General features: G+C 72.3%; 49 protein-coding genes, 1 pseudogene and 1 riboswitch (1 of these 51 only partly in view). Of the genes and pseudogenes, 22 read left to right on the top strand and 28 right to left on the bottom strand.

What is annotated here, in order from left to right; translation table 11 throughout:
* A protein-coding gene (locus tag ACFWZ2_RS06365; RefSeq protein WP_384542641.1) for an HNH endonuclease family protein crosses the window boundary here: on the bottom strand, window positions 1-211 show its 5' end (the start). 437 nt of this gene lie to the left of the window's left edge; 211 of the gene's 648 nt are visible here — the first part of the coding sequence; its start codon is at window positions 209-211; the stop codon falls past the left edge of the window.
* Between the two features lie 1,216 nt (window positions 212-1,427).
* Here ACFWZ2_RS06365 and ACFWZ2_RS06360 point away from each other — a divergent pair.
* Window positions 1,428-2,096: an HAD family hydrolase gene (locus ACFWZ2_RS06360; RefSeq protein WP_384542638.1), complete on the top strand. Its 669-nt coding sequence runs from the start codon at window positions 1,428-1,430 to the stop codon at window positions 2,094-2,096.
* 72 nt (window positions 2,097-2,168) lie between these two features.
* Here the strand turns inward: ACFWZ2_RS06360 and ACFWZ2_RS06355 are convergent, their stop codons facing one another.
* A complete protein-coding gene (locus ACFWZ2_RS06355) occupies window positions 2,169-3,104 on the bottom strand; it encodes a peptidoglycan-binding protein (protein ID WP_384542635.1) in 936 nt (311 codons plus the stop codon).
* Window positions 3,105-3,244: 140 nt separating this feature from the next.
* On the opposite strand from ACFWZ2_RS06355, the gene ACFWZ2_RS06350 reads away from it, so the two are divergent.
* Window positions 3,245-5,302: a DHA2 family efflux MFS transporter permease subunit gene (locus tag ACFWZ2_RS06350; RefSeq protein WP_384542632.1), complete on the top strand. Its 2,058-nt coding sequence runs from the start codon at window positions 3,245-3,247 to the stop codon at window positions 5,300-5,302.
* On the opposite strand, the gene ACFWZ2_RS06345 is transcribed toward ACFWZ2_RS06350, so the two are convergent.
* From ACFWZ2_RS06345 to ACFWZ2_RS06325, 5 genes are all read right to left on the bottom strand, one after another.
* Window positions 5,285-5,818, bottom strand: a complete 534-nt coding sequence (locus ACFWZ2_RS06345; protein WP_384542629.1) for a GNAT family N-acetyltransferase — start codon at window positions 5,816-5,818, stop codon at window positions 5,285-5,287. The genes ACFWZ2_RS06350 and ACFWZ2_RS06345 overlap by 18 nt on opposite strands.
* Window positions 5,819-5,931: 113 nt before the next feature.
* Window positions 5,932-6,270, bottom strand: a complete 339-nt coding sequence (locus tag ACFWZ2_RS06340) for an antibiotic biosynthesis monooxygenase family protein (RefSeq protein WP_384542627.1) — start codon at window positions 6,268-6,270, stop codon at window positions 5,932-5,934.
* 43 nt (window positions 6,271-6,313) lie between these two features.
* Window positions 6,314-6,634 carry a hypothetical protein gene (locus tag ACFWZ2_RS06335; RefSeq protein ID WP_384542624.1) on the bottom strand — a complete coding sequence of 107 codons (321 nt, stop codon included), beginning with the start codon at window positions 6,632-6,634 and terminating at the stop codon, window positions 6,314-6,316.
* Window positions 6,627-7,322, bottom strand: coding sequence for a hypothetical protein (locus ACFWZ2_RS06330; protein WP_384542622.1), 696 nt, complete (start codon window positions 7,320-7,322; stop codon window positions 6,627-6,629). Before ACFWZ2_RS06330 ends, ACFWZ2_RS06335 begins: the two co-directional genes overlap by 8 nt.
* Window positions 7,323-7,479: 157 nt before the next feature.
* Window positions 7,480-7,884 (bottom strand): DUF1992 domain-containing protein, encoded by a 405-nt coding sequence (locus tag ACFWZ2_RS06325; RefSeq protein WP_384542619.1) that lies wholly within the window; start codon window positions 7,882-7,884, stop codon window positions 7,480-7,482.
* A gap of 108 nt (window positions 7,885-7,992) precedes the next feature.
* Between ACFWZ2_RS06325 and ACFWZ2_RS06320 the strand changes: the two genes are divergently transcribed.
* Window positions 7,993-8,385, top strand: a complete 393-nt coding sequence (locus ACFWZ2_RS06320; protein ID WP_384542616.1) for a hypothetical protein — start codon at window positions 7,993-7,995, stop codon at window positions 8,383-8,385.
* Between the two features lie 49 nt (window positions 8,386-8,434).
* Here ACFWZ2_RS06320 and ACFWZ2_RS06315 read toward each other — a convergent pair whose 3' ends face one another.
* On the bottom strand, window positions 8,435-9,103 hold the full coding sequence (locus tag ACFWZ2_RS06315; RefSeq protein ID WP_384542614.1) for an O-methyltransferase: 669 nt from the start codon (window positions 9,101-9,103) through the stop codon (window positions 8,435-8,437).
* A gap of 150 nt (window positions 9,104-9,253) precedes the next feature.
* On the opposite strand from ACFWZ2_RS06315, the gene ACFWZ2_RS06310 reads away from it, so the two are divergent.
* Window positions 9,254-10,387 carry a serpin family protein gene (locus tag ACFWZ2_RS06310; RefSeq protein WP_384542612.1) on the top strand — a complete coding sequence of 378 codons (1,134 nt, stop codon included), beginning with the start codon at window positions 9,254-9,256 and terminating at the stop codon, window positions 10,385-10,387.
* A 421-nt stretch (window positions 10,388-10,808) separates the two neighbouring features.
* Here the strand turns inward: ACFWZ2_RS06310 and proP are convergent, their stop codons facing one another.
* A complete protein-coding gene (proP, locus tag ACFWZ2_RS06305) occupies window positions 10,809-12,239 on the bottom strand; it encodes a glycine betaine/L-proline transporter ProP (RefSeq protein ID WP_384542609.1) in 1,431 nt (476 codons plus the stop codon).
* Between the two features lie 424 nt (window positions 12,240-12,663).
* On the opposite strand from proP, the gene ACFWZ2_RS06300 reads away from it, so the two are divergent.
* Window positions 12,664-14,715, top strand: a complete 2,052-nt coding sequence (locus ACFWZ2_RS06300) for a bifunctional glycosyltransferase 87/phosphatase PAP2 family protein (RefSeq protein WP_384542606.1) — start codon at window positions 12,664-12,666, stop codon at window positions 14,713-14,715.
* On the opposite strand, the gene ACFWZ2_RS06295 is transcribed toward ACFWZ2_RS06300, so the two are convergent.
* Both ACFWZ2_RS06295 and ACFWZ2_RS06290 read right to left on the bottom strand, forming a co-directional pair.
* Complete coding sequence (locus ACFWZ2_RS06295; RefSeq protein ID WP_384542603.1) at window positions 14,666-16,297, bottom strand: glycosyltransferase family 87 protein; 1,632 nt, start codon at window positions 16,295-16,297, stop codon at window positions 14,666-14,668. The genes ACFWZ2_RS06300 and ACFWZ2_RS06295 overlap by 50 nt on opposite strands.
* Before the next feature lie 136 nt (window positions 16,298-16,433).
* On the bottom strand, window positions 16,434-17,678 hold the full coding sequence (locus ACFWZ2_RS06290) for a cytochrome P450 (protein WP_384542601.1): 1,245 nt from the start codon (window positions 17,676-17,678) through the stop codon (window positions 16,434-16,436).
* A gap of 250 nt (window positions 17,679-17,928) precedes the next feature.
* Here ACFWZ2_RS06290 and ACFWZ2_RS06285 point away from each other — a divergent pair, with 250 nt between their 5' ends.
* On the top strand, window positions 17,929-19,098 hold the full coding sequence (locus ACFWZ2_RS06285; RefSeq protein ID WP_384542599.1) for a steroid 3-ketoacyl-CoA thiolase: 1,170 nt from the start codon (window positions 17,929-17,931) through the stop codon (window positions 19,096-19,098).
* Between the two features lie 104 nt (window positions 19,099-19,202).
* On the opposite strand, the gene ACFWZ2_RS06280 is transcribed toward ACFWZ2_RS06285, so the two are convergent.
* The 7 genes from ACFWZ2_RS06280 to ACFWZ2_RS06250 form a co-directional block, all read right to left on the bottom strand.
* Complete coding sequence (locus tag ACFWZ2_RS06280; RefSeq protein WP_384542597.1) at window positions 19,203-19,658, bottom strand: transglycosylase SLT domain-containing protein; 456 nt, start codon at window positions 19,656-19,658, stop codon at window positions 19,203-19,205.
* Window positions 19,659-20,007: 349 nt separating this feature from the next.
* Window positions 20,008-20,838, bottom strand: coding sequence for an ECF transporter S component (locus tag ACFWZ2_RS06275; RefSeq protein WP_384542595.1), 831 nt, complete (start codon window positions 20,836-20,838; stop codon window positions 20,008-20,010).
* Window positions 20,835-22,511, bottom strand: a complete 1,677-nt coding sequence (locus ACFWZ2_RS06270) for an ABC transporter ATP-binding protein (RefSeq protein WP_384542592.1) — start codon at window positions 22,509-22,511, stop codon at window positions 20,835-20,837. The genes ACFWZ2_RS06275 and ACFWZ2_RS06270 overlap by 4 nt, the downstream gene beginning before the upstream one ends.
* A complete protein-coding gene (locus ACFWZ2_RS06265; RefSeq protein ID WP_384542589.1) occupies window positions 22,508-23,791 on the bottom strand; it encodes an energy-coupling factor transporter transmembrane component T in 1,284 nt (427 codons plus the stop codon). The genes ACFWZ2_RS06270 and ACFWZ2_RS06265 overlap by 4 nt, the downstream gene beginning before the upstream one ends.
* A gap of 30 nt (window positions 23,792-23,821) precedes the next feature.
* Window positions 23,822-24,490, bottom strand: a complete 669-nt coding sequence (locus ACFWZ2_RS06260) for an SCO2322 family protein (RefSeq protein ID WP_384542586.1) — start codon at window positions 24,488-24,490, stop codon at window positions 23,822-23,824.
* Window positions 24,487-25,710 carry a prenyltransferase/squalene oxidase repeat-containing protein gene (locus tag ACFWZ2_RS06255; RefSeq protein WP_384542583.1) on the bottom strand — a complete coding sequence of 408 codons (1,224 nt, stop codon included), beginning with the start codon at window positions 25,708-25,710 and terminating at the stop codon, window positions 24,487-24,489. Before ACFWZ2_RS06255 ends, ACFWZ2_RS06260 begins: the two co-directional genes overlap by 4 nt.
* Before the next feature lie 123 nt (window positions 25,711-25,833).
* A riboswitch (cobalamin riboswitch) is annotated at window positions 25,834-25,960 on the bottom strand.
* 34 nt (window positions 25,961-25,994) lie between these two features.
* Complete coding sequence (locus ACFWZ2_RS06250; protein ID WP_384542580.1) at window positions 25,995-27,050, bottom strand: MBL fold metallo-hydrolase; 1,056 nt, start codon at window positions 27,048-27,050, stop codon at window positions 25,995-25,997.
* A gap of 197 nt (window positions 27,051-27,247) precedes the next feature.
* Here ACFWZ2_RS06250 and ACFWZ2_RS06245 point away from each other — a divergent pair, with 197 nt between their 5' ends.
* From ACFWZ2_RS06245 to ACFWZ2_RS06220, 6 genes and pseudogenes are all read left to right on the top strand, one after another.
* The gene (locus tag ACFWZ2_RS06245; RefSeq protein ID WP_384542577.1) at window positions 27,248-28,714 is read left to right on the top strand and encodes an aldehyde dehydrogenase; all 1,467 of its coding nucleotides are present in this window, start codon (window positions 27,248-27,250) and stop codon (window positions 28,712-28,714) included.
* Window positions 28,714-28,947 (top strand): ferredoxin, encoded by a 234-nt coding sequence (locus ACFWZ2_RS06240; RefSeq protein ID WP_384542574.1) that lies wholly within the window; start codon window positions 28,714-28,716, stop codon window positions 28,945-28,947. Before ACFWZ2_RS06245 ends, ACFWZ2_RS06240 begins: the two co-directional genes overlap by 1 nt.
* 217 nt (window positions 28,948-29,164) lie before the next feature.
* The gene (gene lanKC / locus ACFWZ2_RS06235; RefSeq protein ID WP_384542571.1) at window positions 29,165-31,807 is read left to right on the top strand and encodes a class III lanthionine synthetase LanKC; all 2,643 of its coding nucleotides are present in this window, start codon (window positions 29,165-29,167) and stop codon (window positions 31,805-31,807) included.
* Window positions 31,808-31,852: 45 nt separating this feature from the next.
* Window positions 31,853-31,981, top strand: a complete 129-nt coding sequence (locus ACFWZ2_RS06230) for a SapB/AmfS family lanthipeptide (protein WP_384542568.1) — start codon at window positions 31,853-31,855, stop codon at window positions 31,979-31,981.
* A 128-nt stretch (window positions 31,982-32,109) separates the two neighbouring features.
* Window positions 32,110-33,837, top strand: a complete 1,728-nt coding sequence (locus ACFWZ2_RS06225) for an ABC transporter ATP-binding protein (protein WP_384542565.1) — start codon at window positions 32,110-32,112, stop codon at window positions 33,835-33,837.
* Between the two features lie 407 nt (window positions 33,838-34,244).
* Window positions 34,245-35,663, top strand: a pseudogene (locus ACFWZ2_RS06220) (ATP-binding cassette domain-containing protein); the annotation flags it as partial.
* Window positions 35,664-35,906: 243 nt separating this feature from the next.
* Here the strand turns inward: ACFWZ2_RS06220 and ACFWZ2_RS06215 are convergent.
* Entirely contained in the window at window positions 35,907-36,515 is a 609-nt protein-coding gene (locus ACFWZ2_RS06215) for a DNA-binding response regulator (RefSeq protein WP_384542562.1), read from the bottom strand.
* A gap of 158 nt (window positions 36,516-36,673) precedes the next feature.
* Entirely contained in the window at window positions 36,674-37,294 is a 621-nt protein-coding gene (locus tag ACFWZ2_RS06210) for a TetR family transcriptional regulator (protein ID WP_384542559.1), read from the bottom strand.
* Window positions 37,295-37,506: 212 nt separating this feature from the next.
* Here ACFWZ2_RS06210 and ACFWZ2_RS06205 point away from each other — a divergent pair, with 212 nt between their 5' ends.
* From ACFWZ2_RS06205 to ACFWZ2_RS06195, 3 genes are read left to right on the top strand one after another with little or no spacing between them, the layout of a single operon-like run.
* Window positions 37,507-38,919, top strand: a complete 1,413-nt coding sequence (locus tag ACFWZ2_RS06205) for a glycosyltransferase family 4 protein (RefSeq protein WP_384542556.1) — start codon at window positions 37,507-37,509, stop codon at window positions 38,917-38,919.
* Window positions 38,913-39,665: a class I SAM-dependent methyltransferase gene (locus ACFWZ2_RS06200; protein ID WP_384542553.1), complete on the top strand. Its 753-nt coding sequence runs from the start codon at window positions 38,913-38,915 to the stop codon at window positions 39,663-39,665. The genes ACFWZ2_RS06205 and ACFWZ2_RS06200 overlap by 7 nt, the downstream gene beginning before the upstream one ends.
* Window positions 39,662-40,732 (top strand): prenyltransferase/squalene oxidase repeat-containing protein, encoded by a 1,071-nt coding sequence (locus ACFWZ2_RS06195; RefSeq protein ID WP_384542550.1) that lies wholly within the window; start codon window positions 39,662-39,664, stop codon window positions 40,730-40,732. The genes ACFWZ2_RS06200 and ACFWZ2_RS06195 overlap by 4 nt, the downstream gene beginning before the upstream one ends.
* Window positions 40,733-40,823: 91 nt before the next feature.
* Here ACFWZ2_RS06195 and ACFWZ2_RS06190 read toward each other — a convergent pair whose 3' ends face one another.
* Window positions 40,824-41,123 (bottom strand): hypothetical protein, encoded by a 300-nt coding sequence (locus ACFWZ2_RS06190; protein ID WP_384542547.1) that lies wholly within the window; start codon window positions 41,121-41,123, stop codon window positions 40,824-40,826.
* 118 nt (window positions 41,124-41,241) lie between these two features.
* On the opposite strand from ACFWZ2_RS06190, the gene ACFWZ2_RS06185 reads away from it, so the two are divergent.
* Window positions 41,242-41,787: a hypothetical protein gene (locus ACFWZ2_RS06185; protein ID WP_384542544.1), complete on the top strand. Its 546-nt coding sequence runs from the start codon at window positions 41,242-41,244 to the stop codon at window positions 41,785-41,787.
* Between the two features lie 7 nt (window positions 41,788-41,794).
* On the opposite strand, the gene ACFWZ2_RS06180 is transcribed toward ACFWZ2_RS06185, so the two are convergent.
* The 6 genes from ACFWZ2_RS06180 to ACFWZ2_RS06155 all read right to left on the bottom strand — a co-directional run bounded on the left by ACFWZ2_RS06180 (window position 41,795) and on the right by ACFWZ2_RS06155 (window position 47,906).
* Window positions 41,795-42,805, bottom strand: a complete 1,011-nt coding sequence (locus ACFWZ2_RS06180; protein ID WP_384542542.1) for an LLM class F420-dependent oxidoreductase — start codon at window positions 42,803-42,805, stop codon at window positions 41,795-41,797.
* Window positions 42,806-42,932: 127 nt separating this feature from the next.
* Window positions 42,933-43,796, bottom strand: coding sequence for a hypothetical protein (locus ACFWZ2_RS06175; RefSeq protein WP_384542539.1), 864 nt, complete (start codon window positions 43,794-43,796; stop codon window positions 42,933-42,935).
* 182 nt (window positions 43,797-43,978) lie between these two features.
* On the bottom strand, window positions 43,979-45,001 hold the full coding sequence (locus ACFWZ2_RS06170; RefSeq protein ID WP_384542536.1) for an N-acetylmuramoyl-L-alanine amidase: 1,023 nt from the start codon (window positions 44,999-45,001) through the stop codon (window positions 43,979-43,981).
* A gap of 45 nt (window positions 45,002-45,046) precedes the next feature.
* Window positions 45,047-45,697, bottom strand: a complete 651-nt coding sequence (locus ACFWZ2_RS06165) for a class I SAM-dependent methyltransferase (protein ID WP_384542533.1) — start codon at window positions 45,695-45,697, stop codon at window positions 45,047-45,049.
* A gap of 124 nt (window positions 45,698-45,821) precedes the next feature.
* Window positions 45,822-47,612, bottom strand: a complete 1,791-nt coding sequence (locus ACFWZ2_RS06160) for an MFS transporter (protein WP_384542531.1) — start codon at window positions 47,610-47,612, stop codon at window positions 45,822-45,824.
* Window positions 47,613-47,744: 132 nt separating this feature from the next.
* Complete coding sequence (locus ACFWZ2_RS06155) at window positions 47,745-47,906, bottom strand: hypothetical protein (protein WP_384542529.1); 162 nt, start codon at window positions 47,904-47,906, stop codon at window positions 47,745-47,747.
* Here ACFWZ2_RS06155 and ACFWZ2_RS06150 point away from each other — a divergent pair.
* From ACFWZ2_RS06150 to ACFWZ2_RS06130, 5 genes are all read left to right on the top strand, one after another.
* A complete protein-coding gene (locus ACFWZ2_RS06150; protein ID WP_384542526.1) occupies window positions 47,905-50,178 on the top strand; it encodes an acyl-CoA dehydrogenase in 2,274 nt (757 codons plus the stop codon). The genes ACFWZ2_RS06155 and ACFWZ2_RS06150 overlap by 2 nt on opposite strands.
* Window positions 50,179-50,197: 19 nt before the next feature.
* The gene (locus ACFWZ2_RS06145) at window positions 50,198-51,415 is read left to right on the top strand and encodes a lipid-transfer protein (protein ID WP_384542783.1); all 1,218 of its coding nucleotides are present in this window, start codon (window positions 50,198-50,200) and stop codon (window positions 51,413-51,415) included.
* Between the two features lie 276 nt (window positions 51,416-51,691).
* Window positions 51,692-53,143 (top strand): MFS transporter, encoded by a 1,452-nt coding sequence (locus ACFWZ2_RS06140; RefSeq protein WP_384542523.1) that lies wholly within the window; start codon window positions 51,692-51,694, stop codon window positions 53,141-53,143.
* 87 nt (window positions 53,144-53,230) lie between these two features.
* Entirely contained in the window at window positions 53,231-53,767 is a 537-nt protein-coding gene (locus ACFWZ2_RS06135; protein ID WP_384542520.1) for a SigE family RNA polymerase sigma factor, read from the top strand.
* A complete protein-coding gene (locus tag ACFWZ2_RS06130; RefSeq protein ID WP_384542518.1) occupies window positions 53,767-54,564 on the top strand; it encodes a hypothetical protein in 798 nt (265 codons plus the stop codon). The genes ACFWZ2_RS06135 and ACFWZ2_RS06130 overlap by 1 nt, the downstream gene beginning before the upstream one ends.
* A gap of 227 nt (window positions 54,565-54,791) precedes the next feature.
* Here the strand turns inward: ACFWZ2_RS06130 and ACFWZ2_RS06125 are convergent, their stop codons facing one another.
* Window positions 54,792-55,424, bottom strand: a complete 633-nt coding sequence (locus ACFWZ2_RS06125) for a response regulator (RefSeq protein WP_384542780.1) — start codon at window positions 55,422-55,424, stop codon at window positions 54,792-54,794.
* A gap of 165 nt (window positions 55,425-55,589) precedes the next feature.
* On the opposite strand from ACFWZ2_RS06125, the gene ACFWZ2_RS06120 reads away from it, so the two are divergent.
* Entirely contained in the window at window positions 55,590-55,985 is a 396-nt protein-coding gene (locus ACFWZ2_RS06120) for a hypothetical protein (protein WP_384542515.1), read from the top strand.
* The last annotated feature ends 313 nt before the right edge of the window (window positions 55,986-56,298 follow it).

Genomic DNA, 56,298 nt, shown 5'->3' with positions numbered 1-56,298 from the left:
TCCAGTGCGGGAACTTGTCGCGGCTGTAACCGTCGGACGAGCCCTCGGCCTTGACGGTGAGTTCGCCGAGGTAGGTGCGTGCGGTGGCGGCGCTGACCGGGGCCGGGGGAGCGGCCTGGGCGGGGGAGCCGGTGACGAGAGTGGCCGCGGAGGCGAGGACGACGGCTGCGGAGGCGTAACGGGCGTATCGACGCGCGTAGACAGCGGACATGCGAACTCCCTGGGTGTGGGGGGAAGTTGGCCGGTGGGGCGGCCATGCTTGCGGTGCGGGGTTACCTGCAGATGTGCATCCGGTGACAGGGTCGCGTCAATCAGGTGCGGAGTTCAAGGGTTCTGGCGGGGTGTCATGGCCGCTGTGGGGGTGGGGAGTTGTGATCGGGTGGCTCAGGGGGTGGTGGGTGGCGAGTGGCGGGCGACGGGTGGCGGGTGGCGGGTGGTGAGGCTTGGGTGCCGCGTGTGCCCCGGTGTGTGCGTCTCTGCGTGTGCGTCCGCGTGCGTATGGGTGCGCTCGCGCGCTGCGGAGGTGTGGGTGAGCTGAGGGGTCGTACGTGAAGCGGTGAAGTGCGCTCGCTCGGGGGGGCGTCCCGCGGGGGCTCGCTCTCCGTCGGCCTCGTCGCACCGGCCCGCGGTGCCGCTGACTGTCGTCGGGGTGTGCCGACCGTCCCCTCTGTGTCGACCGTCCCCTCGGTGCCGACCTGCCCGCGGTGCCGCTGGCTGTCGTCGGGGTGTGCCGATCGCTCCTCTGTGTCGACTGGCCCTCGGCGTCGACCGTCCCCTCGGTGCCGACCTGCCTGCGGTGCCGCTGACCGTCGTCGGGGCGCGCCGACCGCTCCTCTGTGTCGACTGGCCCTCGGCGCCGACCGTCCCCTCGGTGCCGACCCGCCCGCGGTGCCGCTGACCGTCGTCGGGGTGCGCCGACCGTCCCCTCTGCGCCGATCGCCCCCTACGTCGACCTGCCCGCGGTGCCGCTAACTGCCGTCGGGGTGCGCCGACCGCCCCTCCGCGCCGATCGTCCCTCCGCGCCGACCGCCCCTCTGTGCCGATCGTCCCTCTGTGCCGATCGTCCCTCTGTGCCGACCGCCCCTCTAGGCCGACCGTCCCCCCCCTCGCCGCCGACCCGCCCGCGGTTTCGCCCCCACGCCCGCCAACCGGCCCTCACCGCCGCCCCCCAACTCCGACCCGCTCCCCCCAGGCCCCCACCCCCCTGTCCAGATCAGCCCCATTCCTGCCCCTTCGGCGTCCTGACCTGCGCCGCTGGCTTTTGTGGGCCCCGTTTTGTACCGTGCAGGAACAAAGTGGCTCCGCCCGTATTCCCTGACCGGCGGGCGGGGCTGCCTTGATCTTTGGATCTCTGCTCCGCGCTTCCGGAGCCACCGGCTGCGGAACGCGCGGACCAGCACACGCCCTCTGCGCTCTGGAGCACGCCGATGACGGCCACGACCGCCGCCCCCGCCCTGACCGCCCGGGCCGTCCTCCTCGACATGGACGGCACCCTCGTCAACTCGGACGCCGTCGTCGAGCGGTGCTGGCGGCGCTGGGCCGAGAAGCACGGGCTCGACTTCGACGAGGTCATCAAGGTCGTCCACGGGCGGCAGGGTTATGCCTCCATGGCGGTGCTGCTGCCGGAGCGGCCCATGGCGGAGAACCACGCCGAGAACCGCGAGATGCTCGTCGCGGAGACCTCCGACATGGAGGGCGTCGTGCCGGTGCCGGGGGCGCCCGCGTTCATGGCGTCGCTCGCCGGGCTTCCGCACGCGCTCGTGACCTCCGCCGACGTGCCGCTGTCCAACGGCCGGATGGCCGCGGCCGGTCTTCCGCTGCCGGACGTGCGGGTGACCGCGGAGAGCGTGGGCGCGAGCAAGCCGGACCCCGAGGGGTTCCTCAAGGGCGCGGCCGAGCTCGGGTTCGACCCGGCGGACTGCGTGGTCTTCGAGGACTCCGAGGCGGGCATCCAGGCGGGGCTCGCCGCGGGCATGCGCGTCGTGGGCATCGGCGCCAGGGCGGCCGCGTTCGGGCCGACGGTGCACGTCGACGACCTGACGCGGGTGCGGGTCGAGGCCACGGCGGACGGCTCGCTCCGGCTGACCTTCGGCTGAGGCAAGGAAGAAAGGGAGCAAGGGAGCAAGGGGGCAAGGGGGAGAGATCCAAGAGGGGGCGGGGGTGCCCCCCTACGGATGCGTCGTCTCCGACTCCAGGCTGCGCCGCGTCGCGCGACCGTACTCGCCCGTCCGGTCGCCTCTGATGCCGCGCGCCCACTGGTAGCGCGTCACTGCGGCGGTGACCTCGGGGCTGTACGTGCCGTTCTGCTCGCCCACGTACAAGTACAGCTGCGAAAGCCTGCCCTGCAGCTCCGTCACCCGCGGGCCCTTGTCGCCCTCGCGCAGGGTGGCGGAGTCATTTCTGCGGGGCGGGGGCGTCGCGGTGTCCACGGAGCCGGTGGCCCGTGCCGTGGACGGTGGTGCGGAGGGCGGACGGGTCGAGCGGCTCGGTGAGGGGGGCGGTCGCGTCGCGCTCGGGGTGTGGGCCGGGGCGGGCGAGGGGGGCGTGGACGGCTTGGCCGCGGGTGCCGGGGCCGAGCTGGTGGTGGGTGTGCGGGGAGCCGTCGTCGGTGCGTCGGGCAGTGCGAGGTCCCGGGTCGGTCTGTCCGCGGCGGAGGAGAAGAGTCCGGTGGCGAAGACGGCGGCAGCGGCCACGGCGGCCACCGCGCCCGCCCCGGCGAGCAGGACGTAGCGGCGTTTGCGCTTCCCCTCCTCGTACCGCACCTCTTCTTGGGGCCGGGTTTCTTCGTCGTACGAGGAGGAGGGTGCGGGAAGCCCGGAGGTGCCGGGGGTTTCCGGGGGGCCTGCCGCGGGCGGAGTGGGCTGGTCCGGGCCCGCAGTCGCGAAGAGGCGCAGGTCCGCGGGGGCCGGTGGGCCCTCGGGTTCCGGCAGCGAGACGTAGGGGCGGATCCGCAGCGGATTGAAGTCCTCCGCCGCCGCGGCCTCCGCGGACCGCGTTCTGCGCGCCTCGTCGGCCGCACGCCGGGTGCAGCCGCACTCCGGAGCGCTCCCCGGCGCGCGCGTCGCCCCGCACTCGGGACACCGCTGTCCGTCCTGTTCACCCATGGCCGTCCCCCTCCCCTCCCGCGCGATTATGCAGACCCCTGCTTCAACAGGCCATAACCGGTGACTCGGACCAGGATGGAGAGGGAGGCCCTCCAGGGCTGTCCAGGGGCTGCCCTCAGGAGGCGCCCTCAGGAGGTGTCATGACGCAGGACGTGAGCGCCCGCGCCGCCGGGCCGGAGCCCGTGCCGGGACCGCCGGCGGAGCACGCGCACGGCGGCGTGCTGGTGTCCATCGGCGCGCTGCTCCTCGGGATGCTGCTCGCGGCCCTCGACCAGACCATCGTGTCGACCGCGCTGCCGACCATCGTCAGCGAGCTCGGCGGCATGGAGCATCTGTCCTGGGTCGTCACCGCGTACATGCTGGCCTCGACGGCCGCGACCCCGCTGTGGGGCAAGCTCGGCGACCAGTACGGCCGCAAGAAGCTCTTCCAGACCGCGATCGTGATCTTCCTGGTCGGCTCGGCGCTGTGCGGCATGGCGCAGAACATGCCGCAGCTCATCGGGTTCCGCGCGCTGCAGGGCCTGGGCGGCGGCGGGCTCATGGTGCTTTCCATGGCGATCGTCGGCGACCTCGTGTCGCCGCGCGAACGCGGCAAGTACCAGGGCCTGTTCGGCGCGGTCTTCGGTGCGACCAGCGTCCTCGGGCCGCTGCTCGGCGGGCTCTTCACCGAACACCTCAGCTGGCGCTGGGTCTTCTACATCAACCTGCCGATCGGCGTGATCGCCCTCCTCGTCATCGCCACCACGCTGCACATCCCGGTGCGCGACACGAAGCACACCATCGACTATCTGGGCACGTTCCTGATCGCGTCCGTCGCCACCTGTCTGGTCCTCGTCGCCTCGCTCGGCGGCACCACCTGGGGCTGGGGATCGCCGCAGATCATCGGGCTCGCGGTGCTCGGCGTGCTCCTCGCCCTGGCCTTCGTCGCGGTGGAGAAGAAGGCCGCGGAGCCGGTGCTTCCGCTGAAGCTGTTCCGGATCCGCACCTTCACGCTCTCCGCCGTCATCAGCTTCATCGTGGGCTTCGCGATGTTCGGGGCGATGACCTATCTGCCGACGTTCCTCCAGGTCGTGCAGGGGGTCACGCCGACCATGTCGGGCGTGCACATGCTGCCCATGGTGGCGGGCATGCTCCTGTCGACCACCGCGTCAGGGCAGATCGTCAGCCGCACGGGCCGCTGGAAGGTCTTCCCCGTCGCGGGCACCGCCGTCACCACGCTCGGCCTGCTCCTGCTCCACCAGCTGAACGAGAACAGCCCCACCGTCGAGATGAGCGCCTACTTCTTCGTCTTCGGTCTGGGTCTCGGCCTGGTCATGCAGGTGCTCGTGCTCATCGTGCAGAACGCGGTCAGCTACGAGGACCTGGGCGTCGCCACGTCCGGCGCGACGTTCTTCCGCTCCATCGGCGCCTCCTTCGGCGTCGCGATCTTCGGCACGATCTTCACCAACCGGCTCGGCGACAAGCTCACCGACGCGCTCGCCGGACAGCAGCTGCCGCCGGGCCTGAGCGTCGGCGCCCTGGAGGCCGACCCGCGCGGCATCGCGAAACTCCCCGCCGACCTGCGCCCCAGCGCCCTGCACGCGTACGCCTCGTCGATCACGGACGTCTTCCTGTACGCGGCGCCGGTCGCCCTCGTCGCCTTCGTCCTCGCCTGGTTCCTGAAGGAGGACAAGCTGCGCGGCTCGGTCACGGCGCCCGATCCGACGCAGACGCTGGCCAGCAACCCCGTGGAGCGTTCTTCGTACGACGAGGTGGCGCGGGCCCTCTCGGTGCTCGGGACGCGCGAGGGGCGCCGCGAGATCTACGAGAAGATCACGGCGCGGGCGGGCTACGACCTGCTGCCCGCGGCCAGTTGGCTGCTCCTGCGCATCTCCCGGCACGGCTCCGTCGAACCCGCCGTGCTCGCCGAGCGCACCACGGTGCCGCTGACCGTCATCACGGCGGCCGCCCGCCAGGTCGAGGAGCGCCGTCTCGCCGAACGGCAGGGCCTTGAGATGGTCCTGACCGACCGGGGCCGCGAGGTCGCGGGCAAGCTGGCCAAGGCCCGCGAGGAGTCCCTGTCCGAACTGCTCGGCGACTGGTGGGGGCCCGAGCAGCCGACCGACCTGGCCCAGCTGGTCGAGGAACTCAGCGCCGAACTGTGCGGTTCGGAGTCGGAGCGGCCGCAGGACGGGTCGGCGTCAGTCGGTGCCGGGTGACGTCAGCTTCTTGGCGTACCAGTGCTCGGCGTACATCCGCTCCGTGAACGGCTCGGTCTCCTCGTACCCGAGCCGCTCGTACAGGGTGCGGGCCTCCACCAGGTCGGTGCGGGTGTCGAGGATGATGCGCTCGGCGCCGAGCGCGCGGGCCGCGTCCTCCGCGGCGGCGACGAGGACGGGAGCGCCGCCCTTGCCGCGCAGCTCCTCCCGTACGAAGACGCGCTTGAGCTCGGCCGTCGTCGCATCGAGCAGCCGCACACCCGCCGTCCCCGCGGGCTCGCCCCCGTACCGCGCGACCAGCAGCTCACCGCCCGGCGCCGCGAGATCGCGCCCGCTCTCCGCGGCGATCTCGCGCTCCAGCTCGTCGGGGTCCGTGGGGTGCCCCTCGTGGAGCAGATACCAGCGGTCGCTGACCTCCGTGTAGTACGAGCGCCACAGCGCGGCGGCGACGGGCGAGTCGTACGGCTCGGGGGCGACGGTCCAGGTGGCGGTGGTGTCGGTGCGGGTGTGGGTCATGGCGTCATTCTGGGACGCGAAGGGCGGCGCCCCGCAAGCGAATTCGCTCACGGGGCGCGGGCGCGGGCGCGGCGAGGGGCCGCGTGGCGCCGTGCGGTGTCGTGTCGTGCGGGTCAGCCCTTGGGCGCGGCCTGCTGGACGACCTCGAAGGACCAGAGGGTGGAGCCGGAGGCGGCGGGCTTGGGCCGCTCGCCGCCCTCACCCGCACCCGGGCCGCCGCCCTGCTGGTGCGCGGCCTTCATGGGGCCCTCCATCCACGCCTGGAAGGAGGCCTCGTCGCGCCAGCGGGTGTAGACGAGGTACTGCTCGGTGCCCTCGATGGGGCGCAGGAGTTCGAACCACTCGAAGCCGTCGGAGTTCTCCACGGAGCCCGCGCGGGAGGAGAAGCGCTTCTCCAGGATGTCGCGCTGTTCCGCGGGGACGGTGAGGGCGTTGATCTTCACGATGCTCATACGGCCATCCTGCCGCACGGAGGTGTCGGGGCGGTGTGAGGCGTCAGATGTGGAGCAGGCGCTCGGTCGTCTCGCGGTAGTCGCAGAGGGCGAGGCGGAGTTGTTCCGTGTCAGCGGGGGCGTCTGCGGCGGGGGTGTCCGGGGATGGGGTGTCCGGGGGCGGGGTGGGCTGCCAGGTCGTGTGGAGGGTGCGGTGGCGGTCCGTGAGGGTGGCCGTGAGGCGGGCGATCGTGTCCTCCAGGACACGGTCGGCATCCTCCACCGCCGAGCGGGGGCCGTCCACGAAGCCGCCCACGGCGTTCTGGAGGCGCAGGAGCAGCTTGTCGCGTTCGTCGGGCGGGAAGAGGGCGGTGGTGTCAGCCATGCTGGACTCCCCTTCGGAAGAGGCCTGTTGAGCGCTTGCCGGGCGGGTTCTTGTGCTGGCCGGGGTGGTGCGGGGCGGAGCGGTCGGCCGGGTCCGACAGGAGGTCGTCGAAGAGGGCCCGTGCCTCGATCATGGCGGCGCGCATCTTCTCGGTGTCCGCCGGGCTCGTCCTGGCTGTCTCGTCCGCCTCGTTCGTGATGGTGCCGTCCGGCTCGGTGTCCTTCGCGGTGAGCGACGCGCGGTGCACGCCGCGGTAGCCGTGCACATGGTCGGCGTGGTGCACGGAGAGGGCGTCCAGCTGGTCCTCGTAGTGGCCGCTGTCGGGGTAGCCGCGGGCGCCGGCCAGTTCGGCGATGAGCCGGTCCGCCTCGGCCACCGCCTCGCGCGGGGACTCGACGAAGCGTTCCTGGGCGACGGACCAGCGGGCCGTGTACCGCTCGCGTGCCGCGGGGTCGAGCGGCAGCGTCCGCAGGGAGCCGTGCCGCTTCACGCGTTCGGCGAGGTCGCGTTCGGCGGCCCTGGTGTCGCCGTCGTGCCGGGCGACCGCGCGGTCGTACTCGGGTCCGAAGCGCCGCTTCAGACGGCGGCCGCCGCCCGTGCGAGGCAGCCCGCGGGCCAGTGCGAGGCCCGCGGTCGCGACGAGGACCACGACGGCCGCGATCAGCACGATGATCATGACTGTGGACATGGGATGGGTGCCTTCCCGGGGTGTGGCCCGGGGATCGGGCCTGGGGAGCGGGCCTGGGAACGGCCCGTGCACCGGGACCGGCCGGTGCACGGGCCCGGTGCCTGTCCCCGGGACGGGTTGCCAGGAAGCGCCCCGTCAAACGGCGCGTCGCGTCATCTCACGTCCCGTGGCGGTCTCGCCAGGTGCGGGCCACTTCGTCGAGGTCGAAGGGGGCGAGGCCGAGCGGCGGGCCCGGCGGCGGTCTGCGCAGGGCCTCGCGGATCTTGTCGTTGAGCTCCGTCACGAGCTGTCGCGCCACGCGTTCGGAGGGGGCGTCGGCGGCCGCGGCGAGCACGTCCTCGGCCTCCTTGCGCAGGGCGAGCGTCGGGGAGAGGACGGAGACGCCTTCGCGGGCCAACTTCTGCTTGATCCACCACAGTTCGTCGTACGGCGCGGTCTGGTCGCCCGGCAGCGGCTTGCCCCTGCCCGGCAGCTCGGCGAAGTCGCCGCGCTGTTCGGCCTCCCTGATCTGCTTGTCGATCCAGGACTCGAAATTCACTCCAGGTGGCTTGCGCTCAGTCATGGGTCCATTGTCCCAAGGAGGGTGTGCGGGCGCGGGTGGGCCGACCTAAGATGCGGCGGCGCGCGTCAACCGCGCTGGAACCGTCGTGAGTCGAGGGGGAGTACGTACGTGCTGGAGCTGACCATGGCCTCGGTGTCCGGGGTGGAGTCGGGTGCGACCGCGGGCATGCACATGGCCGACGCGTCGAGCGAGCCGGGCGCGGTGCTGCGCGTGGGGCGCGACCGGGGCAGGTGCGGGCTCGTGCCGCCCGAGGACTGGCTGTTCGTGTCCCGCGCGCACCTGGAGTTCCGCTGCGGGCCCGACGGGTCCTGGTCGGTCACCTGGCTGCGCGGCTCGAACCCCGACCCCGCGTCCGAGGTGCGGGTGGTGTCGCAGGGCGCCGCGCGGCCCCTCGCGTACGGGGCGACGGAGCCGCTTCCCCGAGGCGGCTCCGGCGAGGTCGTCATCCAGGACAGGGCGGGGCCGCGCAGCGTGAACGTGGGCTTTTACCACGAGAGTTGAGCCGGGGTGGTCCGGAGGGCCTGGTCCGGGGTGTGTCGGGTGCGTCGGGTCAGTCGAGTACGCGTGCCAGTGCGAAGCCGTCGTACCCCTTAGTGCCCACCGTCTGCAGCGCCGTGGCGCTCAGCTTGGGGTGCTCCGCCATGATGTCGAGCGCGGCGCGGGTGCCCTGGACGCTCGGGTCGGTGCTGTCGGGGTCGGTGACGGCGCCGCTCCGTACGACGTTGTCGAGGACGATCAGGCTGCCCGGCCGGGTGAGCTTGAGCGACCACTCCACGTAGCGCGGGTTGTTGGCCTTGTCGGCGTCGATGAAGACGAGGTCGAAGGGCTCGGGGCCCTCCGCGGCGAGTGCGGCGAGCGAGTCGACGGCGGGGCCCACGCGGACCTCCGTGATCTTGTCGAGCCCGGCGCGTGCGAGGTTGCCCCGGGCCACTTCGGCGTGCTCGGGCTTGAATTCGAGGGTGATGAGGTGGCCGTCGGCGGGCAGCGCGCGGGCCAGCCAGATCGTGCTGTAGCCGCCGAGCGTGCCGATCTCCAGGATGCGGCGGGCGCCCTGGATCTGGGCGAGCAGCTGAAGCAGCTTGCCCTGGTTCGGGGCGACGTTGATCTGCGGGAGGCCGGCCGCGTCGCTGTCCCGCAGGGCGGCGGTGAGGGTCTCGTCGGCCGGGGCGAGGAGGTCGGTGAAGTAGGCGTCGACGGAGTTCCACTGCTGCTGAGTCATGTGGTTCGTACGTTCCCTTCGACTGTCTAGTTAGGTTCGCTAAGGAGCCTAGCCCTGGCGCGGTGGATTGTCAGTGGTGGCTCGCATACTGGGGGTTGACGATCGCCTGCGCGGCGATGGCGGGCACGGCGGGTGACTACGGGGGACGGCATGACGTACGAAGTGGGGCAGGCGCTGCCCGCGGCGGCGATCCGCGGGCTTGCCGAGCGGTGGCTTCCCGAGATGGCGGCGACGGCCCAAGAGGGCGGCGGCACCGGTGACTTCGTGTGCTCGCCCGCGGGTCTGTGGCTCGCCCTGACCGCCGTCGCGGCGGGCGCGCGCGGGGAAACCGCCGACGAGCTGCGGGAGTTGCTCGGCGCCGCCGGGCCCGACGCGGCGCGTGCCGTCACGGACGGGGCGCGGGCCCTCGCGGGCACGGACGCGTTGGGCGTCGCCACGCGCGTGTGGAGCAGGGTTCCGGTCCACCGGGAGTACCGAGAGGCGCTGCCCGACGTCGGCTTCGGGCCGATGGAACCGGACGCCGTCGACGCGTGGGTGCGGGAGGCCACGGACGGGATGATCGAGCGCCTCCCGGTGGTCGTCACCCCGGACACGCTGCTCCTCCTGGTCAACGCGCTGGCGTTGAAGGCGCGTTGGGAGGACCCCTTCGAGGGGGCGGGCACGCGGGACGCCGCCTTCACAGACGCGGCGGGCGATGTCCATCAGGTGCCCACGATGCGGCGGGCCGTCGCGCCGGGGGACGCGTGGGTGGTGGACCGGGACGCGGGGGACGGCGGCCGTGCGCGCGTCGTCGAGATGCGGTGCGCCGCGCGCGGCGGGCGGGCGCCGGTGCGGGTCCGCTTCGTCCTGGGGGAGCCCGGTGCGGGGCCCGGCGCGGTGCTGCCGCTCGGGTGGGCGGCGCAGGAGCGGTGGTCCGGCATCGACGCCGAGCAGATCGTCATGGCGCTGCCCCGGCTGTCGCTGCGGACGCGGACCGATGCGACGGAGCAGTTGGCCGCGCTGGGGGTGCGGTGGGCCATGACCGACGCCGCGGACTTCTCCGGGATGTCGCCGGAGCGGCTTGCGATATCGCAGGTTGTGCAGGAGGCGGTCGTGAAGGTGGCGGAGGAGGGGGTCGAGGCGGCGGCGGTCACGGCGGTGCCGATGGCGCCGGGTGGGGCGTATCGCCCGCGGCGGGTCGAGCGGGTCGCCTTTGAGCGGCCGTTCGGGGTTGTGGTGCTCGATGGGGGTGGGGAGGTGCCGCTGTTCTTGGGGTGGCAGACGGGGGTTCCCTGCGGGGCTTGAACCGCGGGGGGTGGGCCCGTGCCCCTGGGGCTCCGCCCCAGACCCCGCGCGTGAGCCCCCTGGAGGTGGGCCCGTGCCCCTGGGGCTCCGCCCCAGACCCCGCGCGTGAGCCCTCTGGAGGTGGGCCCGTGCCCCTGGGGCTCCGCCCCAGACCCCGCGCGTGAGCCCTCTGGAGGTGGGCCCGCGCCCCTGGGGCTCCGCCCCAGACCCCGCTCCTCAAACGCCGGAGGGGCTGGAACTTGGCCCCGCTCCTCACGCGTCGAAGGGGCTAAGCGCTCCGTGGGAAGTGGAGTGCGTCGTCCTCGGGTCTGTGGGGGCTGGTCGCGCAGTTCCCCGCGCCCCTTACGGGGCGGCCGCGCAGTTCCCCGCGCCCCTTGCGGGGCTGGTCGCGTAGTTCCCTGTGCCCCTTGCGGGGCGCCGCTCAGTGGCTGTGGGGCTCGCGCAGAGCCATCGCCTCCGCCTCTGTCTCCACCGCCGGAGGCGACCCCGGCAGGGGCTTGCGGGCTGATTCGGTCAGGTACCAGACGGCGATTCCGCCGATCACGGCTGCGGCCATCATGTAGTACGCGGGCATCATCTTGTCGCCGGTCGCGCCGATCAGGGCCGTGACGACCAGGGGGGTCGTGCCGCCGAAGACCGAGACGGAGATGTTGAAGCCGATGGAGAGGGAGCCGTAGCGGACCTTGGTCGGGAAGAGGGCGGGGAGGGCCGAGGGCATCGAGGCGGTGAAGCAGACCAGGAGCAGGCCGAGCGCGCCGAGGCCGAGGCCGATCGCCCAGAGGGAGCCCTCGCGGATGAGGAGGAGGGCGGGGACGGAGAGGAGGAAGAATCCGGCGCAGCCCGCGGCGATCACGGGGCGGCGGCCGACGCGGTCGGTGAGCGCGCCCATGAACGGCTGGGCGCACATCATCAGCGCCATGACCACCAGGATGACCAGGAGCCCGTGCGTCTCGTCGTACTCCAGCTCGCTGGTCAGATAGCTGGGCATGTACGACAGCAGCATGTAGTCGGTGACGTTGAAGACCAGGACCAGGCCCATGCAGAGGAGGAGGGCCTTCCACTGGCCCGCGATCATGTCGCGCAGCCGCACCTTCGGGCGGGACTGCTCGTCCTTGTGGGCCTTCTCCAGTTCGGCGGCGAATGCCGGGGTCTCTTCGAGCTTCATGCGCAGGTAGAGACCGATCAGGCCCATCGGGCCCGCGATCAGGAAGGGGATGCGCCAGCCCCAGGAGACGAGGTCGTCGGAGGAGAGGACCGCCGTCATCAGGGTGACCAGGCCCGCGCCGCCGATGTAGCCGGCGAGCGTGCCGAACTCCAGCCAGCTGCCGAGGAAGCCGCGCTTCTTGTCGGGGGCGTACTCGGCGATGAACGTGGAGGCGCCCGCGTACTCGCCGCCCGTGGAGAAGCCCTGCACCAGGCGGGCCGCGAGGAGCAGGATCGGTGCCCAGACGCCGATCGTCGCGTAGGACGGGATCAGGCCGATGGCGAGGGTGCCCGCCGCCATCATGATCATGGTGAGGGCGAGGACCTTCTGGCGGCCGACGCGGTCGCCGAGCGGGCCGAAGACCATGCCGCCGAGCGGGCGGATCAGGAAGGCCGCGGCGAAGGCGCCGAAGGTGGAGAGCAGCTGGGCCGTGGGGTTGCCCGAGGGGAAGAAGACCTTGCCGAGCGTCACGGCGATATAGCTGTAGACGCCGAAGTCGAACCACTCCATCGCGTTGCCGAGGGCCGCGGCCTTCACCGCGCGCTTGACCATCGCGGGGTCGGTGACGGTGACGTCGGGGGCCTGATCGGTCCGGACCCGCGCGGCGGTTCCGGTCTCGCTGGGGGCGACGGATGTGGCGCTCGCCAAGGGTTCGCTCGCCTGCTCTCGGTCGACGACAAGGACAAGGCCGCCCACGCAGATCCGGGCGGCCCGAAAGCGACCATAGGTGCATCAGCCATCATTACGGTCGGTACATGGTCGCACGCGCACCGCGTGAAAATGGCTTCTGTCCAGGTCAAACGATGTTTCTACGGGTAGTGGGGGTACGCCCTGCTTGTGATCTTTGTCGCTGCCGGGGCCGGGAACCGCGGCCGGGGGTCCGGGGCGTCACCGCAGGAATGGGGTCCAGTGGGGCACAGCGCCCGAAAAGCCGATGGAAACCGGTGTGGCTGCCAGGTGAAATGGTGGTTGCGTGCGTCTCACAGCAGGGGCGCGACTCCCTGATCGGTCTCCGGACCGGGCACGGGCAGGGCCGCGTACGTGACGAACGGGGCAGGAGGGCTGACGGCGCGTGGCGAACGTTGAGCACAGGGGACCGGGCAACGCGGGTGGACCCCAGGCGCATATCGGAGCGGTCCGTGCGGTTCTCTGGCTGGTGGCGGCCGTCCTGGCGATCCGTCAGGTGACCGTCGTCCTGCGCACGCCGCCGACCGAGCGCCTCACCGACCTGGAGACCTGGATCGGGCCGAACGGCGTCCTGCATGTGAACGGCTCGCTCTACGACGCGGACAAGTTCACCGGCACACCGTTCGCGGGTCTCGTGCTCAAACCCCTGGCACGCTCCGCCGAGCAGGCGCTCGGCTGGGCCTGGACGTTCGGCACGCTCGGCCTCGTGGTCGTGCTCGGCCTGGTCGCGGCCCGCGCCCTGCCCCATCCGGTGTCCCGGCTCACCTCGCTGCTCGCCGCGCCCGTGGCGATCAGCCTGCTGATCCTCTCCCTGCCGGTGCGCAACACCCTGTACCTCGGCCAGACCAGCATCATCCCGGTCCTGCTCGTCCTGCTCGGGCTCTTCACCGTGCGCGGCGAGCGGGCCAGCGGTGTCCTGATCGGCATCGGCGCCGCCCTGCAGCCGACGATGCTGCTCTTCGCCGGACTGCTCTGGTTCACCGGACGCAGGAGGGCCGCCGCGTCCACCGGCCTCACGTTCGCCGCCTGCACCGCGCTCGCCTGGGCCGCGATGCCGCACGACTCATGGACGTACTGGATCCATCACCTCGCGGGAGCGGGCCTCGGCGCGAGCCCGGACGCCAACGCGAACCAGTCGCTGCACGGCATGCTGCTCCGGTTCGGTTTCGAAGGCCCCCTGGAGATCGGCCTGTTCGTCGTCCTGAGCGGGGCGGTCATCTGCCTCGGCCTGCGCCGCGCGGTGCGTTACGCCAAGGACGGGCAGCTGCTCCTCGCCACCGCGATCACCGGCTGTGTCGCCGTCGCGGTGTCGCCGACGACCTGGCAGCACCAGCTCCTGTGGGTGGTGTTCGCGGTGGTCGGCCGGGCCGGGAAGAAGCAGTCCGACCGGTACATGTGGCCGGTGGCCGTCGTCCTCGTGTCGACGCTGCCCGCCAAGATGATGCTGCCGAACATGCCGGTCACCGAGCCGATCAGGGACAACGTCGTACTGATCGCAGCGCTGGCCGCCGCCGTCGTCGTGCCGTTCCTGTCCCGTACGCACCCGCAGTACCGTTCGCCGATCCCCACGGACTACGCGGCGCCCGTCCCGGCCCGCTGGAAGCGGGTGCCGCTCGTCCCGTTCTGGCGGCGCGTCCTGACCCGCCCGAACCTGCTTCTCGAACTGCTCCTGATCCGCGTCGGCTACTCCGCGTACCAGCAGGTCAGGCTGGCCGCGACGGGCGGCACGATCTCCGGGGGCCGGGCCACCGCCGAGCAGCACGGCGAGCAGGTCCACGCGATCGAGCAGTTCCTGCACATCGACATCGAGCACTGGTTCAACCAGCTGACGGCGCGGACCGGTTGGATGGAGGACTTCTTCAACTTCTACTACACGTCGTTCCACTTCGTGGTGCCGCTGACCGTGCTCGGCGTCCTGTACGTCCGCAGACCCGCCGAGTACCGCTGGGCGCGCTCCGCGCTCGGCTTCGCGACGGTCCTCGCCCTCGTCGGCTTCTGGGCCTATCCGCTCGCCCCGCCGCGCCTGATGCCCGACCTCGGCTTCATCGACACGGTGCACGGCGCGCAGGACTTCACCAAGCCGAACTACGGCACGCTGACCGACCTCACCAACCAGTACGCGGCGATGCCCTCGCTGCACTTCGGCTGGTCCCTGTGGTGCGGCCTGGTCATCGCGGTTGTCGCGCCGAAGTGGTGGATGAAGGCGCTCGGCCTGCTGCACCCGTTCTTCACGGTCTCCGCGATCGTGGGCACCGGCAACCACTGGGTGCTCGACGCGGTGGGCGGCGCGGCCGTGGTGGGCGCGGGCTTCGGCCTCACCTATCTGCTCTCGGGACCCCGGGTGCGCCAGCCGCTGAAGGTCGCCACCGGGGCCGCGGCGCCACCCGTCATCGACATGTCGAAGGACGGCGCGGCGAAGGACCGTACCCCGAGCTGATCTTGTAGGTGCCGGGCGCCGGCACCGAGAGGCGGGTGAACTCGCCATGCCGCTTCAGACAGGCCCCCTCGGCCCGCAGCCACGGCGAGTACACGAGGCGTACGGTCACCGAACCCCGCTTCGGCACCCGGACCACCACGTCGGAGCCGGTGGAACGCACCACCGACGCGGGCTCGGACACCAGCGGCACCGAGTTCCGCACCCGGTAGATCCGCCAGTGCGCGTCCTTCCACAGCGGCTGCAGCCAGTCGGGCTCGCTCGTCACCAGCGCCGCCTCGTCCTCAGCGGGCCCGTCCGGCCTGCCCGACGGCAGGACGACGTACCCGACGGCCCAACGGTCCAGCCAGGCGCGGTAGGTGGCCGCGGAGAACGTCCCGTCGTAGAAGAGGCGGCCGCGTTCGATGTCGAGCTGGCGGTTCCAGCCGCGCGCCATGTTCACGTACGGGGCGAGCGCGGTGGCCTCGCGGTGGTTGCGGGCCGGGACCACCTCGACGCGGCCGCGGTCGGCGCCGAGCCGCTCCAGCTCCCGCACCACGCCGTGGGTGTCGGCCGCCCACCTCGGCACCTTCGTCGACACCATGAGGTCGTCGACGGTCTTCTGCACCACCCAGGCCGAGGACAGGACGAGCGCCAGCGCGAGCGCGGCCCGTCGCACCCGGTTCAGGCCGGGGGCGAGCAGCGCCGCGAGCAGCGCGGCGGGGCCGAACAGCTCCGCGAGCCGCTCCACGTTCGTGCCGATCGGGGACGGGACGAGATACGTCAGGACGGTGCCGAGCGCGTAGATCCCGGCGCCCCACCGCAGCACCCGCCAGTGCGCGGGGGCCGCGAGGACGAGCGCGAGGCCGAAGATCACCGGCGGGAAGATCCGGTCGAAGGGCATCGGCTGCTCGCCGTCGAACGGGAAGAGCACCGTCGTGGTCGCCACCACCGCGAAGGGCGGCACGACGAGGACGGCCGTGCGCACCCAGTCGCGTACGAAGAAGTGGCCCGCGCCCACGACCACCAGGAAGAGCCCGGCGACCGGGGACGCCATGGTGGCGAGCGCCGCGCAGACGGTGGCGACGACCACGCGCCGCTCCCCGACGAGGACCAGGCAGGCGGCGAGGCCGAAGGCGAGGCCGAGCGCGAACGTGGTGCGCCCGGACGCGACGTTGCACCACACCCCGAGCGAGGCGAGCACCGCGGGCCACAGGGGTCGGTGGATCCCGGTGCGCCCGACCAGTGCGGCGGCCAGCCAGGCGCCCGCGACGCCGGACAGGACCGTCACGGTTTTCACGCCGATCGCGGCCATCAAGTAGGGCGAGATCAGGCTGTAGTTGGCGGTGTGCATGCCGCCGTACCAGAAGAGGTTGTACGCGGCCGCGCCGTGCTCGGAGGCGAATTGGGCCCAGGCCTCCTGCGCCGCGAGGTCGCCGCCGCCGGTCGCGAGGAACATCGCCCACACCGCGTACAGGGGAAGGGTGGGGACGGTGGCGAGCAGCGGTATGCGGTGGCGGCGGCAGAACCCGCGGAAGGTGGAATTCCGCTCGGTGGGTGAACTGCCGGACGGCGCGAGCGAGATGTCGGCAGAGGCCACGGCCACCGTTTCCGTTCGAAGTCTTGGACAGGCAAGGTTCACCACTCAAGACGCGGCACACGACGGAAACGTTGGTTCTGTCCTCCGGGGGAGGCAGGGGCGGGGCGTGAGGGGTGGTGGCCCCTGCCTCCCTGGAGGCGGGTCAGCGGGCGCTGACCTGGAGCTCCTTGACGCCGTTGAGCCAGGCGGAGCGCAGCCTGCGGGGGTCGGAGACCAGCCGCAGGTCCGGCAGGACGTCCGCTATCGCGTTGAAGATGAGGTTGATCTCCAGGACCGCGAGGGACTTGCCGAGGCAGAAGTGCGGGCCGCCGCCGCCGAAGCCGAGGTGCGGATTGGGGTCCCGGGTGATGTCGAACGCGTCCGGGTGCTCGAAGACGTCGGGGTCGTGGTTGGCGGAGGAGTAGAAGACGCCGACGCGGTCGCCCATCTTGATGCGCGCGTCGCCGATCTCGGTGTCCTGCGTGGCGGTGCGCTGGAAGGAGACGACCGGGGTCGCCCAGCGCACGATCTCCTCCGCCGTCGTGTCGGGACGCTCGCGCTTGTAGAGCTCCCACTGCCCGGGGTGGGTGAGGAAGGCGTGCATGCCGTGGGTGATGGCGTTGCGGGTGGTCTCGTTGCCGGCCACCGCGAGCAGGATCACGAAGAAGCCGAACTCGTCGGAGGAGAGGTTCCCTTCGTCCTCCGCGGCCACCAGCTGGCTGACGATGTCCTTGGCCGGGCACTCCTTGCGGGCCGCGGCGAGATTCATCGAGTACGAGACGATCTCCATGGCCGCCTCGGCGCCGATCTCCTCGGTGATCGCGTACTCCGGGTCGTCGTACGCCGCCATCTTGTTGGACCAGTCGAAGATCTTGGAGCGGTCCTCCTGGGGGACGCCGATCAGCTCGGCGATGGCCTGGAGGGGGAGTTCGACGGCGACGTTCGTGACGAAGTCGAAGCTGCCGTCGGGGCCCGCCCGGTCGAGCGCCGTCTCGACGATGGAGCGGGCGCGGGTGCGCAGGGCCTCTTCCAGGGAGCGGATGGCCCGGGGGGTGAAGCCGCGCTGCACGATCTGGCGGACCCGGGTGTGCTCGGGCGGGTCCATGTTGAGCATGATCAGCTTCTGGACCTCGATCTGGTCCCTGCTGATGGACTCGTTGAAGCGGATGACCGCGGTGTTGAGGTTGGAGGAGAACAACTCCGGGTGCGTGGAGACGTACTTGACGTCCTCGTGCCGCGTGACGGCCCAGTAGCCCGCGTCGTCGAAGCCGGAGATCCGGGGCGGCTGGGTGATCCAGCGCACCGGTTCCGTCTGCCGCAGCTGTGCGAACTCCGGGAGGGGCACGCGGTCTTGAAGCAGGTCGGGATCGGTGAAGTCGAACCCGTCGGGCAGCGCTGGACAGGGCATCGGCAACTCCAGGCGTGTGCTGAGTTCTGACGGTCCATCAGGAGATGGCTCGAAAGGTAGTAACGGGTTCTACAAGAGGCAAGGCCCACAACCGGACTGATTGCGTGTGGGTCCCGCGCAAGGTGCGTGCAAGACCCTTGCGGCGCCGGGGGTCCGCTCAGCAGACTGCAGAACAGAACTAGAACGCGTACTAGTTCCTCTCGCGAGCCGCCGGGACGGCTCGCGGGACGTGGAGGGAGAGGACGAGCCCATGGCCGCGGAACCCGTCATCGTCGAAGCAGTACGCACGCCCATCGGCAAGCGCGGCGGCGCGCTCGCCAATCTCCATCCCGCCTATCTGCTCGGTGAGACCTATCGCGAACTCCTCGGCCGCACCGGCATCCACGCGGACTGCGTCGAGCAGATCGTCGGCGGCACCGTGACGCACGCCGGGGAGCAGTCCATGAACCCGGCGCGCACGGCCTGGCTCACCATGGGACTGCCGTACGAGACCGCGGCCACCACCGTCGACTGCCAGTGCGGGTCCTCGCAGCAGGCGAGCCACATGGTCGCCAACATGGTCGCGGCCGGTGTCATCGACGTCGGGATCAGCTGCGGCGTCGAGGCGATGTCACGGGTGCCGCTCGGCTCCGGCTCCAAGCACGGCCCCGGCAAGCCCTTCCCCGACGAGTGGAACGTCGACCTGCCCAACCAGTTCGAGGCCGCCGAACGCATCGCCCGCAAGCGCGGGCTCACCCGCGAGAACGTCGACTCGCTCGGCCTCATCTCGCAGGAACGGGCCGTGGCCGCCTGGTCCGAGGAGCGCTTCAAACGCGAGACGTTCGCCGTGCAGGTGCCCACCACCGAGGAGGAGCAGGCCGCGGGGCAGGGCATGTGGCGGCTCGTCGACCGGGACGAGGGGCTGCGCGACACGACCATGGAGGGGCTCGGCGGACTCAAGCCCGTCATGCCGACCGCCGTGCACACCGCGGGCAACTCCTCGCAGATCTCGGACGGTTCGGCGGCCATCATGTGGGCGTCCAAGCGGATGGCGCGGGCCCTGAAGCTGAAGCCGCGGGCCCGGATCGTCGCCCAGGCACTGGTCGGCGCCGACCCGCACTTCCACCTGGACGGGCCGATCGACGCGACGCGCGCGGTGCTCGGCAAGGCGGGGATGTCCCTGAAGGACATCGACATCGTCGAGATCAACGAGGCCTTCGCGTCCGTGGTGCTGAGCTGGGCCCAGGTCTTCGGCCAGGACCTGGAGAAGGTCAACGTGAACGGTGGGGCGATCGCACTCGGGCACCCCGTGGGGGCGACGGGGGCGCGGCTCATCATCACGGCCCTGCACGAGCTGGAGCGCAGGGACAAGGAGTTCGCGCTGGTGACGATGTGCGCGGGGGGTGCGGTGGCGACGGGGACGATCATCCAGCGGCTCTGAGGAACGCCAAACGCCGGACGGGCTGGATGTTCCAGCCCGTCCGGCGTTTGAGGACGAACTCGGCGAAGCCGGTGATCAACGGCGCGTCAAGCGCGGCCGCAACCTCAGTACCAGCCGTTCGCCTGCCAGAAGTTCCACGCGCCGACGGGGCTGCCGTAGCGGTCGTTCATGTAGTCGAGGCCCCACTTGATCTGGGTCGCCGGGTTGGTCTTCCAGTCCGCGCCCGCCGAGGCCATCTTCGAGCCGGGCAGCGCCTGGACCAGGCCGTAGGCGCCGGAGGAGGCGTTGGTCGCGGTGTGGTTCCAGCCGCTCTCGTGGGCGACGATGTTGCTGAACGCCTGGTACTGCGCGGCGTCCGGGATCATCTGCTTGGCGATCGCCTGGGCGGAGGCGGGAGCGGCGGCGGGGGCGGCGGCCGGGACGGCGGCCTTCGCGGTGGTCGGGGTGGCTGCCTGAGCGGGTGCCGCGGCGAAGACCATGCCGGTGGCGGCTGCGGCGACGAGGCCGCCGGTGAGGGCCTTCTTCGGGGAAGCGATGCGGCGGAGGAGCGAGGCGGACACAGAGGACCTTCCGGTGGGGGACGGGACTGTCGCTGCGCACGCCGTGGATCGCGGGGGATCTGTGGGGGACATGCGGCGGCGCCGAGGCCCGGGTGGGCTCGTCGGCGCCGTGCGACTCGTCCAGAGAAGCAGGGCTGTTACCTCGCCGCAATGACCCCATTTACTAGTGGAAGTCGCACCCACGCCGAATGTCCGTCGTGTGACGTGGCTCTCAATCCGCAGGTCAGCGCGGTGATTGACGCGTGTACATCAAGGGGTGCGCGCTACGACCCCCCGTAGTAGAGGACCAAAGTCCTGTGGGCCGCCTCACGGCCACGGGCCCGCCATGTAACGGAGAGCGCAGGGCCCCCTACGGCTTCGGCGCCTCGAATGTGACCGGCGCCTCGAACGCGGCCCGGCGCGTGGCCCGGCGCAGCGCCTTCAGGACCGCGGGCCCCAGCGCGAGGCTCAGCAGGACCGTGACGACGGCTCGCGGCAGGTCCCAGCCGAGCGAGGTGGCCAGGCAGTACGCGAGGAAACGGCCGAGGTTGTCGGCGAGCGGGTCGCCCGGCACGAAGGAGACGCCGGTGGCCAGGCCGCCCAGATAGGGCCAGCCCTGAAGGTTCATGACCGTGCCGTACAGGACCGACGACACCGCGCCGTACCCGGCGAGCAGCCCCAGCTCGCGCCGCCCGCGCAGGGAATCGGGGCCCGGCAGCAGCCCCGCGCCCATGCAGACCCAGCCCATCGACAGCATCTGGAACGGCATCCACGGGCCCACGCCCCCGGTCAGCAGCGCCGAGGCGAACATCGACACCGCCCCGAGCACGAACCCGAAGCCGGGTCCGAGCACCCGCCCGCTCAGCACCATCAGGAAGAACATCGGCTCGATGCCCGCGGTGCCCGCGCCCAGCGGCCGCAGCGCCGCCCCCGCGGCGGCGAGCACCCCGAGCATCGCGATGGCCTTCGCGTCGAGCCCCACGTCCGCGATGGTCGCCACCACCACGGCGAGCAGCAGCGGAAGCAGCGCCGCGAACAGCCACGGCGCGTCCTGCGCGTGCTCGCTGAACCCGGAGTTCGGGCCCGCGAGCAGCGGCCACCCGAAGGCGACCACGCCCACGGCGCTGACCAGGGCGAGCGCGGCGATCGAGCGGCGGCCGAGACGGATGGGGCGGGCCTGGGCCTGCGCGGGAGCGGTCACGACGCCGCCCCCGCCGTGCCGAGGGCCTCGCGCACCTGCGTCACGGTCAGCCACTCCTGCGGTGCCAGGATCTTGGTGACCTGGGGCGCGAAGGACGGCGACGACACCACGATCTGCTCGGTCGGGCCGTCCGCGACGATCTCGCCGTCCGCGAGGATCACCACGCGGTGGGCGATCTCGGCGGCCAGCTCCACGTCGTGCGTGGCGAGGACGATGGCGTGGCCGTCGGCGGCGAGGTTCCGCAGGATCGTGACCAGGCGGGCCTTGGCCGCGTAGTCGAGGCCGCGGGTCGGCTCGTCGAGCAGGAGAAGGGGAGGGCGTGCGGTCAGGACGATCGCCAGGGCGAGCGCGAGGCGCTGGCCCTCGGAGAGGTCGCGGGGGTGCGTGTCCTCCGCGATGCCGGGCAGCAGCTCGCTCACCAGGGCGCGGCACACCCCGGGCTCGGCGTCCGCGTCGTGGTCGGCGGCGGCGCACTCGGCGGCCACCGTGTCCGCGTACAAGAGGTCACGCGGTTCCTGCGGGACCAGGCCCACGTGCCGGATCAGCTTGCGCGGGGCGGTGCGGTGGGGGACGGCGCCGCCGACGCGGACCGTGCCCGATGTCGGTTCGAGCAGGCCGACCAGGGTGGACAGGAGGGTGGACTTCCCCGCGCCGTTGCGGCCCATCAGGGCGACGGTCTCGCCGGGCGTGACGGTGAGGTCGACGTGGCGCAGCGCCTCGACGCGGCCGCGGCGCACGGCGAGACGGGAGACGGCGGCGGTCGTCGCCGCCGTCAGCTCGTCGGGTGTACGTCCCTTGCGCAGCCGGGGCCCGCGCCCCGCCACCTCCTCCGGGGCGGGTTCGGCGCGCGGCCCGGCCGCCGCGAGCCGCTCCCGCAGCGCGCCCGCCCTGCGCCGCGCGTCGCGCACGGTCAGCGGCAGCGGCGACCAGCCCGCGATCCTGCCGAGGGCGACGACGGGCGGGAAGACGGGGGAGCGGGCCATCAGCGCGGCGGGGTCGCCGAGCACCGGCGGTTCGCCGGGGGCCGCGAGCAGCAGCACCTGGTCCGCGTACTGCACGACGCGCTCCAGGCGGTGCTCGGCCATCAGGACGGTGGTGCCGAGGTCGTGGACCAGGCGCTGCAGTACGGCGAGCACCTCTTCGGCGGCGGCCGGGTCGAGCGCGGACGTCGGCTCGTCGAGGACGAGGACCCGGGGGTGCGGGGTGAGGACGGAGCCGATCGCGACGCGCTGCTGCTGGCCGCCCGAGAGGGTCGCGATGGGGCGGTCGCGCAGGTCGGCGAGGCCGAGCAGGTCCAGGGTCTCCTCGACGCGGCGGCGCATCACGTCGGGGGCCAGGCCGAGCGACTCCATGCCGTACGCCAGCTCGTCCTCGACCGTGTCCGTCACGAAGTGCGAGAGCGGGTCCTGGCCCACCGTGCCGACCACGTCGGCGAGTTCGCGGGGTTTGTGCGTGCGGGTGTCACGGCCCGCCACCGTCACGCGGCCGCGCAGGGTGCCGCCGGTGAAGTGCGGCACGAGTCCGCTCACCGTGCCGAGCAGGGTCGACTTGCCGACTCCCGAGGGGCCGACGAGGAGCACCAACTCGCCTTCGGGGACGGTGAGATCGACCCCGCGGACGGTGGGGCCGGGCGCCCCCTCGTAGGTCACGGAGACGTCCTCGAAGCGGATCATGACGTCTCCTCGGGAGGTACGGAGGGGCTGGGCTCGGGCGGCACGGGCGAGGGCACGCTCCCGCGCCAGGCGGCGGGCGACGCCTTCTCCGGCGGGGCTTCCACCGGGGCGGGCTCCGGTGCGGCGGCCGGGCGCCCGGCGCGTACGGGTGCCGACGCCTCGGACGGCACCGGCGCCACGAACGCGGGCAGCAGACCGATCAGGACCGCCGCCGCGGGCCACAGCGGCAGCGTCGGCGCGGTCAGCGGCACGACGCCGGGGTGCAGGGCGGCCGGATCGTACGAAGCGGCCCAGATCATCAGGCCCGCGACCGCGATCCCCGACCCGGCGACCAGCCAGGCGCGCACGCCCCACGGGTCGGGCCGGTAGCGGGTGCGCACGGCCCTGCGGCCGCCGAGCCGCAGCCCGCCGAGCGCGGCGAGCAGCCCGGCGATCAGCACGGGCAGACCGTACGAGGCGCCCTGCGCGGTCAGTAGTCCGTACGTCCCCACGCACACCCCCATGAGTCCGCCGAGCGTCAGCACTGCCGTGGCCCTGCGCACCCCGGCGGGCACGGCGGCGCTGCGGCCGAAGCCGCGCGCGTCCATCGCGGCGGCCAGCGCGACCGACCGCTCAAGGGCGCCTTCGAGGACCGGCAGGCCCACCTGGAGCAGCCCCCGGATCCCCTTGTCGGGGCGGCCGCGCAGCCGTCGCGCGGCCCGCAGCCGCTGCACGTCGGTGATCAGGTTCGGCGCGAAGGTCATCGCCACGACGACGGCGACCCCGGCCTCGTACAGCGCGCCGGGCAGCGATTTGAGCAGCCGCGCCGGGCTGGCCAGGGCGTTCGCCGCGCCGACACAGATCAGCAGGCCCGCGAGCCTGATCCCGTCGTACAGCGCGAAGAGCAGGCCCTCGGCCGTGACCCGGCCGCCGATCCGCACGCCCTTCGCCCAGTCGGGCAGCGGCACCTCGGGCAGGGTGACGACGGTGTGCGTGCCGGGGATCGGAGAGCCGAGCACGATCGCGAAGACAAGCCGGATCCCGATCACGAAGAGGCCCAGCTTCACGAACGCGCCGTACGACTTCGCCCAGGGCGCGGACGTCCGCCGCGCCGCCACCACATAACCGGCGACGCCGATCAGCAGGCCGAGCAGGAGCGGGTTGGTCGTCCGTGACGCCGCGGTGCCGAGGCCGAGCGCCCAGATCCACCAGGCGCCCGGGTGCAGGGCGTTGCTCCGGTGCGCCTCGGGGGCCAGGCGTCGCTTGAGGGCGCCGGGCGTGCTCCTGCCGTGGTCCGTCATCGTGCTGTCCGTGTCCGTGTCCGGGCCGCGTCAGCCGCGACGGCGCCGGGCCTGCCAGATCGCGGCACCGCCGAGCACCGCGACGACGGCGACCCCGGCGATCAGACCGACGGAGGGCCCGCCGTCGTCGTCCTTGCCGGTCTCGTCCTGCGCGGCCGTCTCCTTCCGCGCGCTGCCGTCGCCGGACACCTGCTCGCCGCAGCCCGCCTTCGGGTAGCCGGAGATCGCGCACAGCAGCGCGTGGTTGTCGTAGCGCAGCGACTTGGCGACGGAGGCGAGGGCCTCGGCGCTGGTGGCGTCCTCGGCGACCTGCGCGCAGGCCTGCCGCGGCGCGGGCGGCCGCTCGCCGTCGGGTGCGTCCTTGGGCAGGCCGAAGTCGATGACGAGGGCGACCCGCTTGCGGCCGTCCTTGGCGGGAGTGCTCGCGCAGATGTCGTCGAAGTCCGCGGGGCCGCGCGGTTTCGCCGCGTCCTTGGAGTCCTCGGAGACGGCGAAGCGGAAGCCCTGGACGTCGCCGTCATCGGGCCGTGCGGTGCCGGGGCCCTGGGTCGCGTACACCCAGGAGTCGCCGTCGCGGTCCCAGAACGACCAGTAGCGGTAGCCCGCGGCCTGGGCGGGCGCGGCGGCGAGGATGCCGAGCAGGGCGGCGACGAGCGCCACGACCACCGGGCGCCCGCGCCGCGCACGGCCCGGGGTCACAGCTGCTGCTTCTTGCGGTTGCCGCTGTAGAGGAAGCCGATGCCGATGCCGGCGACCAGGCCGACGCCGATGATCCACCAGATGCTGACGCCGCCGTCGTCGTCCTTCTTCTCCTCGTCCGACGCGGCCGGGGACTTCGACGCGCTCTCCGGGGCCGGGCCGGTGGCGTTGAGCTGCTTGACGAGGTCGGCGCCGCCGAAGTCACGGGCGTCGAGGCCCGCCGCGTTGGCGGCGAGGATCAGCTGGGCGTAGGCGGCGGGGCCCGACTGCTTCGCCCAGTCCGCGGAGTTCTTCGCGAGCCACTCGGCGGACTTCTCCGCCTGGTCCTGCTGGCCCGCGGCGGCGAGGGCCAGCACGGCGTCGGCGGTGTTGCCGAAGTCCGGCTGCTCCTTGGCGCCCGGCATCGCGGACATCAGGTGGTCGTCGGTCCTGCCGAGGGTGTCGAGCAGATAGCCGGTGCCGTTGCTGGCGGCCTGCGTGGCGGTGTCCGGCTTCGCGCACTTGGTCCCGGCGGGCTCGGTCTTCTTGGGCGGCGCCACGACCAGGCCCCTGCCGAGGCTGCCGAGCACGCCGGCCGCGGTGGCGTCGGCGTTCGGCGCGAGCTTGCCGGACTTGGCGTCGGCGAGGCCGAAGGCGCCGCCGTCCTTGTCGCAGTCCATGGCGAGCTTCGGCAGCGCGTCGTAGGCGGACTTGCCGTCCTGGGACTTCACGTCGGCGGGGTTCTCGCCCGCCGCGACGAGGGCGCCGATCACGATGCCGGTGGAGTTGGCGTCGGTGGGCAGGCCCGGGTTGTAGCCCCAGCCGCCGTCCTTGTTCTGTACGGACTTCAGCCAGTCGACGCTCTTCTTGACCGTCTTCTGCTCGCCGCCGAGCGCGGCGAGGGCCTGCACGGCGGCGGCGGTGGAGTTGCTGTCGACCGTCGTCTTGGAGTTGCACGGCTCGGCGGCGTCCGCGCGGTAGGCGGCATAGCCGCCGCTCGCGCACTGCTGCCCGGTCAGCCAGTCGACGGCCTTGGCGGCGGGCTTGACGCCCTCGGTGTGCTGGGCGAGCAGGGCGTACGACTGCCGGAAGACGCCGTCGAACTTGGGGTCGGTCTTGCCGTAGAGGCCCGAGGGAAGCGCGGGCGACGGCGACGCGTCGTCCGCGAAGGCGGCCGGTGCGGCCACCGAACCGAACACGGCGACGGCGGCCAGGACCGCTGCGCTGCGGCGAACGTTCATGATGCGGCGGGTTGCCTCTCCCTGCGGGGAGCGGGGCGGCACGGACCGTTGCGAGCACGGCTTCCGGGCGGCTCCGGCTCCGTATACCTCGACGGTGCCGCTCATCGGGGGCCCCGATGAAGCGAGCCGGTCACGTTCCGCACCGGGCATTCCGGCTGTACCGCGGGAGCGGTGTATACGGCTGCGGGTCAGCGCCGGATTCGCACCGGCTTCCCCCTGTACGGGCGTGAGGACGACGCGCCCACTCTACCGGCCCGTACCAGGGGCGGCCGGGCGGCGGGGAGTCACACCGCCACGTACGCGACCGGGTCGCTGCCGGGCACGGCCTCCGCGCGGCCCAGTTTCACCAGGCGCCGCACATGGGCCTCCGCCTCCGACACCGCGATGTTGCGGGAGCCGTAGGGGATCTCGGACCAGGGGCGGTTCCACTCCATGTGCTCGGCGAGCCGCCAGGGGGTGAGGGGCTCGGCGAGCAGGCCGAGCAGTCCGGTGAGGCGGTCCTCGTGGTGGGCGAGGAGTTCGCGGACGCGGGCGGGGGCGTCGGTGAACGCGTGCTGGTGGGCGGGCAGGACCTCGGCGGGGTCGAGGCGGCCGACCCGTTCCAGGGAGTCGAGGTAGTCGCCAACGGGGTCGGTCACGGTGTGGTCGTCGGGGTCCTCGTACAGGCCGATGTGCGGGGTGATGCCGGGGAGCAGGTGGTCGCCGGAGAAGAGACGGCCGTTGCCGTGCAGGCGGGAGGGGTGCTCCTCCTCCAGGTGCAGGCAGACGTGGCCGGGGGTGTGGCCCGGGGTCCAGATCGCGCGCAGGCGGCGGCCCGGCAGGTCGAGGAGTTCGCCCGGGGTGATGGCGCGGTCGGGCAGCGCGGGGTCGAGGCCGGGGAGCCTGCGGGGGCGGCCCTCCTCGGCGGCGCGGACCAGCGGGGCGACGTGTTCGGCGGGGGCGCCTGCGGCCAGCAGCTTCGCGGCCATGTAGGCGTACCAGCGGTCGGGCGGGTTGGCGCGGGTGCGCCGCACCACGTCGGCGTCCGCCTCGTGCATCGCGATCCAGGCCCCGGACGCGTCGCGGACCTTCGCGGACAGGCCGTGGTGGTCGGGGTGGTGGTGGGTGACGACCACGCCGTGCACATCGGCGACGGTGACGCCGCAGCGGGCGAGTCCCGCGGTGAGGGTGTGCCAGGACGTCGGGTCGTCCCAGCCGGTGTCGATGAGGACGGGTCCGCGATCGGTGTCGAGGAGGTGGACGAGGGTGAATCCGAGGGGGTTGTCGGGGATGGGGACCTTGATGCTCCAGACGCCGCCGCCGTGCTCGATCACCGGTGGGTCGGTCACCTGCAGGGTCATGGGGGCCTCGTCTTTCGTCGCCGGGTGCCGCGCCTGGTGTCGCCGGTGCCGCCACTATAACTAGAACTAGTTTCAATGGTCGCCCAAGTCGACCGAACGGCGGTGGAGTTGCCCGTTCCGTCCGTGGACTCCTCCAACTAGAACTGGTATCAGTTCTGAAACGGTGTCAGAAAGCGCTCCGCAGGAGGCAGTCAGCCATGACCGAGCTCGTGGAACACGGACAGCTGTTCATCGGCGGGGAGTTGGTCGACCCGCTCGGCAAGGACGTCATCGACGTCGTATCGCCGCACACCGGGCGGGTCTTCGCCCGCGTGCCGCACGCCGCCCCCGCCGACGTGGACCGCGCCGTCGCCACCGCGCGCAAGGCGTTCGACGACGGGCCCTGGCCCCGGATGAGCCTGGACGAACGGATCGGGGTCGTCACCAGGATCAAGGACGGGATCGCCGCGCGCCACGAGGAGATCGCCCGCGTCATCAGCTCGGAGAACGGCACCCCGTACACCTCCAGCGTGATGGTGCAGGCGCTCGCCGCGATGATGGCGTGGGACGCGGCGCTCACCGTCGCCCGCGACTTCACCTACGAGGAGGCGCGCGACGGAGTCCTCGGGAAACTGCTCGTGCGGCGCGAACCGGTCGGCGTGGTCGCGGCCGTCGTGCCCTGGAACGTCCCGCAGTTCACCGCGGCCGCCAAGCTCGCGCCCGCACTGCTCGCCGGCTGCCCGGTGATCCTCAAGACCTCGCCGGAAGCGCCCCTGGACGCGTACATCCTGGCCGAGATAGCCGCCGACGCCGGACTGCCGCGGGGCGTGCTCTCCGTCATCTGCGCGGACCGCGAGGTGAGCGAGTACCTCGTCGCGCACCCCGGCGTCGACAAGGTGTCCTTCACCGGGTCCGTCGCCGCGGGCAAACGCGTCATGGAGGTCGCTGCCCGCCATCTCACCCGCGTCACCCTGGAGCTGGGCGGCAAGTCCGCCGCCGTCGTCCTGCCGGACGCCGACGCGGCGACCGCCGTCGCGGGCATCGCGCCCTTCGCCTGGATGATCAACGGCCAGGCGTGCGTGGCCCAGACCCGCATCCTCGTGCCGCGCACCCGCTACGACGAGTTCGCCGAGGCCTTCGCCGCCGCCGCGTCCGCCCTCAAGGTCGGCGACCCCCTCGACCCCGCCACCGAACTCGGCCCGCTGGTCGCCAAGCGGCAGCAGCAGCGCTCCCTCGACTACATCCGCATCGGCCAGGAGGAGGGCGCCAAGATCCTCGCGGGCGGCGGCCGTCCGGCCGGGCTCGATCAGGGGTGGTACGTCGAGCCGACGCTCTTCGGCGACGTCGACAACTCCATGCGCATCGCCCGCGAGGAGATCTTCGGCCCTGTCATCTGCCTGCTGCCGTACGGAGACGAGGCGGAGGCCGTGAAGATCGCCAACGACTCCGACTACGGGCTCAGCGGCAGCGTCTGGACGGCCGACGTCGAGCGCGGCATCGAGGTCGCGCGGCAGGTGCGCACCGGAACGTACTCCGTGAACACCTTCAGCCTCGACATGCTCGGACCCTTCGGCGGCTACAAGAACTCCGGCCTCGGGCGGGAGTTCGGGCCCGAGGGGTACGCCGAGTACTTCGAGCACAAGATGATCCACCTCCCGGCCGGCTACGAGGGGAGTGGCGCCTGATGGGCGACCGCTGGCACGTCGAGGTCGACCGGTCGGTCTGCATCGGATCGGGGATGTGCGTGACCACCGCGCCCGGCGGATTCACGCTCGACTCCGCCCGCCAGTCGCACCCCACCGCCCCCGAGACCGACGCCAACGAACGGATTCTGGAGGCCGCCGAGGGCTGCCCGGTCGAGGCGATCACCATCACGCTGGCCGGCAGCGGAGAGGTCGTCTTCCCGCCCGAGGAGTAGCAGACGGAGGCCCAACAGGCCGATGCCCGCGTCGAGTTGAATTCATCGCGACGCGGGCATCGCCATGTGACGGAACCATGGATATTCTGTGCACTCGAACACGGGCGAACGCCACTTTACGCATGCGTTCCGCACGGTGATCTGATGACAGTCGTGACTGTTCCGCCCGTTTCCGTCCTGGAAATCTCTCTGCCACGCCAAGCGGGGAGAGGACGCCATGGACAAGCGGTACGAGGTCTACTGTCTGGCCGACAGACTCTTCTACGAGACCCCGGACCGGCTGCCGGCCACCGGCACGCGCAGCGCCGCCGCACGTGAACTGCCCACCTCCCGCCGCCCGGTGCCCGAGGGCTGGCGCTCCGGACGCTACGGCGACTGGCTCTCCTTCGTCCCCGTGGACGACGCGGGCACCCCGCTCCCCGCGCCCCTGCAGGGCTGGAAGATCCATGTCTCCGCCACCCTGGAGAACGCCGGCCGGATCGCGGAGATCGTCTGGGACCACTGCGTGCCGCGCGGCATCCCCTTCAAGTTCGTGCCCGCCAAACACCTGCTCCACCTGCGCAACAGCAAGTACGCGGGACGCGACAGCAGCGGCAAGTTCGCCACCGTCTACCCGGCCGACGAGTCCCAACTGCACGAGATACTCGACGAGTTGGGCAAGCTCCTCGAAGGGTTCGACGGTCCGTACATCCTCACCGACCTGCGCTGGGAGCAGGGCCCGCTGTACGTCAGGTACGGCGCCTTCACCCGGCGCATGTGCGACAACGGCAAGGGCACCCTCGTCCCCGCCATCGAGGACGGCGAGGGACGGCTCGTGCCCGACCCGCGCGATCCCGCCTTCAAGGTCCCCGCGTGGCTGACGCTGCCCGCCTTCCTCGAACCGGCGCTCGCGGCACGCAACACGACGACCGTCGGCGACCTGCCGTACCGCATCGAGAAGGCCCTGCACTTCTCCAACGGCGGCGGCGTCTACGCGGGCACCGACACCCGCGACGGCAGCAAGGTCGTCCTCAAGGAAGGCCGCCCGCACGCGGGCCTCGCCTCCGACGGCGCCGACGCCGTGACCCGCCTCGAACGCGAGAAGGACGCCCTGGAGAAGCTCTCCGGACTCGGCGTCGCACCCGAGGTCCGCGACTGGTTCCTCCTCGGCGAACACCGCTTCCTCGTCATGGACTTCCTCGAAGGGTCCACCCTCAACTCCTTCTTCGCGCACCGGCATCCGCTGTGCACCAGCGAACCCGACCCCGCCGACATCTCGGAGTACACGGCCTGGGCGCTGCGCATGCACCGCGCCGTCGAGGAGGCCGTCACCGCCGTGCACGGGCGGGGCGTCGTCTTCAACGACCTGCACCTGTTCAACATCATGGTCGCGCCCGACGAACGGTCCGTCTCCCTCCTCGACTTCGAGGCGGCGACGGCCGTCGGCGACCAGGGCCGCCAGGTCGTCGCGCACCCCGGATTCCTCGCGCCGCCCGACCGCACGGGCACCGACATCGACCGCTACGCCCTCGCCTGCCTGCGGCTCGCCCTCTTCCTGCCGATCACCTCGCTGCTCTCCGTCGACCGGGGCAAGGCCGCCCACTTCGCACAGGTCATCGCCGCCGAATTCCCCGACGTACCGCAGGAGTTCCTCGACGAGGCGGTGGCCGAGATCGAGCGCGACGCCCCGCAGGAGGGTGCGAGCGGCGCCGCACGGCCCGCGGCGCGGGCGACCGCGCCGCTGGTCGACCCCGCCGACTGGCCGTACAGCCGCGACTCGATGGTCAAGGCCATCCTCGCCTCCGCCACCCCCGAGCGCGACGACCGGCTCTTCCCCGGCGACATCGCGCAGTTCGCCGAGGGCGGCGGGCTCGGCCTCGCGCACGGCGCGGCCGGAGTGCTGCTCGCCCTCGCCGAGAGCGGCGCCGAACGCTACGAGGAGGGCGAGCGCTGGCTCCTGAAGCACACGGAGCCCACCCCGTCCGGCACGCCCCTGGGGTACCACGACGGACTCGCGGGCATCGCCCACGTCCTCGACCGCCTCGGCCACCGTACCCGCGCCCTCGACCTCGCGGGACTCATCCTCCAGGAGAACTGGCAGCGGCTCCCCTCCGACCTGTACGGCGGCCTCGCCGGAGTCGGCCTCGCCTTCGACGCCCTCGCGGAGAGCACCGGCGAGCGGTCGCTCGGCCAATACGCCCTGCGCGCCGCCGAGTTGCTCGCCGAACGGCTCGCCTCCGACGAGCCGCCGAAGAGCGGCAGGCGCCGCGCGGGACTGCTCCGCGGCGCCACCGGACCCGCCCTGTTCTTCCTGCGCCTCTACGAGCGCGGCGGCGACCCCGCCCTCCTCGACCTGGCCGCGAAGGCCCTGCGCGCCGACCTCGCCCAGTGCGTGACCCAGCCGCGCGACGGCAGCCTCGCCGTCAACGAGGGCTGGCGCACCATGCCCTACCTCGGCGACGGCAGCGTCGGCATCGGCATGGTCATCGACGACTACCTCGCCCACCGGGACGACGCGCAGTTCGAGGCGGCCAGGCCCGGGGTCCTTGCCGCGGCCCGCTCCCGCTTCTGCGTCCAGCCCGGACTGTTCCAGGGGCGGGCCGGACTCCTGCTGCACGTCAACCGCAGCACCACACCGGATATCACCCCCGAGGACGTGGCCGCGCAGATCGAGGAACTCGGCTGGTTCACCATGTCGTACGCGGGCCAACTCGCCTTCCCCGGACACCAGATGCTGCGCCTGTCCATGGATCTCCACACCGGGACGGCGGGCTGTCTGCTGGCGCTCGCCACCGCGCTCGGCGACACCGGAGCGCACGTCCCCTTCCTGCCGCCGCTCAGGCGGCCCCAGAGCCGGTCCCGCGATTCAGCGGGGTCGTGACACCGCCCATAGGGAATTCACATCCCCCAAACGAGAGGGAAGTTCATGGCACTCCTCGACCTGCAGAGCATGGAATCCGACGAGATGACCGGTGGCGGCGGCGGTGGCGGCGGCGCCAGCCTGGCCAGCCTCCTCCTGTGCTGGAGCGACGCGAGCGTCATCCTCTGTCTCTGACGCGCAACCGCTGTCACTGACGCACGGCCGCGCCTGACGGGCGCGGTGTGAAGGCCCGGGCGGCACCCCGCGAGGGGCCCGCCCGGGCCGACGGCTGCGACGAAGAGAACGGCGAGGACCCGGTCCGCATGGCGACGACGACCACCCGTCCGCACCAACCCACCCACGACGCCCACCTGTTGGGCGCCGCGACCCGCTACAGCGCCGCCCGCTGCGCGGTGCTCGCGCTGTGCGCCGTCGCGGGCGCGGGCGCCGGTCTGCTGCTGCCGCTCGCGATCGGCCGCGCCCTGGACGCCGTGCTGACCGGCCATGTGACCGGCGCCGACGACACCGGCGCCACCCGCTGGATCCTCGTGTGCGCCGCACTGGTCGGCGCGAGCGCCCTCCTCGACGCCGTCGACGGCGTCCTCACCGGCACCACCAACGCCCGCACCACGGCCTGGCTGCGCGGCCGCGTCGTACGCCATGTGCTCGCCGTGGGACCGCGCACCACAGGGCGCATCGCCCACGGCGACCTGGTGGCACGCCTCATCGACAACGCGGCGCACGCGGGCATCGCGCCCGCCACCTTCGCCGCGCTCCTCGCCGCCCTCGTCACCCCCGTCGGCGCCGTGGTGGCCCTCGCTCTCATCGACGGCTGGCTCGCCGTGGTCTTCGTCGTCGGGGCGCCCGTCCTCTTCCTGCTCCTGCGGACGTTCGTACGGGTCTCCTCCGACTGCGTGGCGCGCTACCAGCGGGTCCAGGGGAACATCGCGGGCCGGCTCAGCGAGGCGATCGGCGGGGCCCGCACCGTCGCCGCGGCGCACACCGAGGAGAAAGAGGCGGCGCGCGTCCTTGCGGAACTGCCCGAACTCGCCCGCCAGGGCCACCGGATGTGGCGGGTCCAGGGCCGCTCCCAGGCGCAGGCCGTCGCCGTCGCGCCGCTGCTGCAGATCGCGGTCGCCGCGGTGGCGGGCCTGCTCGTGATCCGGCACCGCATCACCGTCGGCGACCTCCTCGCCGCCTCCCGCTACGCGGTGCTCGCCACCGGCATCGGCATGCTCGTCGGACAACTGAGCGGCCTGGTGCGGGCGAGGGCCGCGGCACGCCGCCTCGAGGAAGTCATCGCGGCGCCCCCGACCTCGTACGGTGAAGCGGAACTCCCCCCGGAAGGCGGCCTGTTGGAGTTGCGGGGCGTCAAGGCGACCCGTGGCGGGCGCGCCGTGCTCGACGGCGTCGACCTGACCGTGCCCGCGGGCGGCACGCTCGCCGTGGTCGGCCGCTCCGGCGCGGGCAAGTCGCTGCTCGCCGCCCTCGCGGGACGGCTCGCCGACCCCGACGAAGGAGAAGTGCGCCTCGACGGGGTCCCGCTGCGCTCGCTCAGCCGCGCGGAACTGCGCCGCGAGGTCGGCTACGCCTTCGAACGGCCCGCGCTGCTCGGCGCGACCCTCCAGGACACCATCGGCCTCGGCGCCCCGCGCCCCGCGCCGCCCCGGATCCGCGAGGCCGCCCGCGCCGCCCGCGCCGACACCTTCATCACCCGCCTCCCCGACGGCTACGCGACCCGCTGCACCCGGGCGCCCCTGTCCGGCGGAGAAGTCCAACGCCTCGGCCTGGCAAGGGCGTTCGCGCGCGGCGGGCGGCTCCTCGTCCTCGACGACGCGATGTCGAGCCTCGACACCGTCACCGAACACCACATCGCCGACGCGCTGCTCCACCACACCCCGCACCGCAGCCGCCTCATCATCGCCCACCGCGCCGCGACGGCCGCCCGCGCCGACGCGGTGGCCTGGCTGCACGACGGCCGGATCCGCGCGGTGGGCACCCATGCGGAACTGTGGGAGAGGGCCGAGTACCGGGAGGTGTTCGGCGCGTGAACCCCGTGAACCCGTCTACCGGGACCCCGCAGGGCCCCTACCGCCGGGGTGTCCGATTCCTGCGGCGCAGGTGGCAGGTGGTGCTGCGGCTCGCGATCTGGTCCGTCCTGGAGACCGGCCAGACGTTCCTCACCGGATACGCCCTCGCGCACGCCCTCGACGACGGCTTCCTCGCCGGGCACCAGCGGGTCGGCCTCGCCTGGCTGGCCGCCGCGGGGCTCGGCGTGCTGGTCGCCGCGTACGGCACGGGCCGGGTGTACCGCGCGGTCGCCGACCTGGTGGAACCGCTGCGGGACTCCCTGGTGCGGCAGGTCGTGGGCCGGGGCCTGCGGGACGCGGACGGCGCCGCGGTGTCCCGGCTCACCCAGCAGGTGGAGATCGCCAGGGACACCTTCGCGGGCCTGGTGATGGTCTCCCGCTCCTTCGTCTTCACGGCGGTGGGCGCGCTGGTCGGCCTCTTCTCGCTGGACCCGCTCCTCCTCCTGGTCGTCGCACCGCCCCTCGTCGCGGGCATCACGCTCTTCGTGGCGACCCTGCGCCCGCTGGCCAGGCGCCAGGAGGAGTTCCTCGTCGCCGACGAGGAACTCGCGGGCCAACTGGGCGTGGTCTGCCCGGGGTTGCGGGACGTCGCGGCGGCGGGCGCCGAGCAGGACGTCGCCGACGACCTGGGCCGGGGCGTCGCCGCGGAGTACCGGGCGGCCGGGGCCCTCGCCCGCTGGGGCATCCTGCGCACGGCGGCCCTCGCGGTCGGCGGCCAGCTCCCCCTGGTGCTCCTGCTCGCCACGGCCCCCTGGCTCCTCGACAACGGAGTGACCCCGGGCGCCCTGGTCGGCGCCCTCGCCTACGTCACCCAGGCCCTGCTCCCCGCGCTCCACAACCTCGTCCACGGCCTGGGCACGAGCGGCTCCCGCCTGGCGATCGTGCTGCGCCGCCTGGTCTGGGAGGCCCCGACGGGCGAACCGGCACCCGCATCAGCCGTGACCCTCGATTCGGCTCCAGCACCCGAATCGGCTCCGGCACCTGATTCCGCCTCGGCGCCTGAATCTGCCTCGGCGCCCGATTCTGCCTCGGCACCTGATTCCGCCTCGGCCCTCGATTCTGCCTCGGCGCCCGATTCCGCCTCGGCCCTCGATTCTGCCTCGGCACCCGATTCGGCTCCGGCGCCCGATTCTGCCTCGGCGCCCGATTCGGCTCCGGCGCCCGAATCTGCCTCGGCGCCCGATTCCGCTTCGGCACCTGATTCCGCCTCGGCGCCCGATTCCGCCTCGGCCCTCGATTCCGCCCCGGCCCCCGATTCCGCCCGCGCCCCCGAGGCCGAGCAGGCCCCCGCCCCCGAACCCCCCGAACCCCCCGCCCTCCACCTCTCCTCCCTCACCTTCGCCTACGGCCCCCACGCCGAACCCGTCCTGCGGAACCTCGGGCTCAGCCTCGCGAGGGGTGAGCACCTCGCCGTCGTCGGGCCCAGCGGGATCGGGAAGTCCACGTTGGCCGGAATCGTCGCGGGGCTGCTCGTGCCGGACGCCGGGGACGTGCGGGTCGGGGGGATGCCGGTGCGCGGCGATGGGGCCGTGGCGCGGCGGGTGCTCATTCCCCAGGAGGCGTACGTCTTCACGGGGACGCTCCGCGAGAACCTGGGCTACCTGCGGCCGGACCCGGTCCCGGACGACGAGGCGCTCGCCGCCGCGGAGGCCATCGGTCTCGCGCCGCTCGCCGAGCGGCTCGGCGGGCTCGACGCCGCACTCGTACCCGCCGAACTGTCGGCGGGGGAGCGGCAGTTGATCGCGCTGACCCGCGCCTATCTCGCGTACGCCCCGCTGGCGATCCTGGACGAGGCGACCTGTCATCTCGACCCGGTCGCGGAGTCCCGCGCCGAGCGCGCCTTCGCGGCCCGCCCGGGCGGGACCCTCGTGGTGATCGCCCACCGGATCAGCTCGGCCCGCCGTGCCGACCGGGTCCTGGTGATGGACGGGGCGCACGCCCTGTGCGGCCGGCACGACGAGCTGATGGAGTGTTCGCCGCTCTACCGGGATCTCAACGGCGCGGGCGACTGGGGGCAGGGGGAGGGCGCGTCACACCCACCCCTCGCCCTGCGAGATCCGTATCGCGTCGATCCTGTTCCGCGCCCCGGTCTTCCGGGTGATCGCGGCCATGTAGTTGCGCACCGTTCCGTTGGACAGATGGAGACTGTGGGCGATCTCGGCGACCGAGGCACCTCCGGCGGCGAGTGAGAGAACGCTCAACTCCCGCTGCGTCAGCGGCATCTGAGCGGCTTTGAGGAAACCGAACCCCAGCGAGTCGTCGACGAACCGCTGTCCCGCGGCCACCTTCCTTATGGCGGCGATCAGCCGCTCCGGCGCGCTGGCCTTGTTCACATAGCCGAGCGCGTCCGCCTCCGCGGCCCGCCGCAACTGCCCTGGCCGGTTCGCGGTGGCAAGGACGAGGACCCGGCAGCCGCGGCCGTGCGCCGAAGGTCCGGTCAGCTCGGTGAGCGGCGTGAGCGCATAGGTCGATTCGTCGTCGAGATCCACCACGCAGAGGTCGGGCCGTACCGTGCGCTGTCGGCCGTGGGCGTGTGACCACGGCGCATGGAACACCTCCAAGTCAGGCTCACGGGCGAGTCGTTCCGCCAGAGCCAATCGCAGTAGACAGGCGTCGTGCACCAGAAGTACCCGGATCACGCTCTGCCCCTCCAGCTCCCCGCTTCCGGTTGCTCCGTTCAAGCACGCAGACCATTCATAGCGGTGAGTACCCCCCTAGTGACGCAGAGAACTGGCCAAGGGGGAGTCAGAGGGCGCACTTGCCAAAAGGTTGTGCGCCCCCCGTGCGACAGACAGGGTTACGCCCCCGGTCCGGCCGTCAGATCGATCAGCCTGCACACCGTCTCGATGTCGATCTTCACTTGTGCGATCGACGCGCGCCCGGACAGCCAGGTGATCAGGGCGGAGTGCCAGGTGTGCTCGATCACCCGCACCGCCGAGAGCTGCTGCGCGGTCGGCGGCTCCGGCAGGCCCATCGCGTCCAGGATGATCGCCGTCGTCAGCCGCGAGACCGTGTCGACCTCGGGGCTCACGGAACGGTCCGCGAAGGTCAGGGCGCGCACCATGGCGTCGGCGAGGTGCGGCTCGCGCTGCAGGGCGCGAAAGGCGCGCATCAGGGTCTCGGCGACCCGCTCGGCGGGCGTCTCACCGGCCGGCGGGCGCTTCCTGATCGTGGTGTGCATGTGCTGCAGCTGGTCCTGCATGGTGGCGACCAGGAGATGCACCTTGGAGGGGAAGTAGCGGTAGAGCGTGCCGAGGGCGACGCCCGCGGCCTCCGCGACCTCGCGCATCTGCACCGCGTCGAACCCGCCCCTGCTGGCCAGTTGGGCGCTCGCGTGCAGGATGCGGCGGCGGCGCGCCTCCTGGCGTTCGGTGAGGGGCGGCGTCGCAGGGCTCCCTGTCTTGGTTTCCGCTGTCATGTGGCTGCCCCTCCGAAACGCCTCCCGAGATCGCACAGCATGGCAGGGAGCCCGTCGTGGCGCGAATCACCTGATCCGGGCCTTACACCTCGCCTACCTGCCGGTAGATTCAAAGCTCGTTCAGCGATCATTCAGCGATCAAGTCTGAAACTTGTTCTAGATTACCGTCCCGGCGTAACCTCGCGGACAACTGCAGGAGAAGGGGGCCGAGAGTGACCGCTGAGGCCATGGAAGCGGGCCCCCGAAAGGGCTCTGGCACCGACGGCGACCGACCGTTGCGCATCGCTCTCCTGACGTACAAAGGGAACCCGTTCTGCGGGGGACAGGGCGTCTACGTACGCCATCTGTCGCGCGAGCTGGCCCGGCTCGGACACAGCGTCGAGGTGATCGGCGCCCAGCCCTATCCGGTGCTCGACGAGGGCGAGGGACTCGAGGGCCTCCGGCTCACCGAGCTGCCGAGCCTGGACCTCTACCGCTCGCCCGACCCCTTCCGCACCCCCAAGCGCGACGAGTACCGCGACTGGGTCGACGCCCTCGAAGTGGCGACCATGTGGACCGGCGGCTTCCCCGAGCCCTCGACGTTCAGCCTGCGGGCCCGGCGCCATCTGCGCGCAAGGCGCGGCGAGTTCGACGTCGTGCACGACAACCAGACCCTCGGATACGGCCTGTTGGGCGACCTCGGCGCACCCCTGGTGACCACGATCCACCACCCGATCACGGTCGACCGGCAGCTGGAGCTGGACGCCGCGCCGGACTGGAAGCGCCGTGCCTCGGTCCGCCGCTGGTACGCGTTCACGCGCATGCAGAAGCGCGTCGCACGCCGCCTTCCCTCGGTGCTCACCGTCTCCGGCACCTCGCGCCAGGAGATCATCGACCACCTCGGCGTACGCGAGAACCGCATCGACGTCGTCCACATCGGCGCCGACACCGACCTCTTCTCGCCCGACCCGGCCGTGCCCGAGGTGCCCGGCCGGATCGTGACGACCTCCAGCGCCGACGTCCCCCTCAAGGGCCTGATCTTCCTCATCGAGGCGCTCGCCAAGGTGCGCACCGAGAACCCCGCCGCCCACCTCGTCGTCGTCGGCAAGCGCGCCGAGGACGGCCCGGTCGCGCAGGCCATCGAGCGGCACGGCCTCGCGGGCGCCGTCGAGTTCGTCAAGGGCATCACCGACGCCGAACTCGTCGACCTCGTCCGCTCCGCACAGGTCGCCTGCGTCCCTTCGCTCTACGAGGGGTTCTCGCTCCCCGCGGCGGAGGCGATGGCCACCGGCACGCCGCTCCTCGCGACCACCGGCGGCGCGATCCCGGAGGTCGCGGGCCCCGACGGCGAGACCTGCCTCGCGGTGCCGCCCGGCGACCCCGGCGCCCTCGCACTCGGCCTGAACCGGCTCCTGGGCGACGCCGCACTGCGCGCCAGGCTCGGCGCCGCGGGCCGCGCCCGGGTCCTCGCCAAATTCACCTGGGCCCGCGCCGCCCAGGGCACGGCGGAGCTGTACCGCGCGGCGATCGACCGTTCCGCGGGGCGCGGCGCCGCCCGCGCGGTCGCCCGCGGCCACGCCCTTCCGGCGGCCCCGGCCGCCCCCGAAGTTGCAGGACCTCACCACGAAAGCAGGGCCACGTGCTGACCGTCGACTTCACCCGCTTCCCGCTCGCCGCCGGCGATCGCGTGCTCGACCTGGGCTGCGGCGCGGGCCGGCACGCCTTCGAGTGTTACCGGCGCGGCGCCCAGGTGGTGGCCCTGGACCAGAACGGCGAGGAGATCCGCGAGGTCGCCAAGTGGTTCGCCGCGATGAAGGAGGCGGGCGAGGCACCGGCCGGTGCGACGGCCACTGCCATGGAGGGCGACGCCCTCAACCTGCCCTTCCCCGACGCCTCGTTCGACGTCGTGATCATTTCCGAGGTGATGGAGCACATCCCCGACGACAAGGGCGTCCTCGCCGAGATGGTGCGGGTCCTCAAGCCCGGCGGCCGCATCGCCGTCACCGTGCCCCGCTACGGTCCCGAGAAGGTCTGCTGGACGCTCAGCGACGCCTACCACGAGGTCGAGGGCGGCCACATCCGCATCTACAAGGCCGACGAACTCCTCGGCAAGATGCGGGAGTCGGGCCTCAAGCCGTACGGCACGCACCACGCACACGCCCTGCACTCGCCCTACTGGTGGCTCAAGTGCGCCTTCGGCGTCGACAACGACAAGGCCCTGCCGGTCCGCGCGTACCACAAGCTCCTGGTCTGGGACATCATGAAGAAGCCGCTCGCCACCCGGGTCGCCGAGCAGCTGCTCAACCCCGTCGTCGGCAAGAGCTTCGTGGCGTACGCGACCAAGCCGCACCTCCCCGTCGCCGCCGCGGAGTCCGTGGCGGCCGCCAAGTGACGAGCCCGGAGCGGACCGAACACCTCGTCCTGCCCGGCGTCCTGACGGCCGATCAGGCCGCGGCGACGGTGCGCGGCATCCTCGCCGTGCAGCGCGAGGACGGCGCCATACCGTGGTTCCGCGGCCACCACCTCGACCCGTGGGACCACACCGAGGCCGCCATGGCCCTGGACGCCGCCGGTGAGCACGCGGCGGCCGAGCGCGCCTACGACTGGCTCATGCGGCACCAGAACCCGGACGGCTCCTGGTACGCGGCCTACCACGACGGGGATCCGCACGACATCACCGACCGCGGCCGCGAGACCAACTTCTGCGCGTACCTCGCGGTCGGCGTCTGGCACCACTACCTGGCCACCGGCGACGAGGCGTTCCTCGACCGGGCCTGGCCCGCGGTGGTCGGCGCCGTCGAGTTCGTCCTCGCCCTGCAGCAGCCGGGCGGCCAGATCGGCTGGAAGCGCGAGGCGGACGGGACGCCGGTCACCGACGCGCTGCTCACCGGCTCCTCCTCGATCCACCAGGCGCTGCGCTGCGCGCTCGCCATCGCCGAGCAGCGCGACGAGCCGCAGCCCGACTGGGAGCTGGCGACGGGTGCGCTCGCGCATGCGATCCGGCGCCACCCCGAGCGGTTCCTCGACAAGGACCGCTACTCGATGGACTGGTACTACCCGGTCCTCGGGGGCGCGCTGACCGGTGCGGCGGCCAAGTCCCGTATGGAGGAGGGCTGGGACCGCTTCGTGGTGCCCGGCCTCGGGGTGCGCTGCGTCGTCCCGAACCCCTGGGTCACGGGCGGCGAGAGCGCCGAACTCGCCCTGGCCCTGTGGGCGTTGGGGGAGTCGGACCGGGCCCTGGAGATCCTGCAGTCCATCCAGCATCTGCGGGACCCGGCGACGGGCCTGTACTGGACCGGCTATGTGTTCGACGACAAGGCGGTCTGGCCCCAGGAGCTGACCACGTGGACTGCGGGGTCGTTGCTTCTTGCGGTTGCCGCGCTGGGCGGGGACGAGGCGACCTGTGCGGTCTTTTCCGGGGAGCGGTTGCCCGGTGGGCTGGATCCGGATTGCTGCTGAGCGCGCCGCGCGGGCTTGGGCGGGGGGATCATCCGCGGCCCGGATGCGGCTGAGCGCGCAGTTCCCCGCGCCCCTTACGGGGCGCCCCCTGCTAGTAGCGGCGCAGGCGGCCCGCCACCGCGTGGCCGACGAGCAGATAGACGACGGCTGCCAGGCCGTAGCCCGCGACGACCCTTGCCCAGGCGTCGTCGAAGGTGAAGAGGTCGTGGGACCAGCCCGCCAGCCAGCGGGCCGCGTCGTGCACGAACTGGACGAAGTCGTTGGCGCGGTTGGCGTCGAGCAGGTACATCAGGATCCACAGGCCGAGGATGAAGGCCATGACGTCCGCGACGATCACGATGATCTTCGCTGTCTCGACGCTGCCGCGGGTGTGCCGGGTTCGGGGAGACATGCGGGCCGGGTACCGGGGGCGCCTCCCTTGAAACCCGTACGGGCTCGCCCGGGTGGCGGCACCCGGCGGGCGGGGTGAGGCTGCCGGGAGGACCAGCTCACCTCTGGAGGCCGCTGCCGTGCTCAGCCCCGTATCCGTCCGCCGTGCCGGAGTCTCCCTCACGCTCTGCTGCACGCTGCTCGTGGGCGTGACCGCCTGCAACGACGACGACAAGGACAGCGCGGCGACGCCGAGCGGCACCAGCTCGGCCGAGAAGCAGAAGTTCGCCAAGACCCGCTTCGTGGCCAACGCGGGGCTCGCCGCGGGGGCGACCTACCAGTGGATCGTGAAGCCGTTCCGTGCGGGGAAGTTCAAGAGCGGCGCGGACGGCCGCAAGTTCGCCCTCGTCAAGGCCGGTCTCGCGGGCGCCTTCACGTACAACAGGCTGAAGGCGGCGACGAAGAACGCCCAGGGCGACCCGACGCTCGCCAAGGCGGTGGCGCCCCTGACGGCGGGCATCGACGCCCTGAAGGACCTGCCGTCCAAGCTCCGCAAGGGCGACTCGACGGACTCGATCGTGGACTCCTTCGACGGCGTCATCAACTCCGTGAAGGACGCGGGCAAGAGCGCGGGCGCGGAGGTCAAGGACAAGGTGCCGTCGGCCGGGGAGCTGGCCAAGGGGTAGGCGATGCCTAGGAGTTGAGCTCGGCCAGGGTCCGCAGCGTGAGCGGGTCGGGGGCGAGCACGAGCAGGTCGGTCACCGGGCCCTTGCGCCACAGCTCAAGGCGTTCCGCGATGCGTGCGCGCGGCCCGACCAGGGAGATCTCGTCGGCGAAGGCATCGGGCACGGCGAGCACCGCCTCCTCCCTGCGCCCCGCGAGGAACAGCTCCTGGATGCGCCGGGCCTCCTCCTCGTACCCCATGCGGGCCATCAGGTCGGCGTGGAAGTTCCGTGCGGCGTGGCCCATGCCGCCGATGTAGAAGCCGAGCATGGCCTTGACCGGGAGCAGTCCCTCGGTGACGTCGTCGCAGACCTTGGCGCGGGCCATGGGCGCGATCAGGAAGCCTTCGGGGAGATCGGCGAGCGAGGCCTCGTACACGTCCGTGCGCAGCGGCGACCAGTACAGCGGCAGCCAGCCGTCCGCGATGCGCGTCGTCTGCGCGATGTTCTTGGGGCCCTCGGCGCCGAGCAGGACCGGCAGGTCGGCGCGGAGGGGGTGGGTGATCGGTTTGAGGGGCTTGCCGAGTCCGGTGCCGTCGTCGCCGCCGTAGGGGTGGGCGTGGAAGCGGCCCGCCAGCTCCACGGGCCCCTCGCGGCGCAGGACTTGGCGGATCACGTCGACGTACTCGCGCGTCGCGGTCAGCGGCGACCTGGGGAACGGCCGCCCGTACCACCCCTCCACCACCTGCGGCCCGGAAAGCCCGAGCCCGAGCATCATGCGGCCGCCGGAGAGGTGGTCGAGGGTGAGCGCGTGCATGGCGGTGGTGACGGGGGAGCGGGCCGCCATCTGCACGACGGCCGTGCCCAGCCTGATCCGCGAGGTCTGTGCGGCGATCCAGGTCAGCGGCGTGAAGGCGTCCGATCCCCAGGCCTCCGCCGTCCACACGGAGTCGTAGCCGAGCCGCTCGGCCTCCTGGGCCAGCGCGACATGGCCGGGGTCGGGGCCGCGCCCCCAGTACCCGAGTGCGAGCCCGAGCCGCATGCGCCCTCCCCGTCGTACAGCCGAAACACCGGTCCCTGACGGCCCGTCAGTTCACCGCCGGGAGGCGACTGTACGACAACGGCCCCCCGCCCGGAAGGGCGAGGGGCCGCTGATGCGTCGGGGTGGATCAGCCGCGCTGGATCCCCGTGGTGTCCTGCAGCACGCCGCGACGGCCGTCCTGCGTCTGGGCCACCAGGCCGGGGCCGCGCTGCTCGACGGCCAAGTACCAGGTGCCGGGCGCCAGTTCGGCGATCGGCGTGGGCGAGCCGTCCTCCGCGTACAGCGGACGCGGCACCGGCACGGCGAACCAGAACGGCGAGAAGTCACCGGCGGGCGCCTGCGCCTGCGCGGGCGGCGGGGTCTGCCCGGCCTGCGGCTGCGGCTGACCGCCGAAGGGCTGCCCGCCCTGCGGCTGACCCGGCTGCCCGCCGTACGGCGCACCCTGCTGCGGCTGGCCCGCACCCGGGTAGCCGTAGCCACCCTGCGGCTGGCCGCCGTAGGGCTGGGGGGTGACGGGGCGCGGGGCGCCCATGAGCGGGGCCTTCAGGGCCGGGACGATCAGCGTGGCGACCGCGGCGGCCGCGAGCACCAGGGCGGCGATCAGGCCGAGGATGAGGCCGACGCCGGCGTCGGGCGACTTGCTGGGCCCGATGTCACCCTCGAAGAAGAAGTTGAAGGACTGGTCGGTGTCGAAGATGGCGCCGAGGGCGCTCCACGCGGAACCGACGGTGAAGGCGACGCCGACCTGGCCGAGGTCAAGCCCTGCGATCTTGTGTTGCGACTGCTGCGCGCGGCCCAGCACGATGAGCACCGCGCCGATGATGCCGAGCAGGTACACGCTGAGCAGCAGGTTGCCGTTCTCCCAGGCGTTCGGAACCTTGTCGTCCTTGAGCCCGTCAATATCGATCGTGCCGAGGAACGAAGCGATGAAGAGCAACACCGCTGCTCCGATCACCACGCCGTCGCCTCGAGTGAGGGAGCGGAAATTCACTTCAGGTCCTTCGTCAGTCGTCTCGTCAGTGGAGGCGTCGCTGTCGCCGTAGTCGCGGTCGTGTCGCGGTGCGCGAAGCGCGGGGGTGGCCCCTCATCGTATGGAGGACAATATCGTTCGCACGGGCGGGGTGTCTGCTCGGGATAAAGACGTCCACGCTTCGATACGAGGACCTCCACGATCTACCCGCGGAGGAACCCGGCGATTCCGTCAGAGATCCCCTGCGCCGCCTTCTGCCGCCACGCGCCGCTCGTCAGGAGTGCCGCGTCCTTCGCGTCCCGCATGTTGCCGCACTCGATGAACACCTTGGGAACGGTGGAGAGATTGAGGCCGCCGAGGTCCTTGCGGGTGTCGAGTCCGGTGCCGCCGCCGATGTAATTGGAGGGGGCGCTGCCGGTGGCGCGAAGGAAGGTGCCCGCGATGCGTTCGCCCAACTCCTTGGAGGGGGCCACGATCGGGGTGGTGTCGGCGGAGCCCGCCCTGACCTTGCCGGGCATGATCACGTGGAAGCCGCGGTTCCCGACGCCGGAGCCGTCGGCGTGGATGGAGACCACGGCGTCCGCGTGGAGCTTGTTGCCGATCTGGGCGCGCTCGTCGACGCACGGGCCCCAGGGGCGGTCGCCGTCCTGGGTGAACTCGACCGTGGCGCCCTGCTTTTCGAGGAGGGTGCGCAGTCGCCGCGCGACGTCGAGGGTGAACTTGGCCTCGGTGTACCCGGCGTTCGTGGACGTGCCCGTGGTGTCGCACTCCTTGCGGTTCGTCCCGATGTCGACCTGGCGGTTGATCTCGGTCGCGTGGCGGAAGTTGCCCGCGTTGTGGCCGGGGTCGACGACGACGATCTTGCCCTTGAGGGGGCCGTTCGCGGCGGGGCGGCGCGTGGGCTTCGTATTCGAATCGTTGTCGTCGCCCTTGCCGTCGTCACCCGTCCCCTTCCCCTTTTCGCCGCCCTTGTCGTCCTTGTCGCTCTTGTCGGACTTCGAGGGAGATGGGGTGGAACCGGACGATGTGTCGTGGTCCGGCGACGCGCTCGACGCCGGGGCCGACGCCGTGGGTTCGCTGCCGCCCGGACCGTTGGTCGCCTGGTAGACCAGCCACCCCGCAAGGCACGTCGGCACAAGCGCGGCCAGCGTCACCGCCAGCGGGCCGCGGCCGAAGCGGCGCTTGGGCGGGCGGGTGGGATCGAATTCCGGACCTACGTACGACACGAGGGGGAGCCTATCCGCGAGGCCGGATCCCCGCTTCCGTTGAGGTCAGATACCCGCCGCGGTGCGGCGCAGGACGCGCAGCGAGTCCACCGCCGCGACCTCGGTGAACGCGCCGGACTCCAGGGCCCTGAGGTAGACGCGGTACGGCGCCTGGCCCGTCATGATGTCCACCGGATCGGGGAAGACGTCGTGGATGACGAGGAGGCCTCCGTCGGCGACGTGCGGCGCCCACCCCTCGTAGTCGGCCGTGGCGTGCTCGTCGGTGTGACCGCCGTCGATGAACACGAAGCCGAGCGGGCCGCCCCACGCCTTCGCCACCTGCGGCGAGCGGCCCACGATCGCGATCACGTGGCCCTCGAGGCCCGCCTTGTGCAGCGTGCGGCGGAAGGTGGGGAGCGTGTCCATCCGGCCGACCTCGGGGTCCACCGTCTGCGGGTCGTGGTACTCCCAGCCGGGCTGCTGCTCCTCGCTGCCGCGGTGGTGGTCCACGGTGATCGCGACCACGCCCGTCTGACGCGCCGCGTCGGCGAGCAGGATCGTGGAGCGCCCGCAGTACGTGCCGACTTCCAGGAGCGGCAGCCCGAGCGCGCCCGCCTCCACCGCGGCCGCGTACAGCGCGAGCCCCTCGCCCCGGGGCATGAACCCCTTGGCGGCCTCGAAGGCACCGAGAATCTCCGGCTTGGGCTCGACGGCCATGGGTCCCTCCAGGTCGTACGCGTAGATGGCCGCCCCATGATGCACCGCGCGCCCGTCGTGCCCCAAAGGGGCGCGGGGAACTGCGCGACCAGCCACGACGGCCCCGCAGATCCCCACAACCTGTTCAGGCAGACACATCGCTCCCATCCGGCGACCCGGACCCGGCGCCGGAGACAGAGCCGGACCCGGAGACAGAGCCGGACCCGGACCCGGACAACGCCAGATCGACCTGCACCGCACGGTCGTCCCCGGGATGCGCCGCGGCGGACGCCTGAGGCGCATGCCCCGTGGCGGTGGCCGCGAGAACGTACGAACCATCAGCCGGCACGGCAAGGGAGTAGCGCCCCTCATCATCGGTGAGGGCAGCCCCCGCCTGCTTGCCCCGCCGGTCGATCAACGTCACCTTGGCCCGCGCGAGCGGCCCGCCGTCCGCGCCGTGCACCCGCCCGTGGAAGCCCGCGAGGACCTCCGTGGCGTGCTCCAGGTTGGCGTCCTCCTCGCTGCTCGCGCGCAGCTGCGGCTTGGCCGGGCGGCGGGCGGAGGGGAGGAAGAGGGCGAGGAGCAGGCCGATCGCGACCGCGCCGGTGGCGATCAGGAACGAGACGCGGAAGCCGTGCAGGGTGGGCACGTCGACGCCGCCGACGTGGTTCGCGGTGTTGGCGAGGACCATGCCGATGACGGCGCTGGACACGGAGGTGCCGATGGAGCGCATCAGGGTGTTGAGGCCGTTGGCCGCGCCGGTCTCGGACGGGTCGACCGCGCCGATGATCAGGGCGGGCAGCGAGGAGTAGGCGAGGCCGATGCCCGCGCCGACGACCACCGAGATGACGATGGTCTGCCAGGCGGCGCTCATCAGGCCGAGGCCCGCGCCGTAGCCGATCGCGATGATCAGCATGCCGAGGATCAGGGTGGTCTTCGGGCCGTACTTCGCCGAGAGGCGGGCGTAGACCGGCGCGGTGAACATCATCGTCAGGCCGAGCGGGGCCACGCACAGGCCCGCGACGACCATCGACTGGCCGAGGCCGTAGCCGGTCGACTCGGGCAGCTGCAGGAGCTGCGGAAGGACCAGCGAGATGGCGTAGAAGGCGACACCGACCATGATCGAGGCGAGGTTGGTGAGCAGCACCTCGCGCCGTGCGGTGGTGCGCAGGTCCACCAGCGGGGCCTTCATGCGCAGTTCCATCAGGCCCCACAGGACCAGGACGACGGCCGCGGCGCCGAACAGGCCGAGCGTGGTGCCGGAGCTCCAGCCCCAGTCGCTGCCCTTGGTGATGGGCAGCAGGAAGAGGACGAGTCCCAGGGAGAGGCCGAGCGCGCCGAGCACGTCGAAGCTGCCCTGTGCGCGCAGCGGGCTCTCCGGCACGAAGGCGAGGGTGAGCGCCATGGAGAGGACGCCGAGTCCGGCGGCGCCGAAGAACAGCGTGTGCCAGTCGGCGTGCTGCGCGGTGAACGCGGCGAGCGGCAGCGCGAGTCCGCCGCCGACGCCGATGGACGAGCTCATCAGGGCCATCGCGGAGCCGAGCTTCTCGCGCGGCAGCATGTCGCGCATCAGGCCGATGCCGAGCGGGATGGCGCCCATCGCGAAGCCCTGCAGTGCGCGGCCGACGATCATCACCACGAGATCGTCGGTGAATCCGCAGATCAGTGAGCCGACGACCATCACGGCGAGGCTGCTGAGGAGCATCCTGCGCTTGCCGAAGAGGTCGCCGAGGCGACCCATGATCGGGGTGGAGACGGCGCCGGCGAGCAGGGTCGACGTCATGACCCAGGTGGCGTCGGTCGGCGCGGTGTCCAGCAGGGTCGGCAGGTCCTTGATGACCGGCACGAGCAGGGTCTGCATGACCGCGACGACGATGCCTGAGAAGGCGAGTACGGGGACGATTCCGCGTATGCCGCGTGATGGGGTCGCGGTCATCGACATTGCGTGGGGCCTCCGGGCGGAAGGTTGAGCTGGGCAGGTACGTGTAGCTCGAACCCGGTTACCCGGGGCGACTATTCCGACCTTTGCCGTACCCGGCGAACTCTTGACCCTTTGTTAACCGCTTCATCACCCGGCGCTCGACCGGTCGCGCGGCCCGGTGCGGGTGCCGTCGCCGGTGCCGCCGTTGATGCCGTCGCGGAAGACGTCCCGTATCTGACCTTCCGTCAGATTGAAACGTGTTCTAGTCTGACCGCCGTCCCGGCAGCTGCTACCGGCGAGGATGCGCATGGGGATCGGAATCACGCAGGAGCAAGGGGAGTTGGCGTCGGCCGTACGCGGCTGGATCGCGCGGGAGGTGCCGCGCGAGGAGACGCGTGAGTTGCTCGACGCGCCCCGCAAGGGGCGCGGGGCTCCGGCAGGTGCGGCTCCACCGCGTGGGCGCGACCAGCCCCCACCGGCCCGCGGGGCACTGACCACACCGTCGGCGGAGTCACTCGACGGGCCGCCCGGTGGCCACCGCCGTCCCGCCCACTGGGACGGCCTCGCCGAGCAGGGCCTGCTCGGGATCCACCTGCCCGAGGAGTCCGGCGGCGGAGGCGGCGGACTCCTCGATCTCGCCGTCGTCCTCGAAGAGGCGGCGCGGGCCGCGCTCCCCGGCCCGTACGCGGCGAGTTCGCTCGCCTCCGCCGTCCTGCACCGGGCGGGCGCCCACGAGTTGGCCCCGGGGCTCGCGGACGGCACCCGCGTCGGCGCCGTCGCCCTCGGCCCGGGCACGCTCACCGCCGTGTCCGGGCCCGACGGGTACGTCCTGGACGGCACCGCGCCGCCCGTGCTCTCCGGGGCGGACGCCGACCTGCTGGTGCTGGCCGCCGCCTCGGCCTCGGGCCCGGTGTGGCTCGCCGTCGACGCGGCCGCGCTGACCGTCCGTACGCACGAGAGCGCCGACCCCACCCGGCCGACCGCCGAGGTGAGCGCGCGGGCCGCGCACGTGCCCGCAGGGCGGCTGCTCGCCGTGGACACCGCGACCGTGCGCGACCTGGCCGCCGTCGTGCTCGCCGCCGACGCGTGCGGCACCGCGGCCTGGGCGCTGCACACCGCGGCCGAACACGCCAAGGTGCGCGAGCAGTTCGGGCGGCCCATCGGCCAGTTCCAGGGCATCAAACACCTCTGCGCCGACATGCTGGTCCGCGTCGAGCAGGCCCGCGCCCTTGCCTGGGATGCGGCCCGCGCCGCCGACGAGGAGCCCGAGGTGCGCGGTCTCGTCGCCGCGCTCGCCGCCGCCACCGCGCTCGACGCGGCGTACACCTGCGCCAAGGACTGTGTGCAGGTGCTCGGCGGCATCGGCTTCACCTGGGAGCACGACGCCCATCTGTATCTGCGCAGGGCCGTCGTGGCACGCCAGCTGCTCGGCACGGCGGACGCCCACCGGCAGCGGGCCGTGCGGCTCGCCGAGGGCGGTGCGCGCAGGGAGCTGCGGATGACGCTGCCCGCGGCGGCGGAGGAGTACCGCGCGCAGGCCCGCGAGGTGATCGCCGGGGCCCGCGGCCTCGACCCGGCGGCCGCCCGCAAGGCGCTCGCGCCCACCGGCTACGCGGCCCCGCACCTGCCCGCACCGCACGGCCTCGGCGCCGGACCCGTCCAACAGCTCGTCATCCAGGAGGAGTTGGCGGCGGCCGGGGTCAGGCTCAGCGACCTCGGCATCGCGACCTGGGTGGTGCCCTCCCTCATCGCGTACGGCACACCGGAACAGCAGGAGCGGCTGCTCGCGCCGACCCTGCGCGGCGAACTGCTGTGGTGCCAGCTCTTCAGCGAGCCGGGCGCGGGCTCCGACCTCGCCTCGCTGCGCACGAAGGCCGAGCGCGTCGAGGACGGCTGGCGCGTCAACGGCCAGAAGGTGTGGACGAGCGCCGCCCAGTGGGCGGACCACGGGATCCTGCTCGCACGGACGAACCAGGACGCCCCCAAGCACCAGGGGCTCACCTACTTCCTCGTCGACATGAAGGGCACCGCGGGGATCGGCATCCGCCCGCTGAAGGAGATCACCGGGGACTCCCTCTTCAACGAGGTGTACTTCGACGACGTCCCGCTCCCCGAGGACGCGGTCGTCGGCCGTGTCGACGACGGCTGGCGGGTGGCCCGCGACACCCTCGGCAACGAACGCGTCCACATGGCCGACCAGTTGACCTTCGACACCGGCCTCGAAGCTCTCATCGCGCGCGCCGCCGACCTCGACGGGGCCTGCCGCGCCCGCATCGGCGCGCTCGCCGCCGAGGCGCACGCGCTCGCCTGCATCGGCCTGCGGACCACCATGCGGCAGGTGGCGGGCGCGGAGCCCGGCGCGGGCGCCTCCGTCCGCAAACTCGTCCAGACCCCGCACCAGCAGAAGGTCGCCGAACTCGCCCTCGAACTCCTCGGCCCCGCGGGCGCGGTGCGCGAGGGCGCGGGGGAGCGGGCGCTGCACGGCTTCCTGATGTCGCGCTGCCTGACCATCGCGGGCGGCACCACCCAGGTACAGCTCAATGTCGTCGCCGAGCGGATCCTCGGCCTGCCCCGTGATTGAAGGGACCCGCATGACCTCCGTGAAGGCGTACATCGTCGGCGTCGGGATGACCAGGTTCGAGAAGCCCGAGACGCGCGACTGGCAGTACTGGGACATGGCGAAGGAGGCCGGCGGCAAGGCACTTGAGGACGCCGGCATCTCGTACGACCAAGTGGAGCAGGTCCCCGTCGGCTACTGCTTCCAGGCCTCCACGGCCGGGCAGCGCGCCGCCTACGAACTGGGCCTGACCGGCGTCCCCGTCTACAACGTCAACAACAACTGCGCGACCGCGTCGACCGCGTTGATGATGGCGCGGCAGTTCGTCGAGGGCGGCCTGAACGACTGCGTGCTCGCGCTCGGCTTCGAGAAGATGGCGCGCGGCTCGCTGGGCGGAGGGTCCGACGGCGGCGCCCGCGGCGGAGCCGCCAATGGATTCGGCAAGACGTCCCCCGTGGCCCGCCACTACGGCATCATGGCCGCCCGCCACGGCTTCGAGATGACCCCGCCCACCGCGCAGATCTTCGGCAACGCCGCGCGCGAGCACATGGAGAAGTACGGCACCACAGAGGCGCAGCTCGCCGCGGTCGGCGCCAAGAACCACCGGCACTCGGTGAACAATCCGTACGCCCAGTTCCAGGACGCGTACACCGTCGACGAGATCCTCGCCGCCGAGACCATCCACCGCCCGCTCACCAAACTCCAGTGCTCCCCGACCTCCGACGGCTCGGCGGCCGCGGTCGTGGTCTCCGAACGGTTCGTGGAACGGCACGGCCTCGCCGACCGCGCCGTGGAGATCGCCGCGCAGGCCATGACCACCGACACCGGGGAGTCCTTCGCGTCCGGATCGTGCATCGACGCCGTCGGACAGCCGATGTCACGGGAGGCGGCCCGCCAGGTGTACGAGAAGTCGGGCATCGGCATCGAGGACGTCGACGTCGTCGAGCTGCACGACTGCTTCTCCATCAACGAACTCCTCACGTACGAGGCCCTCGGCATGTGCGCCCCCGGCGAGTCCGGCAAGCTCGTCGAGAGCGGCGCGACGACCTACGGCGGCCGCTGGGTCGTGAACCCCTCCGGCGGCCTCATCTCCAAGGGCCACCCCCTCGGCGCCACCGGCATAGCCCAGATCACCGAACTGACCTGGCAACTCCGCGGCGAGGCGGCGGCCCGACAGGTCGAGGGAGCAAGGGTGGCCCTCGCCCACAACATCGGCCTCGGGGGCGCAGCGGTGGTGACGCTGCTGCGAAGCGCTTCATAGGGCCGCGGGCAGTCTTCTGGGATTCAGGGGCGCGGGCAGCCTTCTGGGTTTCAGGGGCGCGGGCAGCCCTCTGGGTTTCAGGGGCGCGGGGAACTGCGCGACAAGCCACGACGCTCCCGCAGACGAAACCGGAGCAGGCACCGGAGGGGAACCGGACCAGGCACCGGAGGGGAAAACGTGCCGGGCCGGAGACCCAGGTCCTAGGCCTCCGGCCCGACCCCCCGTGGAGCGAAATCCCGATGCCCAAGGCATCCATCGCTTGAGAACATGGACGTCATGGTTCAGACGCCCCCCGACACTTACATAGCCGCCGACCCGGTTGCCGCAGGCAAGAAATCCGCCCCCATGTGGGCGGTGCTGCTCGCCGCCTGCGCGGGGCAGTTCCTCGTGGTCCTCGACGTCTCCGTGGTGAACACCGCCCTGCCGTCGATGCGCGCCGACCTCGGCATGAGCCCCCTCGGGCTGCAGTGGGTCGTCAACGCCTACTCCATCGCCTTCGCGGGCTTCATGCTGCTCGGCGGCCGGGCCGGCGACCTCTTCGGGCGCAAGCGGATGTTCCTCGTCGGGCTCGCCCTGTTCACCGCGGCCTCCCTCGCGGGCGGGCTCGCGCAGGCCGAGTGGCAGCTGCTCGTGGCGCGGGCCGTGCAGGGCCTCGGCGCCGCGGTGCTCGCCCCCTCGACCCTGACGATCCTGACCTCCGCGGTGCCCGAGGGCGCGGCGCGGGTCAGGGCGATCGGCACCTGGTCGGCGGTGGGCGCGGGCGGCGGCGCGGCGGGCGGCCTGGTCGGCGGCGTCCTCACCGACCTGCTGTCCTGGCGCTGGGTGCTCCTGATCAATGTGCCGATCGGCGCGCTGGTGATCGTCGCGGGCGTCGCCTGGCTGAGCGAGAGCCGCGCGGGCGGTGCGCGCAGGATCGACCTGCCGGGCGCGGTGCTCGTGACGGCGGGGCTCGCCACTCTCGCGTACGGCATCGTGCAGACCGAGCAGAAGGGCTGGACGGCGGCGGAGACGCTGGTGCCGCTGGCCGCAGGGCTCGCGCTGCTCGGCGCCTTCCTCCTCGTGGAGGCGCGCACCCGGGAGCCGCTGATGCCGCTGAAGCTGTTCAGGGTGCGGTCGGTGTCGGCCGCGAACGCCGCGATGTTCGTGTGCGGCGGCGGCATGTTCGCCATGTGGTACTTCATGACGCTGTACGCCCAGAACGTGCTCGACTACTCGCCGCTCAAGGCGGGCCTCGCGCTCATCCCGTCGTCGCTGACCATCGTCATCGGCTCGAAGCTCGCGCCGCGCCTGATGCCGGTGATCGGCGCCAAGAACGTCTCGGTGATCGGCATCGTCATCGCGGCGGCCGGGTTCGGCTGGCAGTCGACCATGACGGCCGACGGAGCGTATGTCACCGCGATCATGCTGCCCGGCATCGTGATGATGCTCGGCGCGGGCCTCGCCTCGACGCCGCTCGCCTCGCTCGCCACGTCGGGCGCCCAGCCAAAGGACGCCGGGCTTGTCTCCGGACTGATCAACACCTCGCGCACGATGGGCGGTTCGCTGGGTCTCGCGGTGCTCTCCACGGTGGCGGCGACGACCATGGCGGGCTCGACCACCCCGCAGGCGCTGACGGACGGCTACGCGGCGGCGTTCCGCACGAGCGGGTTCATCCTGCTCGCCGGGGTCGTGGTGATGCTGCTGTGGATGCCGGGGGAGCGGAAGACGGCGCGGAAGACGGCTCAGTAGACAACTCAGAAGACAACTCAGGAGACAACTCAGGGGTGAGGCAACGGTTCGTGGCCCTCATGGACTCCAATGTGCAGGGAGGCATTCATGGGGGAACGGAAGCAGGCCCTGGACGCGGAATTCCAGGGATTCGTCAGGAGCCGCTGGTCGCAGCTGATGCGCACGGCCTTTCTCCTTACGGGGGAGCAGCACGCGGCGGAGGACCTGGTGCAGTCGTCCTTGGAGCGGACGTATGTGTCCTGGCGCAAGGTGAGCGGCGCGGGTGATCCGGACGCCTATGTGCGCCGGATCATGATCAACACGCATGCGCGCAGACACCGGCGAAAACTCAAGGAGTTCCTGTCGCTGCCGGACTCGGCCCCGGCGCTCGACCTGCCCGAGCGCGGCGACCGCATGGCCCAGGCGGACGACCGCGCGGCCCTGCTGCGGGCCCTTGCCCAACTGCCCGCGCGCCAGCGCGAAGCGGTCGTCCTGCGGTACTGGGAGGACCTGAGCGAGACCCAGACCGCCGAGGCCATGGGCTGCTCGGTCGGCACCGTGAAGAGCAACGCCGCCAAGGGCATCGCCAAGCTGCGCGCCATACCCGCACTGGCCGAGAAGGTCGGAAGCCGAGGGGAGAAGTAATGACGAGGGACCAGGACCCGGCGCGGCACGACGCCGCACCCAGCGACATCGCCGACCGCCTCGCGGACGCGGCGGACGTGGTCGAGATCGGCACGGCTCCGTACCAGGCGGTGATGCGCGGCGGGCGGCGCAGGAAGGCGCGCCGCTGGGTGGTCGGGGCGCTGGCGGCCGTCGCCGTCGCGGGCTCGACGGGATCGCTGGCGCTCGCGGTGGTGGACGGCGGCCGGCGGACCCAGGTGGCGGCGTCCGGCACGGCGGAGGAACGGCACGTGTACACCCCGCAGTTCACCAGGCTCACCGAGCTCTTCGACGGATCGGGGGCCGAGGTGGCCCAGGTGGAGCTGCGCGTATGGGGCCCGCCGCGCGACGCGGCGGAGGCCCGCGGCCAGAAGAAGGCGATGATCGAGGCAGGCGTGTGGGACGAGCGGACGACCGACCCCGTCCCGGCCTCCGGCCAGCCCTGGTACACGATCGTCACCAGGGCCGACGGCAAGGACGACGTGGTGTCCTTCGGCCTCCAGGACAAGCAGCCGGGCGGCGACGACGGCCTGAGCTTCGCCTCGGTCGAGTTCAAGCTGAAGGGACACCGGCTCACCATCGGGCACGTCGGCCCCAAGACGAAGCGCCTGGAGTACGTATACGAAGGCGGCACCTCCGAGCCCGAACTCCGCAAGGCAGCAGGCTCCGCCTACCTGTGGTTCGCCCAGGAAAAGTCCGAGCCGGGCCCCGACGGCAAGCTGCAGTCCATCCGGCTCCATGACGGGAAGGGGGACGTGCAGGTGGTGCAGGAGGACTGAGGAAGCCTCAGACGCATATCAAGCCCGTCCGGCGATTGAGGACGAACTCGGCGAAGCCGGTGATGTGCCCCGGCCATGGCGCGGGCTCACGGGCACGCGGCCCCGGCGCGGGTTCACCGGCACGCGGCCCCGGCCATGGCGCGGGCTCACGGGCACGCGGCCCCGGCGCGGGCTCACCGGCATGCGGCATCAGCCCCGCCGCGGGTCCGGCGCCACCCCGCACCGGATCAGAGCCACCCCCGCTGCCGAGCCTCCCGCACCGCCTCCATCCGGTTCCGCGTCCCGGTCTTGCCGATGGCCGCCGACAGATAGTTCCGCACCGTCGACTCCGACAGATGCACCTTGCCCGCGATGTCGGCGACCGTCGCCCCGTCCACCGCGGCCTTCAGGACGTCGGCCTCGCGGGCGGTCAGCGGACTGGGGCCCGCGCTCAGGGCGGCCGCGGCGAGCGCCGGGTCGATGACGGTCTCGCCGCGCAGCGCCTTGCGGATCGCCTCGGCGAGGTCCTCGACCGGTCCGTCCTTGACGAGGAAGCCGACCGCGCCCGCCTCCATGGCGCGACGCAGATAGCCGGGCCTGCCGAAGGTCGTGAGGATCAGGACCCGGCAGTCGGGGCACTCCTCGCGCAGGTCGGCGGCCGCGTCCAGGCCACTGCGGCCCGGCAGTTCGATGTCGAGCAGGGCCACGTCGGGGCGGCTGGTGAGCGCCGCCGCCACGATCTCGTCCCCCGCCCCGACCTGGGCGACGACCTCGATGTCCGCCTCCATGCCGAGCAACAGGGCGAGCGCGCCCCGCATCATGCCCTGGTCCTCGGCGAGGAGGACTCTCACGGACTTCATCGGGCGGTGGTCCTGCGGCATCTCCGTCACAGGAAGAGGATATGGGTCACCCCAGGAACCGGCTCTCGCACTCGTTCGGGTGGAGCTGTCGTCCGGAGCCGCCGGATGGGGCGGTGCGCCGTGCGGAGCCTGCCACGATCATGCCGCCCCGCACGGGGTGATCACTTCGGCAAGGAGAGAGCGGGAATGAACGGCATGGTTTCCAGGGCGAATTGGGCCGCGCGCATGGGGCTTGGCGCGGTGGGTGTGGGCCTGCTCCTGATGGCCGGGGCGCCGTCGGCGTTCGCGGGGGCGACGGGCTGCAACCAGCGCACGTGCATCGATGTCGAGGGCAGTGGCCTGCGGGTGGAGCGGATCGGCGCGTCGACCACCTGGAACGGCGACTTCACCGGGCACTTCCATGTCTGGGGCGGCGGCATCGACCAGAACAGCGCGACGCAGTTCTGGGGCTACCACCAGAAGTACACGATCCCCGTGGGCCGCGACCTCCCCAACGGTTCCGTGCTCTGCGCCGAGGGCTGGGAGCACACGGGCGGCGGCATGGAGTCACGCGGCCGCGCCTGCGTGGAGGTCCACTTCTGAGTCCCGGCCGAACGCCCGGGCACTGACCTCCGCCCCGACAACGCCCGCGGGCCGTCCGGCGGAACGCGACCGCCGGACGGTCACGTCCCGTGGGGCGGGCACGTCTGGTCGGGCGGGTACGTCTCGTCCTGCGTCCGCGGTCCGTCCGCGCCCGTGGCCCGTCGGGCGGTCACGTCCCGCCGGGCGGGTGTGTCCCGTCTGGCGTCCGCGGTCTGTTCGGCGGCCCCGGTCCCGGTCCCGGTTCCGTCTGGCGTCCGCGTCTCGTCCTGCGTCCGCGGTCCGTCCGCGCCCGTGGCCCGTCGGGCGGTCACGT

The organism is Streptomyces sp. NPDC059002 (assembly GCF_042740435.1).
GTDB lineage: Bacteria > Actinomycetota > Actinomycetes > Streptomycetales > Streptomycetaceae > Streptomyces.
Note: the sequence above shows the minus strand (reverse complement) of the source record. Positions and strands in the feature narration are given on the sequence as shown.

Bases quoted from the DNA above. Each gene is read 5' to 3' on its own strand.
- ACFWZ2_RS06360 (WP_384542638.1), top strand. From the start codon at position 1,428: ATGACGGCCACGACCGCCGCCCCCGCCCTGACCGCCCGGGCCGTCCTC.
- ACFWZ2_RS06355 (WP_384542635.1), bottom strand. From the start codon at position 3,104: ATGGGTGAACAGGACGGACAGCGGTGTCCCGAGTGCGGGGCGACGCGC.
- ACFWZ2_RS06350 (WP_384542632.1), top strand. From the start codon at position 3,245: ATGACGCAGGACGTGAGCGCCCGCGCCGCCGGGCCGGAGCCCGTGCCG.
- ACFWZ2_RS06345 (WP_384542629.1), bottom strand. From the start codon at position 5,818: ATGACCCACACCCGCACCGACACCACCGCCACCTGGACCGTCGCCCCC.
- ACFWZ2_RS06340 (WP_384542627.1), bottom strand. From the start codon at position 6,270: ATGAGCATCGTGAAGATCAACGCCCTCACCGTCCCCGCGGAACAGCGC.
- ACFWZ2_RS06335 (WP_384542624.1), bottom strand. From the start codon at position 6,634: ATGGCTGACACCACCGCCCTCTTCCCGCCCGACGAACGCGACAAGCTG.
- ACFWZ2_RS06330 (WP_384542622.1), bottom strand. From the start codon at position 7,322: ATGTCCACAGTCATGATCATCGTGCTGATCGCGGCCGTCGTGGTCCTC.
- ACFWZ2_RS06325 (WP_384542619.1), bottom strand. From the start codon at position 7,884: ATGACTGAGCGCAAGCCACCTGGAGTGAATTTCGAGTCCTGGATCGAC.
- ACFWZ2_RS06315 (WP_384542614.1), bottom strand. From the start codon at position 9,103: ATGACTCAGCAGCAGTGGAACTCCGTCGACGCCTACTTCACCGACCTC.
- ACFWZ2_RS06310 (WP_384542612.1), top strand. From the start codon at position 9,254: ATGACGTACGAAGTGGGGCAGGCGCTGCCCGCGGCGGCGATCCGCGGG.
- ACFWZ2_RS06290 (WP_384542601.1), bottom strand. From the start codon at position 17,678: ATGCCCTGTCCAGCGCTGCCCGACGGGTTCGACTTCACCGATCCCGAC.
- ACFWZ2_RS06285 (WP_384542599.1), top strand. From the start codon at position 17,929: ATGGCCGCGGAACCCGTCATCGTCGAAGCAGTACGCACGCCCATCGGC.
- ACFWZ2_RS06270 (WP_384542592.1), bottom strand. From the start codon at position 22,511: ATGATCCGCTTCGAGGACGTCTCCGTGACCTACGAGGGGGCGCCCGGC.
- ACFWZ2_RS06265 (WP_384542589.1), bottom strand. From the start codon at position 23,791: ATGACGGACCACGGCAGGAGCACGCCCGGCGCCCTCAAGCGACGCCTG.
- ACFWZ2_RS06255 (WP_384542583.1), bottom strand. From the start codon at position 25,710: ATGAACGTTCGCCGCAGCGCAGCGGTCCTGGCCGCCGTCGCCGTGTTC.
- ACFWZ2_RS06250 (WP_384542580.1), bottom strand. From the start codon at position 27,050: ATGACCCTGCAGGTGACCGACCCACCGGTGATCGAGCACGGCGGCGGC.
- ACFWZ2_RS06245 (WP_384542577.1), top strand. From the start codon at position 27,248: ATGACCGAGCTCGTGGAACACGGACAGCTGTTCATCGGCGGGGAGTTG.
- ACFWZ2_RS06240 (WP_384542574.1), top strand. From the start codon at position 28,714: ATGGGCGACCGCTGGCACGTCGAGGTCGACCGGTCGGTCTGCATCGGA.
- lanKC (WP_384542571.1), top strand. From the start codon at position 29,165: ATGGACAAGCGGTACGAGGTCTACTGTCTGGCCGACAGACTCTTCTAC.
- ACFWZ2_RS06230 (WP_384542568.1), top strand. From the start codon at position 31,853: ATGGCACTCCTCGACCTGCAGAGCATGGAATCCGACGAGATGACCGGT.
- ACFWZ2_RS06225 (WP_384542565.1), top strand. From the start codon at position 32,110: ATGGCGACGACGACCACCCGTCCGCACCAACCCACCCACGACGCCCAC.
- ACFWZ2_RS06210 (WP_384542559.1), bottom strand. From the start codon at position 37,294: ATGACAGCGGAAACCAAGACAGGGAGCCCTGCGACGCCGCCCCTCACC.
- ACFWZ2_RS06190 (WP_384542547.1), bottom strand. From the start codon at position 41,123: ATGTCTCCCCGAACCCGGCACACCCGCGGCAGCGTCGAGACAGCGAAG.
- ACFWZ2_RS06180 (WP_384542542.1), bottom strand. From the start codon at position 42,805: ATGCGGCTCGGGCTCGCACTCGGGTACTGGGGGCGCGGCCCCGACCCC.
- ACFWZ2_RS06165 (WP_384542533.1), bottom strand. From the start codon at position 45,697: ATGGCCGTCGAGCCCAAGCCGGAGATTCTCGGTGCCTTCGAGGCCGCC.
- ACFWZ2_RS06160 (WP_384542531.1), bottom strand. From the start codon at position 47,612: ATGACCGCGACCCCATCACGCGGCATACGCGGAATCGTCCCCGTACTC.
- ACFWZ2_RS06150 (WP_384542526.1), top strand. From the start codon at position 47,905: ATGGGGATCGGAATCACGCAGGAGCAAGGGGAGTTGGCGTCGGCCGTA.
- ACFWZ2_RS06155 (WP_384542529.1), bottom strand. From the start codon at position 47,906: ATGCGCATCCTCGCCGGTAGCAGCTGCCGGGACGGCGGTCAGACTAGA.
- ACFWZ2_RS06140 (WP_384542523.1), top strand. From the start codon at position 51,692: ATGGTTCAGACGCCCCCCGACACTTACATAGCCGCCGACCCGGTTGCC.
- ACFWZ2_RS06135 (WP_384542520.1), top strand. From the start codon at position 53,231: ATGGGGGAACGGAAGCAGGCCCTGGACGCGGAATTCCAGGGATTCGTC.
- ACFWZ2_RS06130 (WP_384542518.1), top strand. From the start codon at position 53,767: ATGACGAGGGACCAGGACCCGGCGCGGCACGACGCCGCACCCAGCGAC.
- ACFWZ2_RS06125 (WP_384542780.1), bottom strand. From the start codon at position 55,424: ATGCCGCAGGACCACCGCCCGATGAAGTCCGTGAGAGTCCTCCTCGCC.
- ACFWZ2_RS06120 (WP_384542515.1), top strand. From the start codon at position 55,590: ATGAACGGCATGGTTTCCAGGGCGAATTGGGCCGCGCGCATGGGGCTT.